General features: G+C 70.2%; 58 protein-coding genes (2 of these 58 only partly in view). 29 read left to right on the plus strand and 29 right to left on the minus strand.

What is annotated here, in order from left to right; translation table 11 throughout:
- The 3 genes from ACH4EW_RS18525 to ACH4EW_RS18535 all read right to left on the minus strand — a co-directional run.
- On the minus strand, window positions 1–298 hold the start of the coding sequence (locus ACH4EW_RS18525) for a HelD family protein (RefSeq protein ID WP_398258072.1). Its footprint begins 1,820 nt before the window's first position; only the first 298 of its 2,118 coding nucleotides appear in the window; the start codon lies at window positions 296–298; its stop codon lies beyond the left edge, outside the window.
- Between the two features lie 284 nt (window positions 299–582).
- Entirely contained in the window at window positions 583–2,223 is a 1,641-nt protein-coding gene (locus ACH4EW_RS18530; RefSeq protein WP_398258074.1) for a DNA repair helicase XPB, read from the minus strand.
- A 321-nt stretch (window positions 2,224–2,544) separates the two neighbouring features.
- A complete protein-coding gene (locus ACH4EW_RS18535; protein WP_398258076.1) occupies window positions 2,545–5,061 on the minus strand; it encodes a helicase C-terminal domain-containing protein in 2,517 nt (838 codons plus the stop codon).
- An 85-nt stretch (window positions 5,062–5,146) separates the two neighbouring features.
- Between ACH4EW_RS18535 and ACH4EW_RS18540 the strand changes: the two genes are divergently transcribed.
- Window positions 5,147–6,226, plus strand: coding sequence for a hypothetical protein (locus ACH4EW_RS18540; RefSeq protein WP_398258078.1), 1,080 nt, complete (start codon window positions 5,147–5,149; stop codon window positions 6,224–6,226).
- A gap of 35 nt (window positions 6,227–6,261) precedes the next feature.
- Here ACH4EW_RS18540 and ACH4EW_RS18545 read toward each other — a convergent pair whose 3' ends face one another.
- The 3 genes from ACH4EW_RS18545 to ACH4EW_RS18555 are packed head-to-tail and all read right to left on the minus strand — an operon-like array spanning window position 6,262 to window position 9,235.
- The gene (locus ACH4EW_RS18545) at window positions 6,262–7,152 is read right to left on the minus strand and encodes an ABC transporter ATP-binding protein (protein ID WP_398258080.1); all 891 of its coding nucleotides are present in this window, start codon (window positions 7,150–7,152) and stop codon (window positions 6,262–6,264) included.
- Window positions 7,149–8,228, minus strand: a complete 1,080-nt coding sequence (locus ACH4EW_RS18550) for a FecCD family ABC transporter permease (protein WP_398258082.1) — start codon at window positions 8,226–8,228, stop codon at window positions 7,149–7,151. Before ACH4EW_RS18550 ends, ACH4EW_RS18545 begins: the two co-directional genes overlap by 4 nt.
- The gene (locus tag ACH4EW_RS18555; protein WP_398258084.1) at window positions 8,225–9,235 is read right to left on the minus strand and encodes a FecCD family ABC transporter permease; all 1,011 of its coding nucleotides are present in this window, start codon (window positions 9,233–9,235) and stop codon (window positions 8,225–8,227) included. Before ACH4EW_RS18555 ends, ACH4EW_RS18550 begins: the two co-directional genes overlap by 4 nt.
- A 120-nt stretch (window positions 9,236–9,355) precedes the next feature.
- Here ACH4EW_RS18555 and ACH4EW_RS18560 point away from each other — a divergent pair, with 120 nt between their 5' ends.
- The 5 genes from ACH4EW_RS18560 to ACH4EW_RS18580 are packed head-to-tail and all read left to right on the plus strand — an operon-like array spanning window position 9,356 to window position 10,869.
- Complete coding sequence (locus tag ACH4EW_RS18560; RefSeq protein WP_398258086.1) at window positions 9,356–9,979, plus strand: HAD family hydrolase; 624 nt, start codon at window positions 9,356–9,358, stop codon at window positions 9,977–9,979.
- 27 nt (window positions 9,980–10,006) lie between these two features.
- Window positions 10,007–10,225: a Scr1 family TA system antitoxin-like transcriptional regulator gene (locus ACH4EW_RS18565; RefSeq protein ID WP_398258088.1), complete on the plus strand. Its 219-nt coding sequence runs from the start codon at window positions 10,007–10,009 to the stop codon at window positions 10,223–10,225.
- A gap of 11 nt (window positions 10,226–10,236) precedes the next feature.
- A complete protein-coding gene (locus tag ACH4EW_RS18570; protein ID WP_398258090.1) occupies window positions 10,237–10,428 on the plus strand; it encodes a DUF397 domain-containing protein in 192 nt (63 codons plus the stop codon).
- A gap of 11 nt (window positions 10,429–10,439) precedes the next feature.
- On the plus strand, window positions 10,440–10,631 hold the full coding sequence (locus ACH4EW_RS18575; RefSeq protein ID WP_398258092.1) for a DUF397 domain-containing protein: 192 nt from the start codon (window positions 10,440–10,442) through the stop codon (window positions 10,629–10,631).
- The gene (locus ACH4EW_RS18580) at window positions 10,624–10,869 is read left to right on the plus strand and encodes a DUF397 domain-containing protein (RefSeq protein ID WP_398258094.1); all 246 of its coding nucleotides are present in this window, start codon (window positions 10,624–10,626) and stop codon (window positions 10,867–10,869) included. The genes ACH4EW_RS18575 and ACH4EW_RS18580 overlap by 8 nt, the downstream gene beginning before the upstream one ends.
- A 126-nt stretch (window positions 10,870–10,995) precedes the next feature.
- Here ACH4EW_RS18580 and ACH4EW_RS18585 read toward each other — a convergent pair whose 3' ends face one another.
- Window positions 10,996–11,961 carry a helix-turn-helix transcriptional regulator gene (locus ACH4EW_RS18585; RefSeq protein ID WP_398258096.1) on the minus strand — a complete coding sequence of 322 codons (966 nt, stop codon included), beginning with the start codon at window positions 11,959–11,961 and terminating at the stop codon, window positions 10,996–10,998.
- A gap of 62 nt (window positions 11,962–12,023) precedes the next feature.
- Between ACH4EW_RS18585 and ACH4EW_RS18590 the strand changes: the two genes are divergently transcribed.
- A complete protein-coding gene (locus tag ACH4EW_RS18590) occupies window positions 12,024–12,410 on the plus strand; it encodes a VOC family protein (protein WP_398258098.1) in 387 nt (128 codons plus the stop codon).
- A 45-nt stretch (window positions 12,411–12,455) separates the two neighbouring features.
- Window positions 12,456–12,731 (plus strand): hypothetical protein, encoded by a 276-nt coding sequence (locus ACH4EW_RS18595; RefSeq protein WP_398258100.1) that lies wholly within the window; start codon window positions 12,456–12,458, stop codon window positions 12,729–12,731.
- Here ACH4EW_RS18595 and ACH4EW_RS18600 read toward each other — a convergent pair.
- Together ACH4EW_RS18600 and ACH4EW_RS18605 are read right to left on the minus strand one after the other, a co-directional pair.
- Window positions 12,709–12,894, minus strand: coding sequence for a DUF397 domain-containing protein (locus ACH4EW_RS18600; protein WP_398258102.1), 186 nt, complete (start codon window positions 12,892–12,894; stop codon window positions 12,709–12,711). The two genes, ACH4EW_RS18595 and ACH4EW_RS18600, sit on opposite strands and share 23 nt — an antisense overlap.
- Entirely contained in the window at window positions 12,891–13,778 is an 888-nt protein-coding gene (locus ACH4EW_RS18605; RefSeq protein ID WP_398258104.1) for a helix-turn-helix domain-containing protein, read from the minus strand. Before ACH4EW_RS18605 ends, ACH4EW_RS18600 begins: the two co-directional genes overlap by 4 nt.
- A 637-nt stretch (window positions 13,779–14,415) precedes the next feature.
- On the opposite strand from ACH4EW_RS18605, the gene ACH4EW_RS18610 reads away from it, so the two are divergent.
- Window positions 14,416–15,477 carry a MarR family transcriptional regulator gene (locus ACH4EW_RS18610; RefSeq protein ID WP_398258106.1) on the plus strand — a complete coding sequence of 354 codons (1,062 nt, stop codon included), beginning with the start codon at window positions 14,416–14,418 and terminating at the stop codon, window positions 15,475–15,477.
- 388 nt (window positions 15,478–15,865) lie between these two features.
- Here ACH4EW_RS18610 and ACH4EW_RS18615 read toward each other — a convergent pair whose 3' ends face one another.
- Window positions 15,866–16,090 carry a hypothetical protein gene (locus ACH4EW_RS18615; protein ID WP_398258108.1) on the minus strand — a complete coding sequence of 75 codons (225 nt, stop codon included), beginning with the start codon at window positions 16,088–16,090 and terminating at the stop codon, window positions 15,866–15,868.
- 235 nt (window positions 16,091–16,325) lie between these two features.
- Here ACH4EW_RS18615 and ACH4EW_RS18620 point away from each other — a divergent pair, with 235 nt between their 5' ends.
- Window positions 16,326–16,709 carry a cold-shock protein gene (locus ACH4EW_RS18620; RefSeq protein WP_072485776.1) on the plus strand — a complete coding sequence of 128 codons (384 nt, stop codon included), beginning with the start codon at window positions 16,326–16,328 and terminating at the stop codon, window positions 16,707–16,709.
- Window positions 16,710–16,752: 43 nt separating this feature from the next.
- Here the strand turns inward: ACH4EW_RS18620 and ACH4EW_RS18625 are convergent, their stop codons facing one another.
- Genes ACH4EW_RS18625 through ACH4EW_RS18640 form a run of 4 tightly spaced genes read right to left on the minus strand, consistent with a single transcriptional unit; the run spans window position 16,753 to window position 20,283 of the window.
- Entirely contained in the window at window positions 16,753–17,610 is an 858-nt protein-coding gene (locus tag ACH4EW_RS18625) for a 1,4-dihydroxy-6-naphthoate synthase (RefSeq protein ID WP_398258110.1), read from the minus strand.
- The gene (locus ACH4EW_RS18630; protein WP_398258112.1) at window positions 17,591–18,313 is read right to left on the minus strand and encodes a futalosine hydrolase; all 723 of its coding nucleotides are present in this window, start codon (window positions 18,311–18,313) and stop codon (window positions 17,591–17,593) included. The genes ACH4EW_RS18625 and ACH4EW_RS18630 overlap by 20 nt, the downstream gene beginning before the upstream one ends.
- A gap of 32 nt (window positions 18,314–18,345) precedes the next feature.
- A complete protein-coding gene (locus tag ACH4EW_RS18635) occupies window positions 18,346–18,825 on the minus strand; it encodes a DUF2771 domain-containing protein (RefSeq protein ID WP_398258114.1) in 480 nt (159 codons plus the stop codon).
- Between the two features lie 27 nt (window positions 18,826–18,852).
- Window positions 18,853–20,283 (minus strand): MFS transporter, encoded by a 1,431-nt coding sequence (locus ACH4EW_RS18640; protein WP_398258116.1) that lies wholly within the window; start codon window positions 20,281–20,283, stop codon window positions 18,853–18,855.
- Window positions 20,284–20,605: 322 nt separating this feature from the next.
- Here ACH4EW_RS18640 and ACH4EW_RS18645 point away from each other — a divergent pair, with 322 nt between their 5' ends.
- The 4 genes from ACH4EW_RS18645 to ACH4EW_RS18660 all read left to right on the plus strand — a co-directional run bounded on the left by ACH4EW_RS18645 (window position 20,606) and on the right by ACH4EW_RS18660 (window position 27,352).
- Complete coding sequence (locus ACH4EW_RS18645; protein ID WP_398258118.1) at window positions 20,606–21,541, plus strand: DUF3027 domain-containing protein; 936 nt, start codon at window positions 20,606–20,608, stop codon at window positions 21,539–21,541.
- 327 nt (window positions 21,542–21,868) lie between these two features.
- Window positions 21,869–25,075: a sacsin N-terminal ATP-binding-like domain-containing protein gene (locus tag ACH4EW_RS18650; RefSeq protein ID WP_398258230.1), complete on the plus strand. Its 3,207-nt coding sequence runs from the start codon at window positions 21,869–21,871 to the stop codon at window positions 25,073–25,075.
- A 204-nt stretch (window positions 25,076–25,279) separates the two neighbouring features.
- Complete coding sequence (locus ACH4EW_RS18655) at window positions 25,280–26,212, plus strand: hypothetical protein (protein WP_398258120.1); 933 nt, start codon at window positions 25,280–25,282, stop codon at window positions 26,210–26,212.
- A 261-nt stretch (window positions 26,213–26,473) separates the two neighbouring features.
- On the plus strand, window positions 26,474–27,352 hold the full coding sequence (locus ACH4EW_RS18660) for a DUF5707 domain-containing protein (RefSeq protein ID WP_398258122.1): 879 nt from the start codon (window positions 26,474–26,476) through the stop codon (window positions 27,350–27,352).
- A 129-nt stretch (window positions 27,353–27,481) separates the two neighbouring features.
- On the opposite strand, the gene ACH4EW_RS18665 is transcribed toward ACH4EW_RS18660, so the two are convergent.
- The gene (locus tag ACH4EW_RS18665; RefSeq protein WP_398258124.1) at window positions 27,482–29,962 is read right to left on the minus strand and encodes an HAD-IC family P-type ATPase; all 2,481 of its coding nucleotides are present in this window, start codon (window positions 29,960–29,962) and stop codon (window positions 27,482–27,484) included.
- A gap of 155 nt (window positions 29,963–30,117) precedes the next feature.
- A complete protein-coding gene (locus ACH4EW_RS18670; RefSeq protein WP_398258126.1) occupies window positions 30,118–30,420 on the minus strand; it encodes a DUF2530 domain-containing protein in 303 nt (100 codons plus the stop codon).
- A gap of 219 nt (window positions 30,421–30,639) precedes the next feature.
- On the opposite strand from ACH4EW_RS18670, the gene ACH4EW_RS18675 reads away from it, so the two are divergent.
- Window positions 30,640–32,094 carry an NCS2 family permease gene (locus ACH4EW_RS18675; RefSeq protein ID WP_398258128.1) on the plus strand — a complete coding sequence of 485 codons (1,455 nt, stop codon included), beginning with the start codon at window positions 30,640–30,642 and terminating at the stop codon, window positions 32,092–32,094.
- On the opposite strand, the gene ACH4EW_RS18680 is transcribed toward ACH4EW_RS18675, so the two are convergent.
- Window positions 32,087–32,302: a ribbon-helix-helix protein, CopG family gene (locus ACH4EW_RS18680; RefSeq protein WP_351790378.1), complete on the minus strand. Its 216-nt coding sequence runs from the start codon at window positions 32,300–32,302 to the stop codon at window positions 32,087–32,089. The genes ACH4EW_RS18675 and ACH4EW_RS18680 overlap by 8 nt on opposite strands.
- Window positions 32,303–32,447: 145 nt before the next feature.
- Here ACH4EW_RS18680 and ACH4EW_RS18685 point away from each other — a divergent pair, with 145 nt between their 5' ends.
- The 3 genes from ACH4EW_RS18685 to thpR all read left to right on the plus strand — a co-directional run bounded on the left by ACH4EW_RS18685 (window position 32,448) and on the right by thpR (window position 35,064).
- Window positions 32,448–32,888, plus strand: a complete 441-nt coding sequence (locus ACH4EW_RS18685) for a MarR family winged helix-turn-helix transcriptional regulator (protein ID WP_093899797.1) — start codon at window positions 32,448–32,450, stop codon at window positions 32,886–32,888.
- A 93-nt stretch (window positions 32,889–32,981) separates the two neighbouring features.
- Entirely contained in the window at window positions 32,982–34,316 is a 1,335-nt protein-coding gene (locus ACH4EW_RS18690) for an MFS transporter (RefSeq protein ID WP_398258130.1), read from the plus strand.
- 175 nt (window positions 34,317–34,491) lie between these two features.
- The gene (thpR, locus tag ACH4EW_RS18695) at window positions 34,492–35,064 is read left to right on the plus strand and encodes an RNA 2',3'-cyclic phosphodiesterase (protein WP_398258132.1); all 573 of its coding nucleotides are present in this window, start codon (window positions 34,492–34,494) and stop codon (window positions 35,062–35,064) included.
- 166 nt (window positions 35,065–35,230) lie between these two features.
- On the opposite strand, the gene ACH4EW_RS18700 is transcribed toward thpR, so the two are convergent.
- A complete protein-coding gene (locus ACH4EW_RS18700; protein WP_398258134.1) occupies window positions 35,231–36,007 on the minus strand; it encodes an alpha/beta fold hydrolase in 777 nt (258 codons plus the stop codon).
- A gap of 100 nt (window positions 36,008–36,107) precedes the next feature.
- On the opposite strand from ACH4EW_RS18700, the gene ACH4EW_RS18705 reads away from it, so the two are divergent.
- Window positions 36,108–36,638, plus strand: a complete 531-nt coding sequence (locus ACH4EW_RS18705) for a PadR family transcriptional regulator (protein WP_398258136.1) — start codon at window positions 36,108–36,110, stop codon at window positions 36,636–36,638.
- 121 nt (window positions 36,639–36,759) lie between these two features.
- On the opposite strand, the gene ACH4EW_RS18710 is transcribed toward ACH4EW_RS18705, so the two are convergent.
- Window positions 36,760–39,045, minus strand: coding sequence for a peptidoglycan recognition protein (locus tag ACH4EW_RS18710; RefSeq protein WP_398258138.1), 2,286 nt, complete (start codon window positions 39,043–39,045; stop codon window positions 36,760–36,762).
- Between the two features lie 187 nt (window positions 39,046–39,232).
- Between ACH4EW_RS18710 and ACH4EW_RS18715 the strand changes: the two genes are divergently transcribed.
- From ACH4EW_RS18715 to ACH4EW_RS18735, 5 genes are all read left to right on the plus strand, one after another.
- Window positions 39,233–39,757, plus strand: a complete 525-nt coding sequence (locus ACH4EW_RS18715) for a cupin domain-containing protein (protein WP_398258140.1) — start codon at window positions 39,233–39,235, stop codon at window positions 39,755–39,757.
- A gap of 64 nt (window positions 39,758–39,821) precedes the next feature.
- On the plus strand, window positions 39,822–40,277 hold the full coding sequence (locus tag ACH4EW_RS18720) for a MarR family winged helix-turn-helix transcriptional regulator (RefSeq protein WP_398258142.1): 456 nt from the start codon (window positions 39,822–39,824) through the stop codon (window positions 40,275–40,277).
- Complete coding sequence (locus tag ACH4EW_RS18725) at window positions 40,274–41,143, plus strand: ABC transporter ATP-binding protein (protein ID WP_398258144.1); 870 nt, start codon at window positions 40,274–40,276, stop codon at window positions 41,141–41,143. Before ACH4EW_RS18720 ends, ACH4EW_RS18725 begins: the two co-directional genes overlap by 4 nt.
- Window positions 41,103–41,966, plus strand: coding sequence for an ABC transporter permease (locus ACH4EW_RS18730; RefSeq protein WP_398258146.1), 864 nt, complete (start codon window positions 41,103–41,105; stop codon window positions 41,964–41,966). The genes ACH4EW_RS18725 and ACH4EW_RS18730 overlap by 41 nt, the downstream gene beginning before the upstream one ends.
- Window positions 41,967–42,017: 51 nt before the next feature.
- Window positions 42,018–42,422 carry a nuclear transport factor 2 family protein gene (locus ACH4EW_RS18735; protein ID WP_398258148.1) on the plus strand — a complete coding sequence of 135 codons (405 nt, stop codon included), beginning with the start codon at window positions 42,018–42,020 and terminating at the stop codon, window positions 42,420–42,422.
- A gap of 38 nt (window positions 42,423–42,460) precedes the next feature.
- On the opposite strand, the gene ACH4EW_RS18740 is transcribed toward ACH4EW_RS18735, so the two are convergent.
- Both ACH4EW_RS18740 and ACH4EW_RS18745 read right to left on the minus strand, forming a co-directional pair.
- Window positions 42,461–42,640, minus strand: coding sequence for a DUF397 domain-containing protein (locus ACH4EW_RS18740; RefSeq protein ID WP_398258150.1), 180 nt, complete (start codon window positions 42,638–42,640; stop codon window positions 42,461–42,463).
- Entirely contained in the window at window positions 42,637–43,449 is an 813-nt protein-coding gene (locus tag ACH4EW_RS18745) for a helix-turn-helix domain-containing protein (protein ID WP_398258152.1), read from the minus strand. Before ACH4EW_RS18745 ends, ACH4EW_RS18740 begins: the two co-directional genes overlap by 4 nt.
- Window positions 43,450–43,530: 81 nt before the next feature.
- Between ACH4EW_RS18745 and ACH4EW_RS18750 the strand changes: the two genes are divergently transcribed.
- Window positions 43,531–43,950, plus strand: coding sequence for a hypothetical protein (locus ACH4EW_RS18750; RefSeq protein WP_398258154.1), 420 nt, complete (start codon window positions 43,531–43,533; stop codon window positions 43,948–43,950).
- A gap of 29 nt (window positions 43,951–43,979) precedes the next feature.
- On the opposite strand, the gene ACH4EW_RS18755 is transcribed toward ACH4EW_RS18750, so the two are convergent.
- A complete protein-coding gene (locus tag ACH4EW_RS18755; protein ID WP_398258156.1) occupies window positions 43,980–44,258 on the minus strand; it encodes a type II toxin-antitoxin system RelE/ParE family toxin in 279 nt (92 codons plus the stop codon).
- 4 nt (window positions 44,259–44,262) lie between these two features.
- A complete protein-coding gene (locus ACH4EW_RS18760; RefSeq protein ID WP_398258158.1) occupies window positions 44,263–44,541 on the minus strand; it encodes a type II toxin-antitoxin system Phd/YefM family antitoxin in 279 nt (92 codons plus the stop codon).
- Between the two features lie 193 nt (window positions 44,542–44,734).
- Between ACH4EW_RS18760 and ACH4EW_RS18765 the strand changes: the two genes are divergently transcribed.
- Complete coding sequence (locus ACH4EW_RS18765; RefSeq protein WP_398258160.1) at window positions 44,735–45,769, plus strand: hypothetical protein; 1,035 nt, start codon at window positions 44,735–44,737, stop codon at window positions 45,767–45,769.
- Between the two features lie 42 nt (window positions 45,770–45,811).
- Here the strand turns inward: ACH4EW_RS18765 and ACH4EW_RS18770 are convergent, their stop codons facing one another.
- A complete protein-coding gene (locus ACH4EW_RS18770) occupies window positions 45,812–46,555 on the minus strand; it encodes a class I SAM-dependent methyltransferase (protein ID WP_398258162.1) in 744 nt (247 codons plus the stop codon).
- Between the two features lie 438 nt (window positions 46,556–46,993).
- Between ACH4EW_RS18770 and ACH4EW_RS18775 the strand changes: the two genes are divergently transcribed.
- On the plus strand, window positions 46,994–47,632 hold the full coding sequence (locus tag ACH4EW_RS18775; protein WP_398258164.1) for a TetR/AcrR family transcriptional regulator: 639 nt from the start codon (window positions 46,994–46,996) through the stop codon (window positions 47,630–47,632).
- A gap of 76 nt (window positions 47,633–47,708) precedes the next feature.
- Here the strand turns inward: ACH4EW_RS18775 and ACH4EW_RS18780 are convergent, their stop codons facing one another.
- Window positions 47,709–48,455 carry a GDSL-type esterase/lipase family protein gene (locus ACH4EW_RS18780; RefSeq protein ID WP_398258166.1) on the minus strand — a complete coding sequence of 249 codons (747 nt, stop codon included), beginning with the start codon at window positions 48,453–48,455 and terminating at the stop codon, window positions 47,709–47,711.
- On the opposite strand from ACH4EW_RS18780, the gene ACH4EW_RS18785 reads away from it, so the two are divergent.
- Window positions 48,454–49,446, plus strand: a complete 993-nt coding sequence (locus ACH4EW_RS18785) for a WD40 repeat domain-containing protein (RefSeq protein WP_398258168.1) — start codon at window positions 48,454–48,456, stop codon at window positions 49,444–49,446. The two genes, ACH4EW_RS18780 and ACH4EW_RS18785, sit on opposite strands and share 2 nt — an antisense overlap.
- 15 nt (window positions 49,447–49,461) lie before the next feature.
- Here ACH4EW_RS18785 and ACH4EW_RS18790 read toward each other — a convergent pair whose 3' ends face one another.
- Entirely contained in the window at window positions 49,462–50,073 is a 612-nt protein-coding gene (locus ACH4EW_RS18790; protein WP_398258170.1) for a Uma2 family endonuclease, read from the minus strand.
- A 160-nt stretch (window positions 50,074–50,233) separates the two neighbouring features.
- On the opposite strand from ACH4EW_RS18790, the gene ACH4EW_RS18795 reads away from it, so the two are divergent.
- Window positions 50,234–50,644 carry a DUF4259 domain-containing protein gene (locus ACH4EW_RS18795; RefSeq protein ID WP_398258172.1) on the plus strand — a complete coding sequence of 137 codons (411 nt, stop codon included), beginning with the start codon at window positions 50,234–50,236 and terminating at the stop codon, window positions 50,642–50,644.
- Between the two features lie 65 nt (window positions 50,645–50,709).
- Here the strand turns inward: ACH4EW_RS18795 and serC are convergent, their stop codons facing one another.
- The 3 genes from serC to ACH4EW_RS18810 all read right to left on the minus strand — a co-directional run.
- The gene (serC, locus tag ACH4EW_RS18800; RefSeq protein WP_398258174.1) at window positions 50,710–51,828 is read right to left on the minus strand and encodes a phosphoserine transaminase; all 1,119 of its coding nucleotides are present in this window, start codon (window positions 51,826–51,828) and stop codon (window positions 50,710–50,712) included.
- A gap of 96 nt (window positions 51,829–51,924) precedes the next feature.
- Window positions 51,925–53,133 (minus strand): cytochrome P450, encoded by a 1,209-nt coding sequence (locus tag ACH4EW_RS18805; RefSeq protein WP_398258176.1) that lies wholly within the window; start codon window positions 53,131–53,133, stop codon window positions 51,925–51,927.
- Window positions 53,130–53,681 carry the end of a cytochrome P450 gene (locus tag ACH4EW_RS18810; protein ID WP_398258178.1) on the minus strand. 735 nt of this gene lie beyond the right edge of the window, so 552 of the gene's 1,287 nt are visible here — the last part of the coding sequence; the start codon falls outside the window, past its right edge — the gene reads right to left on this strand; it ends in the stop codon at window positions 53,130–53,132. The genes ACH4EW_RS18805 and ACH4EW_RS18810 overlap by 4 nt, the downstream gene beginning before the upstream one ends.

Raw genomic sequence — 53,681 nt, forward strand, 5'->3', positions numbered from 1 at the left:
AGCTGCGCGCCGCTCCTCCTGATGCACCCTCGGCCCGCTCGGCACCGACCGGGTGCAGATAGTCCAGGCGGCCGAAGAAGAGCGGGGCGTGGGCGAGATCGGCGAGGGATTTGATGCGGTCGTCGATCTGGGTCTGCAGGACGGCCGCGTTGACCCAGTTCGCGGTGACATCGCGGATGTCGAGGGCCTGGGCGTCCTCCCGCATGGCGCGCAACGCGGAGCGGGACGCGGCGAGATGGGCGCGTTCACGAGCCAGGGGATCGGTGGTGGTGTCGCTTTCGTGTTCGTGCGCGGGCACGCTGTTGCCTCCGGCTTTTCAACGCAGGACGGCGGACCGCACCTCGCCTCCGGTCATGGCGCGGGGGCGATGCGGTCCGCTCGGGAATCCATCACGGGGTACGCACGCAGGCGTACGCACAGCTGTCGGCCGGTTTCCGTCCGGCCGGCGGCGCTCCCCCGGCTGCCGGCTACGGCCGGTACCACGGTGCGGGAGGCGGGCAGACCGGCGATTGTAGCGACCGTCCTCGTCACGGTCGAACGGTTTTAACCGACCGGCGTACGCGGGCCGGTCGCCGGTCGGCCTCAGCCGTCGGCCAGCAGCTCGTCCGCGTCCACGATCCGGTACGCGTACCCCTGCTCGGCCAGGAACCGCTGGCGGTGCGCCGCGAAGTCCTGGTCGATCGTGTCGCGGGCGACCACCGAATAGAACCGCGCCTCGTGCCCGTCGGCCTTCGGCCGCAGCACCCGGCCGAGCCGCTGCGCCTCCTCCTGCCGCGAGCCGAACGTCCCCGACACCTGAATGGCGACGGTCGCCTCCGGCAGGTCGATGGAGAAGTTCGCGACCTTCGACACCACCAGGACGTTGAGCTCGCCCTCCCGGAACGCGTCGAAGAGCTTCTCGCGCTGGGCGTTGCTCGTCTCGCCCTTGATCACCGGGGCGTTCAGATGCTCACCCAGCTCGTCGAGCTGGTCGATGTACTGCCCGATGACAAGGGTCTGCTCGCCCCGGTGCTTGCGTACCAGCGCCTCGGTCACCTTCCGCTTCGTATCGGTCGTCGCACAGAACCGGTACTTCTCCTCGGTCTCCGCTGTCGCGTACGCAAGCCGCTCCGAGTCCGTCAGATTGACGCGCACCTCGACACAGTCGGCGGGCGCGATGTAGCCCTGCGCCTCGATCTCCTTCCACGGGGCGTCGAACCGCTTGGGCCCGATCAGCGAGAAGACATCCGACTCGCGGCCGTCCTCACGCACCAGCGTCGCGGTGAGGCCGAGGCGACGCCGGGCCTGCAGGTCGGCGGTGAACTTGAAGACGGGCGCGGGCAGCAGATGCACCTCGTCGTAGATCACCAGTCCCCAGTCACGGGAGTCGAACAGTTCCAGGTGCGGGTAGACACCCTTGCGGCGGGTCGTCAGCACCTGGTAGGTGGCGATGGTGACCGGCCGGATCTCCTTGCGCGTACCGCTGTACTCGCCGATCTCGTCCTCGGTCAGCGAGGTCCGCTTCACCAGCTCGTGCTTCCACTGCCGGGCCGAGACGGTGTTCGTCACCAGGATCAGGGTGGTCGCCTTGGCCCGCGCCATCGCACCCGCCCCGACCAGCGTCTTCCCCGCACCGCAGGGCAGCACGACGACGCCCGAACCGCCGTGCCAGAAGCCCTCGACCGCCTGCTTCTGGTACGGCCGCAGCGCCCAGCCGTCCTCCGCGAGCTCGATGGGGTGCGCCTCGCCGTCGACGTACCCGGCGAGGTCCTCCGCCGGCCAGCCCAGCTTCAGCAGCGTCTGCTTGATCTGCCCGCGCTCCGAGGGATGCACGGCCACGGTGTCCGGGTCGATGCGCGCCCCGACCAGCGGCTGGACCTTCTTCGACCGGAGGATCTCCTCCAGCACGGGCCGGTCGGTGGAGGTCAGTACCAGACCGTGGACCGGGTCCTTGGAGAGCGTGAGCCGGCCGTACCTGGCCATCGTCTCCGCGATGTCGACGAGCAGCGCGTGCGGAACGGGATAGCGCGAGTACCGCACGAGCGCGTCGACGACCTGCTCGGCGTCGTGCCCGGCGGCACGCGCGTTCCACAGCCCGAGCGGGGTCAGCCGGTAGGTGTGGATGTGCTCGGGCGCCCGCTCCAGCTCGGCGAAGGGCGCGATCGCACGACGGCAGGCGTCGGCCTGATCGTGGTCGACTTCCAGGAGCAGTGTCTTGTCGCTCTGGACGATCAGGCAGGACACACATACCTCCGAAGTTTGGATCGTCCTGTGACAGGCGGCACACCCGCCATGGCGCGGGCTTTGCCCCGTGCCCGACGCTCAAAAGTCGTCTCGGCCAGTGTGCTCGGCCGGTGCGCCGGGAATGCGCGCTGCCATCTCCATCAGACTTTCACGCGAAACAGATGAGTTTACCTCGCCGGAGCGTCAGTGGGCTGCGCGCGAGGCATTGTGCGAGGCCAGGGGCTGGAACGTTGCAGCAGCAGCAGCAGAAGAAGAAGAAGAAGACGACAGCGACGTGTCCGGCTGTCCCAGCTTCCAGCTTCCAGCTTCCGGCTTTCGGCTTCACGACGTGGCGTCGTCGGCCAGTTCGGCGACGCCGGTGATCCGGTGCAGCGGGTACGTGCGGACCTCGTCCGCCGTGTGGTCGTAAGCCGTGACGAACCCGCCCTCGACCCGGACCGGGGCGATGACGCGCTGGCTGGCAGCCCCGTCCGCGTTGACGTAGCCGATCCAGAGCGCCGAGCCGGTCATCACGGCAGCCTGGACGGTGGCGAGGGTCTCGGCGGAGCTCGTACGGGGCAGGGAGCCGGACGTGGCCGTGGGCGCATCGGCCGTGTCCGTGTCCTTGCGGACCACCGTGGCGGCCGTGTCCCCGGCGCGGATCGCCCGTACCGCCGCGCCGAGCAGGGTGGCGTCCGGGACCGGAGGGCCCTCGGGCACGGGGACGGGGGCCGTGCGGGGCGGGGTGCGGCGGGCGCCCGCGCGGGTGATCAGGACATCGCCCTCGGCGGACTCGGCGGCCGGCGCGTACCCCATCTCGCGCAGCCCTTCGAGCAGGGACGCCGGGTCGACCTGGGCGGCCAGGGCCGTAGGCGCGAGGCGGCGCAGGCGCAGGATGGCCGAGCGCTTGTCGGCGAGGATCTCGTTCAGCATGGCCTCGTCGTCGCAGCGCACATACGAGGAAGCGGCGCCGATCCGCAGATGGCCGTGGCGGCGGGCCACGTCGTCGATGAGGTAACTGAGCGGTTGCGGCACCGGCGTACGGCTGTGCGCGGCAAGGAACGCATGCAGTTCGGCCGCGGACTGTCCGGCGTCCAGGGCTCGCCGGACGGACCCGGGGGTGAACCGGTAGACCGTCGCGCCGCCCTTCGACTCGATGTCCGCGAGGGCGGAGAGCATGTCCGCCAGGGGGCGCTCCAGCGGGCCGGGGGCGACGGCCGTCAGGTCGGCCTGGAGCAGGATGTGGTCCAGCGGCTCGGGGATCAGGGGCGCGAGCAGGGCTGCGGCCTCGGCGGACCCGGAGCCGAGCAGTGCGCGGGTGTGCGCGGCGAGCGCGCCGCGGCCGGTGATGCCGAGGATCTCGGACTCGCTCAGCGTCCACAGGGCGATCCGGGAGCGCAGGTCGGTGGTGTCCCCCGCGGAGCCGGAGGCGCCACGCAGGGGGCGTTCCCAGCGGAGCCGGGCGAGGACGGTCTCCGGGTCGGGGGCGGTGCCCGGTTCCAGGGCGGCAAGAAGGGCCAGGACCCGGTGGCGTACCTCGGGGGCGGCGGAGCGGTCGAGGCCGGGGCCGAGCGCGGACAGGGCCCGGCCCTTGGCGTCCTGGCCGCCGGGGCCGGGGCCGAGCGCGGACAGGGCCCGGCCCTTGGCGTCCTGGCCGCCGGCCAGGCCCGGGGTACGGGTGGCGGCGAGCCAGGCGGTGGCGAGGCGCGTCCAGCGGTCCTGGGCGGGCAGTTCGGCCCAGTCGTCGTACGCGGGCGTCGGCGCATACCGTTCGTCGGCCTCCCCGTCGGAGGCCAGCAGCCCGGCCACGTAGGCGAGTTCGACCCAGAAGGCGGCGACGGGCTCGGAGACGTCGAGGGTGGTCGCGGTCTTCTTCAGATCGCGGACACTGAGCCCGCCGGAGCGCAGTATCGCGGGCCCGCCGCCGTTCCAGCTCTTCAGCAGCTCCTCGACGGTGGTCACCGCCAGGAACGCCTGACCGGCCGCGGCACTGTCCACAGCCCGGGGATCACGGTTCGCGACCGTCTCCACGGCGGGCGGCCGAGGTTCCGGTACGCGGTGGGCGCGCCCGGCCCGCAGATGCAGGGCGGCCTCGCGGGGCAGCACCACGGTGCGGGCCGACACGGGCAGCAGCAGCCCGCGGTCGCGCAGCCATTTCACGGGCGGCGTGGGGTTCGGGGTCACTTCCCCGTACGGCGGCCCCCACACCAGCCGGTCCAGTACGGACAGGGCTTCGGCGGGGGCGGTGTCCAGCAGCTCGCCCATCCTGGCCCGGTCGGTGAAGAGCGCGGACAGGGACGTCACGGCGGAGACCGGGTCATGGGTGGCGGGCAGTCCGGCGGCCACCAGAATGTCCTGGAGGCGGCCCGGCGACATTCCTGCGGTCGCCTCCGCGACGGTAGGGCCCAGACCGGTGGGGGAGGGGTGCTGCGGGGACGGCGCGAGGATTTCGCGCGCGGTGCGCACCAGCCGCAGCCGGTCGTCCTCACCCCAGACGAGGGCCTGTTCGCGCAGGGTGGTCAGGGCGGCGGGCAGCGCGTCCGCGATGGCCGCGTCCGCGTCGTCGCGGTGCTCGCCGTCGTCCCGGCCGTCGCCGGTGAGGAGGCCGAGCAGCGTCTCGTACGGGGCGGGGTCGGGGGCCACGGCCAGCGCCTCGGCGGTCTGCAGAGCGAACCGGTCGAGGTGCTCCAGCGCGCGTACGACGGAGGCACGCGTGCCGGCTCTCGTCGCGAGCTGGGTGATGTCGCCCGGTACGGGGGTGAGGAGATCGGGGCGGGCGCGCAGCAGCCCGGTCAACGACTCGTCGTCCCTGGCGCGGAGAGCTTCGGCGAGCGTCCGCGGTGGTGTGGTCATCCCCATCCGTCCCACGTTAGTCGCTCCGGACAGGCCCGAGAGGCTCTGAGGGCGCTACCGTCGGTGCAGGGCGGTAGAGGGGAACCATCGCGTGGGGATCGAGAGCGACCAGCTCGTCTACGACTATCTGAGCCGGGTCGGGGATCTGGCTCAGCAGCAACAGCTGTCGTCGGGCACTCGGATGAGGCTCGTTTCGACCCTCCGGGGCGAGATCGACCGGCAGCGCGGAACACAGTCCGCGGACACCCCGGCGGCGGTCCGCCGCATCATCGGGAGGCTCGGCACACCGGACGAACTGGTCGCCGCCGCGGCCGCGTCGGCGGACGGGACGGTGGAGCTGCCCGAGCGGCCGGGGCCCGGCGCGGGGGAGGGGCACGGCATCCCCCGTCCGCGCAAGGGGATGCTCCGGAAAGACAGTTCCGGCAAGGGCGCGTCGCAGGCGTCGGCACCGGCGCCGGACGGGGAACCGGAGGGCTCGGCGGACTCCGCGGCTCCGGAAGCGGCGGCCGGTCGGGTGCCTTCGCCGCCGCACATGGCCGGTACGGACGAACTGGGGCCGTCCGGGAGCGAGCCCGACTGGTGGCGGATCGAGCCGGGGCCGTTCGGTGACGGGGTCGATGTGCCGGGGTTCACCGGCGGCATAGAGATCCCGGACATGATGAGGCAACCGTCGGCCCGGGACGCCACCGTTCCGCGCCCGCGCACGGGCGATTCGCCGGCCGAGGACGACGGCATCCCCGAGGACGGCGGCACCGACGAGGCTCCGCGACGACGCCGACGGCTCCCGGGCCTGCGCCGCCGCGCCCGGCGCGAGGGCGGGACGACGGGCCCGCGGTTCTCCCACCCCCTGCTGCTGCTCGCCGCCGCGCTGCTGGTCACCGGCGCCGTGATGGGCTCCTGGCTGGCCCTGGCGGGCGGCTGGCTGCTGGCGTACAGCTCACGCACGCTGTCCCGCGCGGAGGCGAAGTGGGCCGCGATGGGGCTGCCGGGCGTGGTCGTGGCGGGCGCCCTCGTCTGGATATGGGGCCGCACGGAGGGCCGCTGGGGCGAGCCGATCCCGCAGGACGCGATGGCTGAGGTGCTGAGCGGGATGTGGCCGGTGGTGGTACGGACGGCGGCGGTGGCGTCGGCGGTGTTCCTGGTGTGGCGGGCGCGGAAGCGGGCGGGGTAGGCGATGGCGGGCGTTCGCTTCTCCCGGCCCGGTTCTCAAGCGGAAGCAGAAGCGGATTCGGAAGCAGAAGCGGAAGAAGAGCCGGACGGCGTCCACGGCGCACCCGGCACCACCAGCGGCGACCCCGTCACCGGGTCCGGGACGATCACCGCGTCCAGGCCGAAGACCTCGCGCACGAGACCGGCGGTGACGATGTCCTTCGGGTGGCCCTCGGCGACGATCCGGCCCGCCTTCATGGCGACCAGGTGGTCCGCGTACCGGGCGGCCTGGTTGAGGTCGTGGAGCACGGTGACGACGGTCCGGCCGCGGGTGCCGTCCGCCGCCGGGGCGGTGAGCCGGCGCACCAGGTCCAGGACCTCCACCTGGTGCGCGATGTCGAGGTACGTGGTCGGCTCGTCGAGCAGCAGCAGATCGGTCTCCTGCGCGAGCGCCATCGCGATCCAGACACGTTGGCGCTGCCCGCCGGACAGCTCGTCCACCGAGCGGTCGCCGAGCGCGATGATGTCCGTACGCTCCATCGCGTCCGTCACCGCCCGCTCGTCCTCCTGGGACCACTGCTGCCACCAGTGCTGATGCGGCTGCCGGCCACGGGCGACGAGGTCGGAGACGGTGATCGCCTCGGGGGCCACCGGGGTCTGCGGCAGCAGCCCGATCGACTGGGCGATCTTCCGGGTGGGGATCTTCGACAGCTCGGTGCCGTCGAGGAGCACGGCCCCGCCGCACGGCTTGAGGAGCCGGCCGAGCGCGCGCAGCGTGGTCGACTTCCCGCAGGCGTTCGGGCCGACGATGACCGTGACCCGGCCGTCGGGAACGGCGAGGTCCAGCTCGTGGACGACGGTGCGGTCCTCGTACGCGAGCGTCAGCTCCCGCACGGTGAGCCGGCTGGTCGCGGTCGCCTCGGCGTCGGACGTACGGGTCGAACTCATGCGGTGCCTCCACTACGGCCGCGACCGCCGCCGTGGCCGCGGATGATCAGCCAGATCAGATACGGGGCGCCGACCGCCGCCGTCAGAACGCCCACCGGCAGCTCGGTGGGCGAGAAGAGCCTGCGTGCCAGCAGATCCCCGAACACCACGATGACCGCGCCGAGCAACGCCGAGCAGAACAGCGGAATCTGCGCGGTACGGGTCATCCGGCGGGCGATCTGCGGGGCGAGCAGCGCCACGAAGTCGATCGGACCGGCCGTCCCGGTCGCCACGGACGCCAGGATCACGCCGAGTGCGACGAGCCCCAGCCGTACCCGTCCCAGACGCACCCCGAGGGCCGTCGCGGTGTCGTCGTCCATCGAGACGGTGCGCTGGGCGCGGGCGGCCCACAGGAGGGCCGGCAGCAGGATCAGCAGCGTCCAGCCGATCGACGCGGCCTCGGACCAGCCGCGGCCGTTGAGCGAGCCGGTCATCCAGATCTGCGCCTGCTGGGCGACCAGATAGTCGCCCTTCGTCAGGAACAGTGTGGTGACCGACCGCAGCGCGATGGCGATGCCGATGCCGATGAGGACGAAGCGGGTGGCGTGCAGCCCGCCGCGCCAGGCGAAGACGTAGACGAGCGCCGCGGCGGCCACCCCGCCGATGACGGACAGATACGGCAGCACGGTGTACGAGGTGACGCCGAAGGTCATCGCGCCGACCGTGAGCGCGCTCGCCCCCTGGGTGATGCCGATGATGTCGGGGCTGGCCAGCGGATTGCGGGCGACGGTCTGGATCAGCGCACCGGCGACCCCGAACGCCGCGCCGACCAGCAGCCCCACGACCATCCGCGGCAGCCGCAGCGTGCCGACGACCAGTTCGTCGGGGGACGGCTGTCCCAGGATCACCTTCATGACCTCGCCGGGCGCGACGAAGCTCTCGCCGACGCAGAGGTACGCGACACAGACGGCGGCCAGCGAGGCGACGAGGACGGCGGCGACGACGGCCGCCCGCCGGTGCAGCAGGAACCGGCCTCGCGCCCCGATCCGTACGACGTGGTACCCGGCGGGCCGCACCCGGACAGTGGTGTCGCTCATGCGGGCACCGCCTTCCGGCGTACCAGCGTGACCAGGAACGGAACGCCGATCAGCGCCGTCATCACGCCCGCCGGGACCTCGCTCGGCGGGAAGAGTATGCGGCCGATGACATCGGAGACGAGCAGCATGACGGGCCCGATCAGTGCCGCCATCGGCAGCACCCAGCGGTGGTCGCTGCCGACGATTCGGCGGGCGATGTGCGGGACGGCGAGTCCGATGAACGCGATCGGGCCAGCCGCCGCGACGCCGACACCGGTCAGCACGGTGGCCCCGATGCCGCCGACGATCCGTACCGTCGCGACCTTCTGCCCGAGCCCCTTCGCCACGTCCTCGCCGAGCGCCAGCGCATCGAGCCCGCGGGCGACGGACAGCACGAGCACGGTCCCGACCAGCATGAACGGCCAGATCTGCTGGGCCACTTCGGCCTCGCGTCCGGCGATGGAGCCGGCCTGCCAGAAGCGGAACTCGTCCAGCGCGGACGCCTTGGTCGTCAGCACCGCCGTCGTCACCGACACCAGCAGCGCGTTGATCGCTGCGCCGCCGAGGGCGAGTTTCACGGGGGTGGCGCCCCCGCGCCCTCTGGAGGCGATGGCGTACACGGCGACGGAGGCGATCGCCGCCCCCGCGAACGCGAACCACACGTACCCCGTCAGGGTGTGGACCCCGGCGTACGCGATGGCCAGCACCACGCCCACCGAGGCGCCCTGGCTGATGCCGAGGATGCCGGGGTCGGCGATGGGGTTACGGGTGATGCCCTGGAGCACCGTGCCCGCGAGGGCCAGGGCCGCGCCGACCATCAGCCCGATCAGGGTGCGCGGCACCCGCATGTTCCGGATGACTTCGGCGGCGTCGGAGTGCCCGCCGTGCAGCAGGGCGTCGATCACCTCGGACGGGGGTATGGAGCGGGCCCCCACGGCGAGGCTGAGAAGTACCGCCACCAGCAGCGCCGCGACGGCCGCCGCCGTCGCGAGTGCGCGTCTGGGGCGGCGTGGTGCGGCGGCTGACATCGGACCCAATCGGAAGCGAAGCAAAGTTAGGCTTGGCTAAGTCTAAGCACGCCGACTTCGGGGCCCGAGGCCCGTACCGGGACGGGTACGACGTTCCGCTGCCGCGTCCGGCCCACGACAATGGACTCCATGCCTTCGCACCCGCTGACGGTCGGCTTCGACCTCGATATGACGCTCATCGACACCCGGCCCGGCATCAAGGCCGCCTACCTGGCGCTTTCCGACGAGACGGGGACGCCGATCGATGCCGACCTGGTGGTGAGCAGGCTCGGTCCGCCCGTCGACGACGAGCTGCGGAACTGGTTTCCGGCCGATGCGGTGGCCGCCACCGCCGACCGCTACCGGGAGATTTATCCCACATACGCCATCGCCCCGAGTCTCGCGCTGCCGGGCGCCCGGGAGTCGCTCGCCGCGATCCGTGGGCGTGGCGGCCGGGCGATAGTCGTCACGGCCAAGCACCGGCCGAGCGCGGAACTCCACCTGGCGCACCTCGGGATGGAACCCGACGCGTTGATCGGCGGCCTGTGGGCGGAGGCCAAGGGCGAGGCCCTGCGCGAGCACGGCGCGGACGTGTACGTGGGCGACCACACCGGCGACATACGGGGCGCCCGCACGGCCGGAGCGCTCTCGGTGGCGGTCACCACGGGCCCGTGCGATGCGGAGGAGCTCCGGGCCGCGGGGGCGGACGTCGTCCTGTCGTCCCTGACGGACTTTCCGTCCTGGCTGGACGCGTACGCGGCGTAGCGCCTGTGGCGGGCGCGGGTTCACGCCATGGGCGCCTATCCCGGATCAGGACAGACAATTCTGTACATGCACGGTTCGGCACCCCGACTCGACACTGTCTCTCTGGACCAGTCGCACGGACCCGTCCTGGTAGATGCCGAGGCGGAGCTTGAGGCGTACCGACTCCTGCCGGCCCGGATGGAAGCAGTCGCCCTCGCTCCGACCCGGAGCATGGACTTCGTGCGCAAGCTGGCCAACGAACTGTGAAGGAGCCCCTCATGCGCCCCTGCGACTGGCAGAAGTCTTCGTACTGCGGACAAGGCGAGTCCTGCGTGCACGTGGCCGCTCCCGCCCCCGGCGTGGTCAGCCTCACCGAGAGCGGTGACCCCACCGGAGCGATACTCCGCACCACACCGGCCGCCTGGGCGGCTCTCGTACGCGCCGTCCGCAACATCGCCCGCGACCTGTGAGGGAACCCACCATGCCCGCTCCCGCCTGGGAGAAGTCGTCCTACTGCGCCCAGGGCGATTCCTGCGTACACGTAGCCGCACCCACCCCCGGCACGGTCAGTCTCACCGAGAGCGGTGACCCCACCGGAGCGATACTCCACACCACACCGGCCGCCTGGACCGCCCTCGTACGCACCCTCAAGGAGAACCGCGCTCATGACTGACCGCCAGATCCCTGCCGACCTGACCTGGATCCGCGCCGCCCCCGAGGGCGAGGAGGGCCCCGGCCCCTGGATCGAGATCGCCTTCGGCCCGGACGAACTCGTGTACCTCCGCGAGACCGGCGACCCCACCAACATCGTCACGACCACCCAGGCGAAATGGGACGCCTTCACCAAGGGCGTCATCGCCGGCGAGTTCGACCACTTCACCGAACTCGCCGGCGAGCACCCGGTCTTCTGACACCTTTCGCCTCACTCAGCCGGTCAGACCTTGTCCGTCGAAGCCCACGCGGGGCCGCTCGGTGGTGACGACTTCGGCGCCCGACCCCGGGCCCGGCTCGTTCCCGTGCGACGTCGCTCCATGGCTCTACCGGGGCTGACCGGTCACGTTGTCCTCGAAGAGTTGCTGGGAACGGCGCAACAGGGCTTGTCGCACATCGTCGGGTGACGGGACCCGCAGCGGTGTGGCCAGGCTGAGGAGGTACTTGGCGAGCCCATCCGCGTTGGGGCCGCCGATGTCGACAATCGTGGCGTCCGGGCCATCCGGGCGGTGGGTACCAACCGTCGGCGGGACCAGTTGCAGCGCTTGCTCCACCGGCAACGGAAGGAGAATCGTCACATAGAGGGGATAGGCGCCGGTCGCGATGGAGCGGGAGACGAGCGTCGCCGGGTCGGGTGGGTCGATGAGTTCCACCGGGCGCCCGGTGGACTGTATCTGGCCAACCCTGTCCGCCCGGAAGGTCCGCCACTCGCCCCGTGTCACATCCCGGGCGACGAAGTACCAACGGCGTCCCGTGCTCACGAGGCGGTATGGGTCGACGTCCCGGACCGTGGCCTTCCCTTCCCGATCGCGGTACGACAGGCGACTGCGCTCGCCCCGGCGGCACGCGGCAGCAAGTTCCAACAGCATGCCGGGTGCGATCTGCGGCTCGTCGGGCCTGAGGGTGTGCACGAAGGCGGCGTCCATCTCGCTCAGCCGGTTTGCGATCCGCGGTGGCAGGACTTGTCGCAGTTTCAGCAGAGCCGACAGCGCGGCCTGGCCGCCGCCGAGAACGCCGCTGAGCGCAGCCTCGCGCAGCCCCACAGCCACGGCGAGTGCTTCTTCGTCATCGAGGATCAACGGCGGCACCCGGGCCCCGGCACCGAGGCGATAGCCGCCCCAAGGCCCGGGGTCGGACTCGACTCCGTAGCCGAGCTCCCGGAGCCTGGCGACATCCCTCCGCACCGTGCGCTCGGTGACCGCCATCTGGGCGGCCAGTTCGCCGCAAGTCCACGACGGCCGCGTGTTCAGCAGTGAGACCAGTCGCAGCAGGCGGGCGGACGTGCTGATCACGTCCTGAAGTATCCCGCATGACCAGGACCGAATCTGTCCTGGTCCCGTCATAGCTTCTCCCCATGAGCACTGGAAACACATCCGCACCCACGATCCGCTACTCAGCTGTCACATTCGACTGCCCAGATCCTGCCGAACTGGCCCGCTTCTACGGCGACGCCCTTGGCCTGCCCGTCGTGTACTCCACTGACGACTTCATCTTGCTTGGCCAGGAAAGCGCGGCCGGCCTGGGGTTCAACCGGGTGGCCAACTATCGGCGTCCCACCTGGCCAGACCCTTCCCAGGAGAAGCAGGCCCACATCGAACTGGGTACCGATGACCTGGATGCCGCCCGGGCCAGGCTGCTCGCCCTGGGAGCCGTCGAGCCCGAGTTCCAGCCGGACCCCGACCGATGGCGGGTTCTGCTGGACCCCGCAGGCCACCCGTTCTGCATCTCCACCCTGGTCTGAGCACGACCTGCAGACCGCTGACCAGATCGCGCACCCAGGTCGCACATGTGGTTCGACGCCAGCGGAAGGCAGTTGGCACAGGACCCGTATGCCCACGGTCACGGCCAGACCAAGGAGCATTACGAGCACCTCCTCGCCTACCAGAAGAAGGAGCGGCACGAGCCTCCCGAGGGCTACGCCGCCCCCTTCTACAAGGCCGAGCGCGAGAAGGAGGTGCGCGACGCTCACTTCTCCGCACGGTTGAAGAGGGCGAACGACAGCGCCCCGCCCCGGACGGATCCGGGGCGGGGCGTGAAGGTCAGCTCTGGGCGGCGTAGGTGACAAAGTCGTTCCAGGCGGTGGGGGAGAGGGCGAGTTCGGGGCTCAGCCGGTCCTTGGAGTCCCGGACGTGGATCGCCTGCGCCCCCTTCGCCACCTCGATGCAGGCGTCACCCTGCGAGCCGCTGTAGCTGCTCTTGAACCAAGCCAGTTCGGACGTGCTCATAGCGCTCCTCGCAATCGCTTCAGCAGGCCCAAGGAGTCCTCGGGGGTCAAGGCCTGCGAGCGCAGTTTCGCATACCGCTGTTGGAGCAGACTGATCTCTTTCACGCTGGCGATCAGCCGTCCGTTCTGTTGTCCCTCCGAGTAAGCGAACCACCGGTTCTCGGGCGTCTCGGCCAGCATGATCGGCCCGTCCATCCCCGCGTGCGACGGCTGCCGCAGTGGCATCACCTGAAACTCCACGTTCCAGTTCCGCTGGATCAACTCAATTAGCCGGTCGAGCTGTTCCCGCGTCACCGCCTCCCCGCCCGTCCACCGCTCCAGCACCGCTTGCTCCACGATGAAGCTGAACGCCGTCGGCGGCTTCCGTGTCACTGCCAACAGCTCCTGCCGGGCGAGCCGCGCCGCGATCCGCTCCTCCAGCTCGTCCGGGTCGGGGAGCGGCGGCACGTTGAGCGACACCGCCCGCGCGTACGCCTCCGTCTGCAACAGGCCCGGCACCACCCGGCATTCGTACGTGTACAGGCTGATCGCTGTCGTCTCCACCCGCGCCCACTGCCGGAACCAACTCGCCAGCCCCGCCTGCCGCGTCAGATGCGGTGCCGCCTTCCGTAACGCACCGGTGTTCCCGAGCGCCACCTCCGCGCGCTCCACGAAGTCGCGGTCCGGCATCCGGCGGCCCTGCTCGATCGAGGCGACCGTGTGCTTCGAGAAGCGGACCAGGTCGCCGAACTCCTCACGGCTCAGGCCCGCGTGCTCCCGTAAGGCCTGGACGAACGCGCCGAACGTGCGCAGACTGTCCGACACCCCGGGCTCGGCGCCGGCTCCCGCGCCCGTTCCTCCTGGCGCCGTTCCCGCAGCGCCGTCGTCCGTGTTTTCGTAGGCCACCGTCGGCCACCTTTCGCGCGCACCCGCCCCGCCGTACCGCTTCTGACTCGGCTCCATCGTCACGTCGCGTGATACGTACTGTCCACCGATTGTGTGCGTACGCTGACTCAGCGTACGCACGGCGGGGGTCGGTGCATCCTGGCGTCTTCCCCATGTGCGGGACGCTCGACCGCCAGCCCCGGTCCCGCAGGTCGAGGAGGCAGTAGCTGCACTTCTGCTCAGGCGGAAGCGCGCGATGGCTCGCCTTGACGGGGCTGCCGGGCCTGGCGGGAGCCTGGGCGGCGGCCCCGGAACTTGGGTCCCGAGTCTCGGGGTTCGAGCGTCGCCCACCGTCCTGTCACTCGTTCGGGGGCTGGTAGAGGTGTGCGGGCCGACGCTTGAGCTTCGGGGTTCGAGGGCCGGAGTCCAAGAATCGGGATTCGAGCGGTGTTCTTCATCCGGGAGGTAGGTAGGGGCTTAGGGGAAACCTCCCCGCCCTCCCCACCCCGCCATGGCCTGCAAGTATGACTAATTGTGAGCGAGTTGTGGCGAAGGGTCGCGGCTGCTTACGGTGCCCTCAACGAATCGACCCCGACGCGGTGTTCACTGCACCGGCCGGGGTCTCACCCAAGATCGACCACCAAAGAAAGACGATCTCGTGGCTACTCAGAACCCTAACTCCACGCTCCCCGCCCCCGCAGCATCACGCCCGTACCGCAAGGCCCGCACCGGCTACGGCAAGCAGTCCATCCCCGGCCAAGGCCAACCCGGCGTGGACGACTTCGCTTTCCTGCCGGAGCGTGAGCGGTATGTCGCCGGGTATGTCGACCGCCTGCCCGACGGCGCCGCCATGGACATCAAGTCGCTGGCCAAAGACCTGCCCCTGTACGGCCAGATGGCCATCGGTACCGCCCTGCGCGCACTCGCCGTGGCCGGGCACCTGCGCCGCGTGCGCTGCCGGGTGGAGGGGGACGGCCAGCGCCGATGGGTGACGCTCACCTACTGGTCACGAGCCGCTCACGACAACGAGTGGTGGGCCGCCCAACTCGCGGGCGGAGCCGCCGCGTCGGAGCAGGCATCCGTACCCTCCACAGAGCCGGGGCCCGAACCGTTCGTACCCCGGCAGCGCACTGCGGAGCCGCCCCCGGACCGGCCGCTGGAAGCAGGCACCACGGCGCACCCCGGGCCGAACCCGCCGGTACCCCCGGCGCCGGAATACGTACCGGTCGCAGCCGTCCCTCCGGCTGCTGCGGCTCCTTCCCCCGCCTACCTCGCCCTGGCCGAACTCGGTCGCCGCGAACCCCGCCTGGCGCTCTCCGCCGCCGACTGCGCCGCCCTGGAGCCACTTGCCGCCGCCTGGTTCGCGCGCGGTGTCAGCGCCGACTACCTGACGTCGGCGCTCACCGCCGGGCTTCCCGAGCAAATCGGATCCCCCATCGGCTTGATGCGCCGCCGCCTCACCGACAAGATGCCGCCCCAACTGCCCACGGCACCGGCCCCGGCACCGGGCCCGCCCGGAACTCCCGTGCGCGGTCTCCTGGTCGAGTGCGCCGAATGCGGCCGTCCCGGCCCGGCCGAGGCACTCCCGGACGGCCTCTGCACCCCCTGCCGTACCGTGCACCAGAAGCCGGAATCGCCCGACACGGCGGCCCCGGAGCAAGGCGAACGCGATGTCGCAGCCCTCGTCGCCGGCCTCCGCGACCTGATGCGCAGCCCCTGAACGGCCCCGCGCAGAGCTCGGCGGGAGGCCGCGGATTGGAGATATCGGGGCGCCTCGACCGACACCAGCGCCTGTGCGGCAGCAGTGCACAACTGAACGACGGCCCCACCACCCGTCCGGTTCACCCGTAGATCGGGGCCCGCCGACGTGGAGCCCGGCCAGCAGAGTTCTGGTGTCCGGCATCTGAGGGGTGAGGGCTATGACGCCGGATACCACGCCGAGGAGCAGTGGAGCCGCTGGGTCAGACTGCTTATCTGACAGTGCCGTCAACGTCTGCAGTGTCCGGCAGGATCACGTCTACGGCTGCGTACTGGTCCACCGAGTCAGGAAGGCCGGCGGATCAGCCCGTCCGGCGCGAGGCAGAAACGGCCCGCCGGGCGCCCCGGTCCTACCCCTTCGGCGCCCCCGCCCGCACCGACCGCACCACGCCTGCCGCGGCGATCAGGAACCCGACCCCCATCAGCATGCACAGCGACCACGCGATGGGCGGAAGCGGATCGGTACCGAGGAAGAGCGGGGCCATCGTGACCAGTGTGGCCAGTGCCCCGATGAAGAAGACGATCGCGCCGATCCGGACGAGCCGGTCACCTGCGCCAGAAGGAGTAGTGCTCACCCCGCCAGGGTAGTTCCCGACGTCGACGACCCGCCCCACGGCATGGGCCGACGACCCGCCGCACGGCAGGGATGAACGGCGCAAGCACCGTTTCTGGACAGTAGTCCGGATGACCAGGCTTGACGCGGGGTACGTCACCTGGGGAGGCTTCTGGCAGCAGGGGAGCACCACCACTGGATAGCCTGACCTGCTGAGGCTTGGTTTCCGGCATACGGGTTGAGATGGGGTGCGTGCTTTGCCGACTGGCAAGGTCAAGTGGTTCAACAGCGAGAAGGGCTTCGGCTTCCTCTCCCGCGACGACGGCGGTGACGTCTTCGTGCACTCCTCGGTGCTTCCCGACGGCGTCGACGCGCTCAAACCCGGCCAACGCGTCGAATTCGGCGTTGTCGCAGGTCAGCGCGGGGACCAGGCGCTCTCGGTGGCGATTCTGGACCCGACCCCGTCCGTCGCGGCCGCACAGCGCCGCAAGCCGGACGAGCTCGCGTCCATCGTGCAGGACCTGACCACCCTGCTGGAGAACATCACGCCGATGCTGGAGCGCGGCCGCTACCCCGACAAGGCAGCCGGCAAGAAGATCGGTGGCCTGCTGCGCGCGGTCGCCGACCAGCTCGACGTGTGATTCACGCCACTCGGGCCGACCGCCGCCCATGTGCCGGTCGGTCTCAGGCGAACGACAGCGCGTCCGGGCCGAGGGGCGGTACCAGCCCCTCGGCCGCCGCGCGGGTCATCAGTCCGCGGATCGCCGCGTAGCCGTCCTCGCCGAGGTCGGCGGTGAACTCGTTGACGTACAGCCCGATGTGCTGGTCCGCCACGGCGGGGTCCATCTCCTGCGCGTGCTCCAGCACGTAGGGCCGTGATGCCTGAGGGTCGTTCCAGGCCATCCGTACCGAGGTGCGCACCGACTCGGCGAGCAGCTTCAGCATGTCCGCGCCCAGCGACCGCTTGGCGATGATCGCGCCGAGCGGGATCGGCAGCCCGGTCGTGTCCTCCCAGTGCCGGCCCATGTCGGCGAGGTTGTGCAGCCCGTAGTTCTGGTACGTGAATCGGGCCTCGTGGATGACGAGACCGGCGTCCACCTTCCCGTCGCGCACGGCGGGCATGATCTCGTCGAACGGCATGACGACGATCTCGCCGACGCCGCCCGGCACCACTTCCGCCGCCCAGAGCCGGAACAGCAGATACGCGGTGGAGCGCTCACTCGGCACGGCGACGGTCTTCCCCGTCAGGTCCGTGCCCGGCTCCTTCGTCAGGACGAGCGGTCCACAGCCCCGTCCCAGCGCCCCGCCGCACGGCAGCAGCGCGTACTCGTCGAGCACCCAGGGCAGCACCGCGTACGAGACCTTGAGCACGTCGAGTTCGCCGCGCTCGGCCATGGTGTTGGTGATGTCGATGTCGGCGAAGGTGACATCGAGGGCGGGCGCGCCGGGGACCCTTCCGTGCGCCCAGGCGTCGAAGACGAAGGTGTCGTTCGGGCACGGCGAGAAAGCGATGCTCAACGGGTCATGAGTCGTGTCGGTCATGGTGGGTCCAGCCTTCCAGTACGGGGATGAGCTTCCCGAACGCCCCGGTGAGTGCGGCCAGCGCGTCGCCGATGCGCCACGCGTCCCGGTCGCGCGGGCCGATGGCGTTCGAGACCGCTCTCAGTTCCAGCACCGGCAGGCCCGTCCGTTCGGCGGCCTCGGCGACGCCGAAGCCCTCCATGGCCTCGGCGGCGGCCCGCGGGTGCGCGGCGAGCAGGGCGGCGGCGCGCTCGGCGCTGCCGGTCACGGTGGAGACGGTGAGGATCTCGCCGGTGAGCGCGCCGGTGGCGGTGGCCACGTCGCGTACCTGCGCGGGCGGCGGCGTGAACCGGTCGCGGCCGAAGCCCAGACCGGTGACGGGCACGAAGCCCTCGGGGGTCTCCGCGCCCAGGTCGGCGGCGACGATGCCGCTCGCGACGACGAGCGAGCCGACCGGGGCGACGGGCGCGAATCCGCCGCCGATTCCGGCCGAGACGACGAGGTCATACGGCCCGGAGGCAAGACCGAAAGCCGTCGCGGCGGCCGCGGCGGCCGGTCCCGCGCCGCCCGCGAGGACGTCGGCAACGCCGGAGCCGCCGGGGCAGCGCACGCGGTGGACCTGTGCGCCGGGCACCTCGTGCACGTCCACTTCGGACAGGTCCCCGAACGCACGTGTGACCGCGTCCCGTTCTGCTGGGACAGCGGTCACGACGAGCACACGCACGGGGGAGATCCTCCGGGTTCAGGAGGAGGAGGTCAGGAGGTCTTCGTCAGCTCGAAGTGCCAGACGCCGACGAGACTTTTGCCCTGGGTCTCCACGATGCTGATCTGCGCCTTGTTCGTGGTCTCGCCGGTCTGGCTGGAGAAGAAGGCGCTGCCCGGGATGGACCGGTAGGTCTTCTTGTACGGCTCCGGCTCTGCCTGCTGGCCGTTGATGAAGAGGGTCCAGCCATTGTCCGCGATCTCCGGGTCGACGCCGAAGCGGACCCTGTCGTCCATCGCGACCTCGACGGACTTTTCCGCCTTCTTGTTGAGGCAGCTCTGGTAGTCGGAGGCATTGAGGGGCTTGCCGTCGTTGTAGCAGGACGCCTCGGTGCTCACCGAATTGCCGCCGACCGTCACGGTTGCGAGCGGCGTCGGCTTGCTGCAGGCGGAGAGGGCAAGGAGTCCCGCGGACACGGCACCAAGAGTGACGCCGATTCGACGGCCCTTACCGGAAAAGAACGCAACGGTCATGGGCCGAAGGCTATCGGTCGCTCCCGCTCACGCCACGCGGGGGTGCGGCGAGCCGCGCCGCGCGGCGCTCAGCAGCCCCCGTACGGACGTGGCGGCGCCCAGGGCGAGGACGCCCGCGGCGACCCACATGCCCAGTACGCCGTTGAGGGGGAGGACGATGCCGATGCCGCCGCCGGCCACCCACGCCGTCTGGAGCACGGTCTCGGACCGGGCGAACGCGGATGCCCGTACCTCTTCGGGCACGTCGCGCTGGATCATCGCGTCCAGCGCGAGCTTCGACAGGGCCTGGGTGAAGCCCGCCGTCGCGCTGAGCGTGGCGACCGTGAGGGTGCTGAAGAAGAGCGCGGCGAGCACGGCGGCCCCCAGGGCCAGGGTCAGCACCGAGGCGGCGATCACCTCGGGGCCGCGGGCCCGGAGCCAGGAGCCGACCGCCGTACCGAGCGCGTTGCCGGCACCGGCCGCCACACCGGCGATGCCGAGCGAGACGGCGGCGCTCTGCCCGGCGAGCGGGTGCTCGCGCAGCAGGAACGCCAGGAAGAAGATCAGGAAGCCGGACAGCGCGCGGTGCGCGGCGCCGGCCTGGAGCCCGCTCAGTACGGACGGTCCCACGGATCGCAGCCCGGGCCGCTTCTCGCCGTTCTTCTCCCGGCCCCTCGTCCTCTCCCAGCTCCTCGCTTTTCTGTTTCTCCTCGGCTCGGGCCGCGGGGACAGCACACCGTGCGGCGGTACCAGCTGGGCCTTCCGCTCGCCCTTCGAGGAGTCGACCTTGGGCGGCAGTGTGAAGGCGAGGACGGTCCCGCCGAGGAAGACGGCGCAGGCGCCGTACAGCGGCCAGGCGGACCCGATGGTGTGCAGCACCGCCCCGATCGGGGCGGCGACCCCGGTCGCCAGGAGCCCGGCCAGGGTGACCCGTGAATTCGCCTTCACCAGGGAGAAGCGGGGTGGCAGCAGACGCGGCACGACTGCGCTGCGTACGACTCCGTACGCCTTCGAGCACACCAGGACGCCCAGCGCGGCCGGATACAGCTCCAGGCCGCCGGTGGCGACCGCGCCCGACATGGTGAGCGCGAGCACCGCACGGGCCAGCATCGCACCGGCCATCGCGGCGCGACGGCCGTGCGGAAGACGGTCCAGCAGTGGGCCGATCACCGGGGCGAGGACGGTGAAGGGCGCCATGGTGACGGCGAGGTAGAGGGCGACACGGCCACGGGCCTCGTCCGTCGGTACGGAGAAGAACACCGTCGAGGCGAGCGCGATCGTGATCAGCACATCGCCCGCGCCGTTCACGGCATGCAGTTCGATCAGTTTGCCGAGCCCGGACTCCCCGGCGCCGTGGGCGTGCGTCGCCTTCCGAATGCCTTTCGCGGTGCCGGTGAACGGGGTGTGGAGGGCATGACCGATCGTCCGGCCCGTCCTGCGGAGCGGGCCGGAATCCTTGTGCGACCTGGCGGAAGTCACCCCGTCATAGTGCCCCAGTGACGGGCTTCGAGGCGGGCTTTGCGCGGCGCGCGGCGCCGGATGCGGCCTTGATTGGGACGGGCAGGTGGGCGGGGAGCGGCGGAGAGGGTAGCGTGCGTAGCGCGCCACCGGCGGTTTTTCTCGGCCGCGCGCCTATCGGCGATCCCGCAGAATGGATAGCAGAAGGTGCGCCCGAGGCAGGCACAACGGGTGTGGACGTCGACGCGGCCCCCAGGTCCGCTCCGCCCGCATCCGTCATGGCCGAAAATCGATGGATGTGCTGGCGCGCTCGTGAGACTGGCGTAGGAGAGAAGCGAGACCTGTGAGTGCTGCGACGACGCGAAGCCGTACGGCCCGTACCCCCGTCCTCGACCGTCTGTGCGCCGAGGCGGTAGACCTCGCCCGCGCGGCGGCCGAGGAAGCAGCCGCGCCGGGGGTCGTCGGTGAGCATGTGGCCGTGGTCTCCGAGGGTGACCGGGTCGTCACGCACTTCTTCGAGTGCGAGGAGCCGGGCTACCGGGGCTGGCGTTGGGCGGTGACCGTCGCCCGGGCGTCCCGTGCGAAGAACGTCACCCTTGACGAGACGGTTCTGCTGCCCGGCGGCGACGCCCTCCTCGCTCCGGAGTGGGTGCCGTGGAGCGAGCGGCTGCGCCCCGGCGACATGGGACCGGGCGATCTGCTGCCCACCGAGGCGGAAGACATCCGCCTGGAGCCCGGCTACAGCGGTGAGGACGAGCCGTCGCCGAACTCCGCGGTCTCCGAGGTGTCCAAGGAGATGGCCGACCTCGTCGACGCGGAGGACGCGGAGCTGACGACGCGCCCGGCGACGACGAGCCGGGGCTCGATCGCGGCGGTCGCGGAGGAGCTCGGTATGCGGCGGGCCCGGGTGCTGTCGCGGTACGGGCTGCACACGGCGGCCGACCGGTGGGACGAGGCGTTCGGCGCGAAGACGCCGATGGCTCAGGCGGCTCCGGCGTCGTGTGTCACCTGCGCGTTCCTGGTGCCGCTGGCGGGTTCGCTGAAGCAGGCGTTCGGGGTGTGCGCGAACGAGTTCGGTCCGGCGGACGGGCATGTGGTGTCGCTGTCGTACGGGTGCGGTGGGCATTCGGAGGCGGCGGTGATGCCGAAGCCGCCGAAGCCGGCGCCGCATGCGCTGGACACGATGCAGGTGGACGAGTATCCGTTGCGTCCGGCACGGGACTCCGGCTCGGTCCCGGCGGAACCGGACAGCCCGACGGAGGATCTCGGCCACTCCTGAGCGGGGCGAGGGTTTCTCCCGGTTTTGCCCGGCTGCTGAGTCTGCGGGTCCGCCCGGCGAACCGCCGCTGAGTCTGCGGGCTCGCCCGGCGAACCGCCACTGAGTCTGCGGGCTCGCCCGGCGACCGCTTTTTCCTCAGTCGCCGGACGGGGTTGTTTTTGCTGCCAGGGCGCACCCGGCCCGTCCGGCGTTCGAGGTCATAAGGGGGGCACCCCCGCGCGGAGCGCCGTTCGCGATGCCCCGTCCGGTGAGAGGACCCGGTACCTTCAGGCGCACACTGGCGGCACGGGCAAGGCACAACCGGAAGAGCGGAGTCAGAGCGTGAGCATGAATGCGACCGAGGGGGCCGACCCGTTCGGGACCGCACGGCTGCGACGCGGCGTGCTCGACGCCTGGGGCGCCGGCCCCGCCAGATTCCGCGAGGACGCCAACGCCGAGGAAGACCTCGCGCTCGGCGGCTACCGCGACCGCCTCGTCGTCGAGCTGGCCCAGAACGCCGCCGACGCCGCCGCCCGCGCACAGGTCCCCGGCCGGCTCCGCCTCACCCTGCACCCGGCGACCGCGGACGCCCCCGCCGTACTCGCCGCCGCCAACACCGGCGTCCCCCTCGACGCCACCGGCGTGGAATCGCTCTCCACCCTGCGCGCCTCCGCCAAGCGCGAGGGCCACGAGAGAGCCGTCGGCAGATTCGGCGTCGGCTTCGCCGCCGTGCTCGCGGTGAGCGACGAGCCCGCCGTCGTCGGCCGGCACGGAGGCGTCCGCTGGTCCCTCGCCGAGGCCCGCGACCTCGCCGCAAGGACGGCCGTCGCCAGCCCCGGCCTCGGCGACGAGCTCCGCCGCCGCGACGGCCACGTACCCCTGCTGAGGCTCCCGCTGCCCGCCGAGGGCACCGCGCCCGACGGGTACGACACCGTCGTCGTTCTCCCGCTGCGCGACGGCGGCGCCGAGGACCTCGTGGTCCGGCTGCTCGACGCGGTCGACGACGCGCTCCTGCTCACCCTGCGCGGCCTCGACGAGATCGTGATCGAAACCCCGGAGGCCGTACGGACGCTGCGCCGGTCGCAGCACGGCCCGTACACCCACGTCGAGGACTCCGCGCGCGGTACGCACCGCTGGCGCACCGTCACCCGGCACGGCCCCGTCGAGCCCGCACTGCTGGCCGACCGGCCCCGCGAGGAACGGCTGCGCCCGCACTGGTCGGTCACCTGGGCGGTTCCGGTGGACGCGGAGGGCGCTCCGGTACGCCCCCGCACCGTCCCCGTCGTCCACGCGCCGACCCCCACCGACGAACCCCTCGGTATCCCCGCGCTGCTCATCGCGTCGCTGCCGCTCGACACCACCCGCCGCCACCCCGCGCCAGGACCGCTCACCGACTTCCTGGTCCAGCGTGCGGCCGACGCGTACGCCGAACTGCTCGCCGACTGGCAGCCGGTGTCCATCGACACGATCGACCTCGTCCCCGGACCACTCGGCAAGGGCGAACTGGACGGCGCCCTGCGCGGCGCGATCCTGGCGCGGCTGCCGCGCGTCGCGTTCCTGGAGCCTGCCGCCCCGCGCGACGCCACCACCGCAACGGACCGTTGGGACACCTGGGACGCCCGGACGGACGGCATCCGCGAGACGGCCACGACCGCGCTGCGCCCCATCGAGGCCGAGGTGCTGGAAGGTGTGGGCGCCGAGACCGTACGGGTGCTTGCCGAGGTCCTGCCGTGCCTGCTGCCCGCCGGACTCGAGCGCCGCAGCGAACTGCGCACCCTCGGCATCGCCCGCGTGCCGCTGACCGAGGCGATCGACCGTCTCGCCGGTCTGGAGCGCGATCCCGGCTGGTGGCGGCGACTGTACGACAGCCTGTCCGGTATCGACCCGGACCGTCTCTCCGGCCTGCCCGTCCCGCTCGCCGGCACGCCGCAGGCGCAGGACGCCGAGATCCCGACCGCCCCGCGCACCGCCATCGGCCCCCGCCAGGTCCTCCTGCCGTTCCCCGACGCGCTCACCGGCCCCGTCCTGGGCCGCCTCGCCCGGCTGGGGCTGAAGGTCGCGCACCCGGACGCCGCCCATCCGCTGCTGGAGAAGCTGGGCGCCCTGCCGGCCACGCCGCGCGCCGTGCTGACGACCCCGCAGGTGCGGGCGGCCGTCGCCGGGTCGCTGGACGCGGGCGAGATCTGGGACGAGGACGCGCTGGACGCGGAAGAGCTCGCCGAGACCGTCCTCACCCTCGTACGGGACGCCGAACTGGCACCCGGCGACGAGCCCTGGCTCGGCGCGCTCGCCCTGCCCGACGAGGACGGCGAACAGGCTCCCGCCAGTGAACTCGTGCTGCCCGGCAGTCCGTTCGCAGCCATCATGCGGGAGGGCGAACTCGCGCTCTGCGACCAGGAGCTGACCGATCGCTGGGGCGAGCAGCCGCTCACCGCCTGCGGTGTGCTCGCCACCTTCGCTCTCGTGCGGGCCACCGACGTCGTTCTGGACCCGGACGAACTGGAACCCCGCGAGGGCGACTTCGCCGAGCCCGACGACGCGGGCCTGCTCGACGCCGTGGACGTGTGGTGCGAGGACGTCCTCGACCAGCTGCCCGACGGTCCCGTGCCGCCGGTCGCCACCGAACTCGTTGCCGTCCGCGACCTGGACCTCGTCGACGACGAGGCCTGGCCGCAGGCGCTCGCCCTGCTCGCCCTGCCGCCGTTGCGCGACGCGCTGACCCAGCCGGTGCGGGTGCTGCTGCCCGACGGCACGACCCGGTCCGTCCGCCCGTACACGGCCTGGTGGCTGCGCGACCACCCCGTGCTCGACGGCCGCCGCCCGGCCGGCCTGCGGACGGCGAGCGGCGACCCGCGACTGGCCGGACTGTACGACTCGGCCGACGCGACCGGCTTCGACGACGCCCAGGTGCTTCGTGCCCTCGGCGTACGGACGTCCGTGACCGCCCTCCTCGACGAGCCCGGCGGTGCCGCCGAGCTTCTCGGCCGGCTCGCGGACGAGGACCGTGAGGTCGGCCCCGTACAACTGCACTCCCTGTACACGGCGCTGGCCGATCTCGACCCCGAGCAGGTCACGCTGCCCGACGCGTTGCGGGCCGTGGTCGACGGCGAGGTCCGGGTCGTCGACGCCGCGGACGCCGTGATCGCGGACGCCCCGGATCTGCTGCCGCTCGCCGGAGGTCTCCCGCTGCTCCCGGTCGCGCCGGCCCGCGCGGCCGATCTGGCCGAGCTGTTCCAGGTACGGCGGCTCGGCGAGAGCGTCGAGGCGGAGGTGACGACGGAGGGCGAGGAGCACCAAGTGCCGGATTCGGTGCGGGTCCTGCTCGGCGCCGGAACCCCGGACACGTACGTCGAGCACGGCGAGCTGCGCGCGGGCGGCGTCGAACTGGACTGGCACCGCACCCCCGACGGGACCGTGCACGCCGCCACGCTGGAAGGCGTCGCTGCGGGCCTGGCCTGGGCGGCGGGGCAGTGGCCGCGCCGTTTCGAGGTCGCGGCGCTGCTGGAGGACCCGTCCCGTACGGACGAACTGGCCAGGGACCGCTGGTTCGACTGACGGACCGGAGCGGGTTACGACCTCGCCGTCAGAAGCACATCGGCGCCGGGGCGCGGGGTGCATGCACAAGAAATTCCCAACAGCCACACAACCATTCACGTGTCTCGTTGGTCTCGTCTGTGAAGCCATCAGGCTTCACAGACGATCGTGGGCCTGTGGGCGGACGACCTCCGCGGGCCCCCTTCTCCATGTTGGGGAATGTACATGCGCACTCGTGCCACCGTGGCCGCCGTAACCGGCGCCCTGGCTCTCTCCGCTTTTGTCATTCCGTCGGCGGCTCAGGCCGACGACGCGCACCGCTCGACCGTCAGCGACGTCGCGCGCGCCGCTCAGTCCACCAGCGGTGCCGACTCCGGCGCCAAGGCCGGCGCGCGCTCCCTCGCGGCCGCCAGCACCCCCGGCCAGCTCGACCTCACCTTCTCCAAGTTCACGGTGAACGGCGGCAAGCCGATCGTCGTGGGCACCAGCGCCACGAAGACCGTGCCGACCACGTTCACCGTGACGCACGCCGCCGATGTGAACATCTTCGCCTCGGACTTCAAGCTCGATGTCAACCTCTACCGCGGTTCGTTCGATGCTCCGACGAACGAGCTCTACGGCGATGTCGACCCCACCTGCAAGGCCGTCTCCTCCACGGTCGCCACCTGCAAGGGGCAGATCGCCGTCTGGCCGCAGTACGACCTGATGAGCAACGCCGACGCCACGACGTGGAAGGCGATGGGCTTCGCCGTCGACTACAACGGCGAGGACCCGATGAACCCCGATGTCTCCAAGATCGGCTTCGCGCTGCAGGACGGCCTGGGCACCGCCCGTGTGCAGCGGCTGTCGAAGCTGACGGTGAACGCCGCTCCGGAGCCCGTGAAGAAGGGCGGGACGATCACGGTCACCGGCAAGCTGTCGCGGGCCAACTGGGAGACCTTCAAGTACCAGGGCTACACCGGCCAGTCGGTGAAGCTTCAGTTCCGCAAGAAGGGCAGCTCCACGTACACCACGGTCAAGACGATCAAGTCGAGCAGCACCGGCGACCTGAAGACCACGGTCAAGGCGTCGGTCGACGGCTACTGGCGCTACAGCTTCGCCGGTACGTCCACCACCCCGGCCGTCTCGGCCACGGGTGACTTCGTCGACGTGAGGTAATTGTCGACGTGACGTAATTTCCGTCGCGCCACACGCACCATTCCGGGCCGTGCCCGGGGACGGCTCCCGTCCCCGGGCACGGCCCGGAGCGTATGCCGCCGTATCTCGCGCCGCGGGACGACGCGCGAAAACCCACTTCGCGTACAACCCTTCACATGCGTGAGAGGTCTGGTCTTTCGAGTCAGCAGATCCACAAACCAAACGAGCCCTGCCCGTCCGCATCACATACTCGCGGGGCCCTTTCTCCACCGGGGGAAACACATGCGTATTCGTACGACCGTTGCTGCCGTCACCGGCGCTCTGGCTCTGTCCGCTCTGGCCGTCCCGGCCGCCCACGCGGACGACACCGCGAACCTGCCGCACATCCCGACGTCGGTGGCCGAGTTCTTCGGCAGCGACCCGCAGGGCGCGCCGAAGGCCGCCAGTGCGGCGGCGGCCACGTCGGAGCCCGTCATCTCCAAGGTCGTCGTCAACGGCGGCAAGGACATCGTCCTGGGCACCACCGCCTCCAAGACGGTCTCCGCCACGTTCACCGCCTCGCACTCCTCCGGCATCTCCGAAGCCTTCATCGCCCTCTGGCACGGCAAGGACCTCTCCTTGCCGGAAACCGTGGACGGGGCGGTCGAGTCGAACGAGGACGGGGCCAAGTGCACCAAGGTCAACGCCACGACGTCGACGTGCAAGGCGACCTTCACGATCGACCCGCGCTACCACCTGTACAAGAACTCCTTGGCCGGTACCTGGAAGGTCGCCGTGGCCGCGGTCTCCGGTGACGAGACCAGCGCCGCCGTAAAGGAGGCATTCAAGACCGTGGGTGTGCAGCGGCTGTCGAAGCTGACGGTGAACGCCGCTCCGGAGCCCGTGAAGAAGGGCGGGACGATCACGGTCACCGGCAAGCTGTCGCGGGCGAACTGGGAGGACTACGCGTACCACGGCTACACCGGCCAGTCGGTGAAGCTCCAGTTCCGCAAGAAGAACAGCTCCACCTACACCACCGTCAAGACGATCAAGACGAACAGCACCGGCAACCTGAAGACCACGGTCAAGGCGTCGGTCGACGGCTACTGGCGCTACAGCTTCGGCGGCACGTCCACCACCCCGGCCGTCACGACCGCGGGCGACTTCGTCGACGTGCGCTAGTACTCCTCCCGGACGGGCGCCGGTCCCGTGCCGTGACACACTCCGGGCCGTGCCCGGGGGGACGGTTTCCGTCCTCCCGGGCACGGCCCGTACGCGTTCCCGTACGCCCGCCCCGCGGGCGGCGCCGTGCTATGCAGGGAAGCGGCGGCCGACCAGCCGCCAGGCGAACTCCAGGCCGGCCGCCGCCACCACCGCGATCGCCACCGCGGTCCACGGCATCACCGCTCCCACCAGCTTCAGCGCGAAGAATTCCTGCAGCCACGGCACCACCAGCACGATCAGGAACGCCAGCCCCATCGTTGCCACCAGGCAGACCCGCCACCAGTTGTACGGGCGGGCGATGATCGCCAGCACCCACATCGAGATCAGGAACAGCGTGAGCGTGGCCGCGCTGGTCTCCGCGTCCAGCGCACCCGGACCGGTGTAGTAGTGCCGGGCGATCTGATACGTCGTGAAGGTCGCGACGGCCGCGATGAAACCCGACGGGATCGCGTACCGCATGACGCGGCGCACGAAGTGCGGATGGGCCCGTTCCGTGTTGGGGGCAAGGGCCAGGAAGAACGCCGGGACGCCGATCGTCAGCGTCGACAGCAGGGTCAGATGGCGTGGCAGGAACGGATAGTCGACCTGGAAGCAGACCACCAGGATCGCCAGCAGCACCGAGTAGACGGTCTTGGTCAGGAACAGGGTGGCGACCCGGGTGATGTTGCCGATCACCCGGCGGCCCTCGGCGACTACGGACGGCAGCGTCGCGAAGCTGTTGTTGAGCAGCACGATCTGGGCGACGGCCCGGGTCGCCTCGGAGCCCGAACCCATGGAGACGCCGATGTCGGCGTCCTTCAGCGCCAGCACGTCGTTGACGCCGTCGCCGGTCATCGCGACGGTGTGGCCGCGGGACTGGAGCGCGCCGACCATGTCCCGTTTCTGCTGCGGGGTGACCCGGCCGAAGACCGCGTTCTTCTCCATGGCCGTGGCCATGTCGTCCGGGTCGGTGGGCAGCCGGCGCGCGTCCAGGGTGTTCTCGGCGCCCGGCAGGCCGAGCTTTCCGGCGACCGCTCCGACGGAGACCGCGTTGTCGCCGGAGATGACCTTCGCGGCGACCCGCTGGTCGGCGAAGTAGGCGAGCGTCTCCCCGGCGTCCGGCCGCAGCCGCTGTTCCAGGACGACCAGCGCGCTCGGTACGGCTCCGGCGGCGATGTCCGGCCCTTCGAGTCCGCCCTGCGCGCGGGCCAGCAGCAGCACCCGCAGCCCCTGCTCGTTGAGCTGCTCGATCTCGGTGAGCGCCGGGTCCCGGTCGGGCAGCAGCACATCGGGGGCGCCGAGCAGCCAGGCCGACGCCCGGCCGCCGCCCTCGTCGAACGCGGCGCCGCTGTACTTGCGGGCCGAGGAGAACGGCAGCGACTGCGTGCACCGCCATGTCTCCCCGTCCGGATAGGCGTCGACGATGGCCTGCAGGCTGGCGTTGGGCCGGGGGTCGGACGCGCCGAGGGCACCCAGCACGCGCTGTATGTAGGTGTCGTCGATGCCGTCCAGCGCCCGGACCTCGGTGACGTCCATGCCGCCCTCGGTGAGGGTGCCGGTCTTGTCCAGGCAGACGACGTCGACGCGGGCCAGCCCCTCGATGGCGGGGAGCTCCTGCACCAGGCACTGTTGGCGGCCGAGCCGGATGACGCCGATCGCGAAGGCGACCGAGGTGAGCAGCACCAGGCCTTCCGGGATCATCGGGACGATGCCGCCGACGGTCCGGGCGATCGACTCGCTGACGTTGTTGTTCTTGACGAAGAGCTGGCTGATGATCAGGCCGAGCGCGGTCGGCACCATCATCCAGGTGACGTACTTGAGGATGGTGGAGATGCCGGTGCGCAGCTCGGACTGGACGAGGGTGAAGCGGGATGCCTCCTCGGCGAGCTGAGCGGCGTAGGCCTCGCGGCCGACCTTCGTCGTGGCGAACGCTCCGCCGCCCGCGACGACGAAGCTGCCGGACATCACCGGGTCGCCGGGCCGCTTCAGCACCGGGTCGGCCTCGCCGGTCAGCAGCGACTCGTCGATCTCCAGGCTGTCGGCCTCGGCGACCGTGCCGTCGACGACGACCTTGTCGCCGGGGCCGAGTTCGACAAGGTCGCCGAGGACGATCTCGGAGGTGGAGATCTCGGCCGAGACCCCGTCGCGCCGCACCGTGGGTTTGGCCTCGCCGATGACCGCGAGGCTGTCCAGGGTCTTCTTGGCCCGCCACTCCTGGACGATGCCGATGCCGGTGTTGGCGATGATCACGAAGCCGAAGAGGCTGTCCTGGATCGGCGCGACGAACAGCATGATCAGCCAGAGAATGCCGATGATCAGGTTGAACCGGGTGAAGACGTTCGCGCGGACGATCTCGCCGATGGAACGGGACGAGCGGACGGGTACGTCGTTGACCTCACCGCGGGCGATCCGCTCGGCCACCTCGGCCGCGGTCAGCCCACGCGGGTTCACGGGCGGGACCGGGAGCTTCATCGGGTGGACCGGGTCGAGCTCGGAACCGGCGTCGATCGCGGTCGGTCCGGGGCGGCCGACGGAGCCGGATGCCTCGGGAGGCTGTTTGCCGTAGGAGTGGGGTGCCCGCTGCGTCATGGTTCCGACGGTACGGCGGGATCGCCCGAATCACCCACCGGGGGTCCGAATATCAGACCGTGGGAGGAGAGGAGTGGTCCTGCGGGGGTACGGAAGCCCTGATGGCGGGCGGTACAGGACGGCGTCGGAGGGCGGCACCCCAGGGCCGGACGGCGTCAGGCCGTGGCGCCCGATGTGCCCTCCGTGCCCGTCCCCGTGCTCGGCGCGGAAGCCGCAGCCGCCGCCCGCTTGATCGCCGCGTCGCGCTTCCGTACGTACCAGATGCCGATCAGCCCGAGTCCCGCACCGGCCAGGCAGGTCCACACCCACCACAGGTGTCCGTGGTCCTCGAACCAGCCGTAGAACGGCAGCTGGACCAGAAAGAGGACGAACCAGAGGATCGTGCCGCCGGTGATGGTGGCGACGACGGGCCCCTCCAGGGGCTCGGGTGCCTCGTGCTTCGCTGTCCACTTCGCCATGAGCTCAGTGTATGGGCCCACCTGTGCTCCCCTCCCGTACTCCATTCGGCGGTCGGTCCAAAGGCCGTCAGGACAGGTGACCCAAGGGTCTACGCGCGGAGATAGCGATCTTCGCCTTATGTATTCATACTGAATCTGCTCATGGCTGGCTCGAATTGCTTGTGTGAAAGTCCAAAGCCGACCACTTCTAACCCCCTCTACGTACGACTGAGGTCATACATGTCCCCCTCGGCCACCGCTTCGGTCGACTCCAAGCAGTCTCCGGCTCCTCAGCCGCAAAACGGCCTGGATCGTTTCTTCAAGATCTCCGAGCGGGGGTCGTCGGTTGCACGCGAGATCCGCGGCGGATTCGCCACGTTCTTCGCAATGGCGTACATCATCGTGCTGAACCCGATCATTCTCGGTAGCGCGAAGGACATGTACGGGCACCAGCTCGACAGTGGCCAGCTGGTCACCGCCACCGTGCTGACCGCCGCGTTCTCCACGCTTCTGATGGGCGTCATCGGCAATGTGCCGATCGCGCTGGCGGCCGGCCTCGGTGTCAACACCGTCGTGGCCCTCCAGCTCGCCCCCAGGATGAGCTGGCCGGACGCGATGGGCATGGTCGTCCTCGCGGGCATCGTGGTCATGCTGCTGGTCGCGACCGGGCTGCGCGAACGCGTGATGCACGCCGTACCGCAGTCGCTCCGCAAGGGCATCGCGATCGGTATCGGTCTCTTCATCCTGCTGATCGGCCTGGTCGACTCGGGCTTCGTCTCCCGCATCCCGGACGCCGCGCACACCACCGTGCCGCTCCAGCTCGGCGGCGACGGTCATCTCAGCGGCTGGCCGGTTCTGGTCTTCATCCTCGGTGCCCTGCTCACCCTCGCGCTGATCGTCCGCAAGGTGCCGGGCGCGATTCTGATCTCCATCGTCGCCATGACGGTCGTCGCGATGATCATCGACGCGGTCGCCGATCTGCCGGGCGAGGCATGGGGCCTGACCGTCCCGCAGTGGCCGGGCAACCCGGTCGCCACCCCGGACTTCGGACTGATAGGCCAGGTCAGCCTGTTCGGCGGGTTCGAGAAGGTCGGTGTGCTCACCGGCATCCTGTTCGTCTTCACCGTGCTGCTGTCCTGCTTCTTCGACGCGATGGGCACCATCCTCGGTGTCGGCGACGAGGCGAAGCTGACGGACAAGGACGGCAACTTCCCCGGCATCAACAAGGTGCTGTTCGTCGACGGCATCGCGGTCGCCGCAGGCGGCGCGAGCTCCGCCTCGGCGGGTACCTGCTTCGTGGAGTCCACGGCGGGTGTCGGCGAGGGCGCCCGCACCGGCCTCGCGAGCATCGTGACGGGTCTGCTGTTCACGGTGTCGCTGTTCCTGACACCGCTGGCGACCATGGTGCCGTCGCAGGCGGCCACCCCGGCGCTGCTGGCGGTCGGCTTCCTGATCATCTCGGGTTCCGTGCGGGACATCGACTGGAGCGACTACACGCTCGCCATCCCGGCCTTCCTGGCCATGGTGATGATGCCGTTCACGTACTCGATCACCAACGGCATCGGCATCGGCTTCATCGCCTTCTCCGTGCTGCGGGTCGCCGCCGGGCGCTGGCGCGAGGTGCCGGCGGCCATGTATGCGGTGTCGGCGGTCTTCGTCTTCTACTACGCGATGCCGGCCCTCGGCCTCACGTGACCTCCTCCGCCCTGATCCCTGCGGTCCCTTCCGAACCGTAGAACTTCTCCGTCTCGTCGACGGCCGCCTTGAAGCGCTCGTCGAAGTCATCGCGAATGAGCGTCCGGACGACATAGTCCTGGACGCTCATTCCGCGTTTGGCGGCATGCTGCCTGAGCCGGTCGAGCAGCTCACCGTCTATCCGCAGGCTGAGCACAGTCGATCTCATGGCAAGCAGGGTTACGGCCCACGAGGTCGTTTCGCGTCACTTTACGGATCCGACTCACTCGTTCGGGTGATCGATTAGGTGATGTGGCTCTCGCGCGTGTAACACGAATGGTCTTTAGGGTAGGTAATGAGTTACGCTAATAAACATGCCTGACCTGATCCACGACGGCGACAGTGCGGCCGCCGTGAGCTCCCTTCGCTCCGCCGTGATGCTGCTCGGCCGGCGCCTGAAGCACCAGCGCGTCGACGAGTCGCTGAGCCCCACCGAGATGTCGGTGCTCGGCACACTCGCCCGCTGCGGTTCGGCCACGCCCGGTGAGCTGGCCCGCAAGGAGCATGTGCAGCCTCCGTCGATGACTCGCATCGTCGCGCTGCTGGAAGCAAAGGGGCTGGTCAGACTGGAACCGCACCCCGATGACCGTCGCCAGAAGATGGTCAGCCAGACCGAACAGGCGGAAGCCATGCTCGAAGAGAGCCGCTCCAAGCGGAACGCCTGGCTGACCACCCTCGCCGAGGGCCTGGACGAGGAAGAGTGGGAGACGCTGCGCAAGGCGGCGCCCGTGCTGGAGAAGCTCGCCCACCTGTAGCGGGGCCGGCCGCGCCGGACCATGCCGGCGCACTGCCCGGACCACCGCATCCGTCAGTCAGCGAAATGTATACGCCCGAGGAGGCGAACCCTTTTGAGTACGGGATCCGGAGCAGACTCCGCCCCCGCACCGACTTCCACCCACGACAGCAAGCCCGACGGGACCTTCTCGTCGCTGAAGATCCGTAACTACCGCCTGTTCGCCACGGGCGCCGTGATCTCCAACACCGGTACCTGGATTTCCCGCATCACGCAGGACTGGCTCGTTCTGAGCCTCACCGGGTCCGCCACCGCCGTCGGCATCACCACGGCCCTGCAGTTTCTTCCGATGCTTCTCTTCGGCCTGTACGGCGGCGTCATCGCCGACCGTTTCCCGAAGCGGAAGCTTCTTCTCTTCAGCCAGGCGGCTCTCGGCCTGTGCGGGATCGCCCTCGCGGTGCTCACGCTCTCCGGTGTCGTCCAGGTGTGGCACGTCTACCTCATCGCGTTCCTGCTCGGCATGGTGACGGTCGTCGACAACCCGGCCCGCCAGTCGTTCGTCTCCGAGATGGTCGGCCCCGCGCACCTGCGGAACGCGGTCAGTCTCAACTCGGCGAACTTCCAGTCCGCCCGGCTCATCGGTCCCGCCGTCGCGGGTGTCCTGATCACCACGGTCGGCAGCGGCTGGGCCTTCATGCTGAACGGCCTGTCCTTCGTGGCCCCGCTCATCGGCCTGATGCTGATGCGTACGAGCGAGCTGCACAAGCCCACCGCCGTGCCGCGCGCCAAGGGGCAGCTGCGGGAGGGCCTGCGCTATGTCTCCGGCCGCCCCGAGCTGATCTGGCCGATCGTTCTGGTCGGCTTCGTCGGCACCTTCGGGTTCAACTTCCCGATCTGGCTCACGGCCTTCGCGGACGAGATCTTCCACGGCGGCGCCGGGATGTACTCGTTCTTCAACATCCTCATGGCGGCAGGCTCCCTCGTGGGCGCCCTGCTGGCCGCCCGCCGCGGCTCCTCGCGGCTGCGGATGATGGTGGCCGCGGGCACGGTGTTCGGTCTGCTGGAGATCATCGCGTCCCTGTCGCCGTCCGTCTGGCTCTTCGCGATCCTGCTGGTCCCGATCGGCATGGTCGGCCTGACGGTCAACATCAGCGCGAACACGAGCGTCCAGATGGCCGCGGACCCGGAGATGCGGGGCCGGGTCATGAGCCTGTACATGATGGTCTTCGCCGGCGGTACGCCGGTGGGCGCCCCGCTCGTCGGCTGGATCAGCGACGCCTACGGGGTCCGTACGGGCATGGCGGTCGGCGGTGCGTTCTCACTGGTGGCCGCACTGGGCGTCGGCTTCATGCTGGCCCGCGTGGGCGGCCTCCGCCTCAAGGTCGACCTCCGCCCGGGCCGCCCGCACCTGCGGTTCGTCCCACGTGAAGAGCTGGCCGCGGCGGCCTGACCCCGCTCCGGCGCCGACGCGTCAGGGCCCGGCCGGTGGAATACCGGCCGGGCCCTGACGCATGCCGACGGTCATCGTGCCGCTCCTCCCCGCTGCCGCGCGGGCGCGGGCAGCCGCGTAGTACAACGATACGTACGGAGCCCGGGACACGCCGTTACGGTGCGACACTCGGCCCATGAGCAGCCTCAGACTCTTCGTCGCCGTTCTGCCGCCCGACGCCGCCATCCAGGAACTGCGCCGCGCCGTCGCCCCGCTGCACGCCCTCCCCGGTGCCGGAAAACTGCGCTGGACCGGTACGCCCAGCTGGCACTTCACCCTCGCGTTTCTCGGGGCCGTGGAGGAGGAACTGCTGCCCGAGCTGGATGCGCGTCTCGCGCGGGCGGCCGGCCGCACCGAGCCCTTCCCGCTGCGCATCCACGGGGCCGGCCGGTTCGACGGGCGGGCGCTGTGGGCGGGCGCGGCCGGGGCGATCGACACATTGCGGCTTCTCGCCGAACGCGCCGATGCCGCCGCCCGCCGCGCCGGCATCCCGATGACGGAGCACCGTCGCTACAGCGCGCACCTCACCCTCGCCCGCAGCCGCACCGACGCCGACCTGCGCCCCTACGTCGAGGCGCTCGCAGGCTTCGAAGGCACCTCGTGGGAGGTCGGCGAACTCGCCCTCGTACGCAGCAATCTGCCGGGCTCCGGGGTGCCGGGCGAGCGGCCTCGCTACGAGACGATCGCATCCTGGCCGCTGGGCCACTGAGAGCGGCGGTTAGGCTCGGAGGGTGGATCCGAAGACCAGAAACCGCATCATGGCCGCCGCGCTCGTGCTGATGTTCGTCGTCGTCGCCGTGGCAGACGCCGTCGGACAGTGACGCGTACGGCCGGCGTCAGCGGCCGTATCGCGAACAGCCGCGCACCCCTCCGTCTCAGGCGCTGACGGCCTGCGCCGTCTCCTCGGCGAACGCCTCCGGGTTGTCCAGCATGATGTTGTGCCCGCAGTCCGGGACCGCCACGACCCGCACCCCGTTCTCGATCAGCGCGTCCTCGCCGGGCAGCGGTCCGTTGTCCAGGGGGCGCAGGTACGTACGCGGAATCCTCAGGTCCAGCAGTAGCTCGCGCACCGTCGGCGTCGTCCCGCGGGCGAGCTGCACCGCGCTGCGGTGCAGCGCCTCGGGTCCCGCCAGGCGCATGGTCGCCCACCAGTGGGGCCCCACCCGGTCGCGCACTTCCTCCAGGCCGCCGGCCAGGAACTCCTCCTCCGTGTACCGGGCGATGTCGCTGATGCCGGGCCGCGCCGGGTCCGGGGCGATCGGATCCAGAACGGCGTCGACGAGCACCAGCCGGGCCACCAGCCGCGGGTGGCGTGCCGCGAGCACGATGGCCACCGCGCCGCCCATGCTGTGCGCGACCACGTCCGAGCCGTACGCGTCGGCCGCCTTCAGCGCCGCCGCCACCGCGTCGGCGTGCTCCTCCAGGGTGTAGCCGAAGTCTGTGGGGCGGTCGCTGATTCCGAAGCCGAGCAGATCCATGAGCAGCGACCGGCCGTCGGCCAGCAGGGGATGCACGGCGCTCGCGGTGAAGTACGGGCCGGACGAGGCCCCGATTCCGTGCAGATAGACCCGGGTACCGGACGTGCCGGGGCGGCCGGGGAGCTCCACCCACCGGATGCGCGCACCGTCGGCCGTCACCTGAGCGTTCTGCATGTCTCCTCCTCCTTGCCGCACAACCTTGCAGCACAATCATTGACCTCGGCGAGACTATATATCGGCATCGATGTATAACGCCATGGGGGAGGATGCTTGCATGCTGGAACTGGCCATCCTGGGATTTCTGTACGAACAGCCGCTGCACGGCTACGAGCTGAAGCGTCGGGTCGCCCACCTCACCGGGCACGTCCGTCCCATCGCGGACGGCACCCTGTACCCGGCGATCAAGCGCCTGGAGCGAGCCGGCTGGCTGGAGCGCCGGACCGAGCCGGGCAGCAGGGCCGCCCCCCGCCACACCCTGACCCTGACCGAGCAGGGCCGCGAGGAGCTGCGGCATCGGCTGCGGGATGCCGACGAGACGGACATCAGTGACGAGAACCGCTGGTTCACCGTCCTCGCCTTCCTGCGCCATCTGGCGTCCCCGGCCGAGCAGGCGGAGGTGCTGCGGCGTCGGCTCGCGTTCCTGGAGGAGCCGAGCAGCTTCTTCTACGAGGGCGAGCAGCCGCTCGGTGCCGAGACGTTCGAGGACCCGTTCCGGCAGGGTCTGCTGAGGATCGCCCGCGCGACCAGTCAGACGGAGCTGAGCTGGCTCGGGGAGACGCTCAGGGAACTCGACGCCTCGCTCTGACGCGGACACACAACGGGCCGCCGTTGCCCCGCCCCCGGACGAGGGCAAGGGCAACGGCGGCCCGTACGTACCGGACGGACAGTCCGTCAGACCGTCCTCACCAGGCGAATGCCTCAGGCGGTTACTTCAGGTACACGATGCCGTCGGTGGTGATCGTCGGCCGGCCCGAAGTGGCCACGACGACGATCTTGACGGTGTGCTTGGCGCTGCTCGACCAGCTCTTCGTCCACAGCGCGTCGCGGTACTTGGTGGTACTGGACTTCAGGTCCACCGTGGACACCTTCGCGCCGTCCACATAGACGTACACCTGGCCGGAGGTGGCAGCCCTGGAGGCCACCAGGGCGACCGAGCGGCCGGTGAACGTCCAGCTCAGGCTCGCGTTCTTCGACGAGCTGGAGTACGACTTGCCGCCGAGGTAGCTGGACGAGGACTTCGTCGTCCAGGTGCCCGTCTTCGTCGCGGAGCTCTCCTGGACGATGACCGGCGTGCCGGCGACGGACGCGGCGGCGGTGTTGCCCGCCTGGTCGTACGCGGACATGGCCCAGCTGGTCGCCACACCCGACTTCGCGGTGTGCGAGGCGCTGGTGGTCGTCGGGCCGTAGGTCTTGGCGAGGGGCGCGGTGAGCCTGACCTCCTTGAGGGAGGCGGCGTCCGTGGCCTTCCACTTCAGGGTGACCGGAACGGCCGTGGTGTTCACCGTGCCGGTGCGCAGGGCCAGGTTCGGCTTGGTGGTGAAGGCGGGCGCCGTCCGGTCGGCGACCACGGTGGCCGCCGCGGACGTGGTGACCTTGCCCGACTGGTGGATGGCGCGGACCTGGACCCGGTGGCTGCCGACGGCGAGGGTGGCCTTGGCGGAGGTGGCGGTGCCCGTGGTGGTGGCGACGGACTTGCCGTCGACCAGCAGCTCGTACGTGGAGATGAACGCGCTCGGGGTGGCCGCCGACCAGCCCACGGTGACCGCGGACTTGGTGTAGTACGTCGTGCCCGAGAGGCCGGCGCCGGTCACCGACTTGATGGCCAGTCCGGTGACGGGGCCCGCGGCGAGGCTGTGGATCGTCGGCAGCTGCCCGTACAGCTTGGTGCCGGGGCACTCGGTGTTGAAGCCGTCGCGGTGACCGGAGATCCGCTTGAAGGAGTACTGCGTACCGGCGGTGAACTTGGTCCCGAAGCCGTTGGACCCGGTGGCGCCGGCGGTGAGCATGGTGCTGCCCGCGGGGTCGCCCTTGTACTGGCCGAGCTTCCACGCGGCGATCCGGGCCACCGAGGTGGTCACCGCGCTCGGGGCGGCCGAGTCCGTGTACGTGCCGATGACCGCGATGCCGGCCGTATCCCGGTTGAAGCCGTAGGTGTGCGCGCCGAGGACCGGCCGGTCCACCCCGCCCTTACGGCCCTCGAAGACCGTCCCGCACTTGTCGACCAGGAAGTTGTAGCCGATGTCCTTCCAGCCGTTGCTCTTGACGTGGTAGGCATACAGGCTGCGCACGATTGCCGCGGAGTCCGCGCAGGAGTAGGTGCTGCTCCCCGCGGTGTGGTGGACGAAGACCGCCTTGACGGTGTCCAGGTACTCCGGAGCCTCCGGGCTCATCGACTCGTCGGCGCCCCAGCCCGCACGCGAGGTGATGGGCGGCTTGGGCACGGTAGACGGCGGCGCGGGCGGCAGGGTCGCGGACGGGGACGAACTCGCGGACGGCGAGGGGTTCTCGCTCGCCGGGGGAGCGGGCTCCACCGTGGCCGAATCGGAAGGGCCCGGTGACGCCGGGTCGGACGGTGCGACGTCGGCTGACGGGTCCGTGCTGTCGCCCGGCGCGGGCGGATCGGGCGTGGCCGGGTCCGACGGGTCGGCGGAGGGGTCGGCCGTGGCATCGGCCGCGGGTATGTCGGCGGCGAATGCGGCCGGGTCCGCGTTCAGGGTGCTGCTCCGGCCCGGGTCCACGGTGTCCAGCCGCAGCCCCGCGGGCAGCTTCGCGGAGACCTCGCCGCCCGCGTTTATCCGTACCTCCACACCGTTGGACGCGCCCACCCAGCGCGGCTCGGTGCTGCCTCGTACGCCGGACCGGCCGGTCTCCGTACGCCCGTCGACATCGGTTTCCAGCGGCAGCCAGGACGTCCAGTTCCCGTTGGCGGCGGACCGGGTCCGTACCTCCACGGCTCCGGTGATCTTGACCGACGGGTCGGTCCAGGTGACGCCCAGCATGCTGAACGGCTCGGTGTCCCGCTTGCCGAGGGTGGCGGAGGTGCCGTCACCGCCGACCTTCAGCGCGGTCGCGTGCACATCGGTCTTGCCCGGGCCGGACTTGGCGTCGGCGTCCACCGAGGAGTTGCCCGTCACCCCCTCGAAAACCAGGACACTCGTGACGCCGGCCGTTGCCACGGCAGCCGTGACCCAGATTCTCTTCTTCGCTCTCATGTCGTACCCCATGGATGGTGTCGGACGTCGGTTCCGTCAGGCGCTGCGTCCGGCGACAGCACCGGCTCATGCTGAGAACCAGTGGGGGGTACGAGTGCTGCCGCGCACAGCGAGCACACAGCTTGCCATGCCAAGGTGACAAACGGACCTCCGCCCCCGCTCCCAAGGCGGGCGTAGCCTGATCGCTGTGAATTCCGTACCCCGGGTACTGGCCGTACTCGACGACCTGCTGACCGCAGCCGCCCCCGATGCCCGCGGCGCGCTGTGGCAACTGGCCGAACAGGGACGCGAGTTGGATGCCAATCTGGTGCGCCTTTTGCCGGGGGCCGAGGTCGGTGAGCATCAGGAGGACGTCCTGGACGTCCTTCTCGTCGTCATCGCGGGCAGCGGCCGGGTCGTCGCCGGAGGAGACTCGCTGGACCTGACCCCGACCACCGTCGTCTGGCTGCCCCGCACCTCCCGTCGTGCCCTGGTCGCGGGGCCGGAGGGCCTGGCCTATGTGACCGTCCACCGCCGGCGCCCCGGCCTGGCCATCAAGCCCCCGGTCGCGGCCCCGGCCACGCCCCTGGCCGCGCCTTTGACGGCGTACGCCCAGGAGGGCGGTGAGGCGCCCTGCGTGCTGGACCGGGTCTGCCCCGCGTGCGGCCGGCTCTCGCAGGACCCGGAGCCGGTGTTCTGCAGCCGGTGCGGGGAGCGGTTCACCGACCGCTGAGCGGGTTGGCGGTCACATCCAGCACACGCCGACATTAGCTCGCACACAGAGATAAAATGGACAGATGGCGGCGGGTGATCTGCCTGATGAGCTCGCCGGACTTCTGCCCCGCATCCAGAGGCTCGCCCGGCGAAGGCTGTGGAGCGGCCTGCCGGCGCCCCGGCTGCGCGGGGCGCATGCCGAACTGCTGCGGCTGGTGGCCGACAGGCCCGGTATCCGCGTCTCCGTGGCCGCGCACCGCCTCTGTCTGGCACCCAACTCGGTCAGCACCCTGGTGAACCACCTCGTCGCCGAAGGGCTGCTGCGACGGGAGAAGGACCCGGGGGACGGACGGGCCGCGCTGCTGTATCCGACCCCCGCGGGGATCGGGAAGCTGCGCGACTGGCACGCCCGTCGCGAGGCTCTCTTCCGCGAACACCTGGCCGGGCTCGACGCGGACGACCGAGCGGCGCTCTCCGCCGCACTCCCGGCGCTGCACAGACTCGCCGCCTCGCTGCGCGAAGGGGATGAGACCGTGTGACCACGGAAACCGCACCCGCCCTCAGCTGCACCGGTCTGAGCTACAGCTTCGGCGACGCGAAGGCCGTCGACGGCCTGGACCTGCTGGTCGGTCGGGGGGAGGTGTTCGGCCTCCTGGGACCCAACGGCGCGGGCAAGACCACCACGTTGCGCGCCATCACCACACTCCTGCCCGTACCGCCCGGTGTCATCGAGGTGTTCGGTCACGACGCGGCCCGGCACAGGATGGCGGTACGGCGTCTGCTCGGCTACGTACCGCAGCAGTTGTCGGCCGACGCGAACCTCACCGGCCGGGAGAACGTCCAGCTCTTCGCCCGCGTCTTCGACGTACCCCGCCGCGAGCGCGCGGCACGGGTTTCCCAGGCGCTGGACGCGGTCGGCCTCGGCGATGTCGCGCACCGGCTCGCCGCCACGTACTCCGGTGGCATGGTCCGCCGCCTCGAACTCGCGCAGGCCCTGGTCAGCGCCCCCCGGCTGATGATCCTGGACGAGCCGACCATCGGCCTGGACCCGATCGCACGGGACAGTGTCTGGGAGCGCATCACCGAGATACGGGCCGGCACCGGCATGACCGTGCTGGTCACCACCCACTCCATGGACGAGGCCGACCAGCGCTGCGACCGGCTCGCACTGATGCACCTCGGCAGACTCCGCGCGCTCGGCACCCCCGCCCAGCTCAAGAGCGAACTCATCGCCCACCGACGGGAATCGGGCGAGAAGGGTCTTCCGCCACCGTCCCTGGAAGACGTCTTCCGATACCACTCCGGAAGCGGACTGAACGACCCCGATTCCGCCGTGGACAACGAGGAGAGAGGAGCGTTCCGAGATGTCCGCCGTACCCGTCGCACCGCATCCCGCCTCGGCTGATTCCGGCCCGCCCGACCAGCGGTTCGCCCTGTTGCTGACCCCGCCGCCGCCCCGTACCGGCTGGCGCGTCGTACCGGCGAGAGCAGCCGCGATGTGCGTCGTCGAAATGCAGAAGCTGCGCCACGACCGCACCGAGATCTACACCCGCGCCGTCCAGCCCGCGCTCTGGCTGCTGATCTTCGGCGTGACGTTCTCCCGTATCCACGCCATCCCCACCGGGGGCGTCCCCTATCTCGACTTCCTCGCGCCGGGCATCATCGCCCAGTCCGCCATGTTCATCGCGATCTTCTACGGCATCATGATCATCTGGGAGCGGGACTCGGGCGTCCTCACCAAACTCATGGTCACGCCCACGCCCCGGACCGCCCTGGTGACGGGCAAGGCCTTCGCCGCGGGGGTGAAGGCCGTGATCCAGGCGGCGGTCGTCATCGTGATCGCAGCGCTGATCGGTGTCGGCATGACCTGGAACCCGTTGCGGCTGCTCGGCGTGGTCGTGGTGGTCGTGCTCGCCTCGGCGTTCTTCTCCTGCCTGTCGATGTCGATAGCCGGGATCGTCCTCACCCGCGACCGGCTGATGGGCATCGGCCAGGCCATCACGATGCCGCTCTTCTTCGCCTCCAACGCGCTCTACCCCGTTGCCCTGATGCCCGGCTGGCTCCAGGCCGTCAGCAGGGTGAACCCGCTGAGCTACGAGGTCGACGCCCTGCGCGGCCTGCTCATCGGCACCCAGGCCCACCTCGGCCTCGACCTCGCGGTCCTCGCCTTCGCGGCACTGGCCGGCATCGTCGCCGCAGGTTCGCTGCTGGGCCGCCTCGCGCGCTGAACGTTCCCGGGACAGCCCTCAGGCTGTCAGCCGCTACGGAAGGGTGGCGCCATGGATGCCGACTCCCGGGCCAGGGCCGCGATCGAGGAGCATTGGCGGGCCTCGGAACGCGGGAACACAGAAGTCGAGCACGCCATCTACGCCACGGACGCGATCCTGGACTACCCGCAGTCAGGTGAGCGGTTCCGGGGCCGAGCGGCGATTTCGGCGCAACGCGGCGGGCACCCGGCCGACCGACACTTCACCGTCCAGCGGATCACCGGACATGCGAATCTTTGGGTGAGTGAATGCGTGATCACCTACGACGGTGTGCCCTCGTACTCGGTGAGCATCATGGAATTCGCTGAGCAGCACGTGGTGCACGAGACGCAGTACTTCGCCGACCCCTTCGGCGCGCCGGCCTGGCGGGCCGCGCTCGCGGAGCCGATGCCTGGCCGAACCATCGCTGGAGCCTGATTCTTGGCCGGCGGTACTTGTCGTGGTCGTAGGAGTTCCTACTGCGCGGCGTACGAGAGGAAGTCGGCCCAGGCGGCGGGGGAGAGGGCGAGGGCGGGGACGGTCAGGTCCTTGGAGTCACGGACGTGGACAAGGTCGGGGCAGGCGGCGACCTCAACGCAGTTGCCGCTGTTGTCGCCGCTGTAGCTGCTCTTGGACCAATTGAGGCCGGTGTTCATAGGTCTTTCGCCACCTGTTCGATCAGGTCTCTGGACTCTTCGGGGCTGAGGGCCTGCGCCCGTAGAATGCCATATTTCCCGAACAGGTTTCCCAGCGCCGGTTGTTCGCTGACGAGGAAGTTGTGGCCCTGCACTTCGACGTAGGCGAGCTGGCGCCGTTCCTTGGTCTCCAGCAGAACGAATGGGCCACTGAGACCGGCATGAGTCTGCCGATGTGGTGACATCACCTGCAACTGCACATGCCGTAGCTCCCCGACCTCCAGGATGTGGTCGAGCTGCTCCTTGTGCACCCGACGACCGCCGATGGGGCGGGTGAGAGCGGCGAGCTCCAGGACAAAGCCGATGTCCGGCACGGGCTTTCGGAACAGGAGCCTCTGGCGTGCCAGACGGGCCGCGACTCGACCCTCGACCTCATCGTCGTCGACGGGTGGGTAGCCGCTGTCCAATACGGTGCGGGCGTAGCCCTCCGTCTGCAACATTCCGGGCACGACGTGAGTCTCGTACTCGTGCCTGGCGGATGCGGTGATCTCTTCCTCGGCGAACGGCTCGAACCAGGACGCCAGATAGCCGAACGTCACCTCCTCGCCTGCGGCCTTCAGTGCACCTTGTGCACCCAACGCGCAGTCCGCCTCCGCGATGAATTCGTCCTTGGGAGGCCGTTGCCCCCGTTCGACCATCGCCACCTGTGACTTGGAATAGCCGATCTTCAAGCCGAGCGCCTCCTGCGAGAGCCCGGCCCGTTCACGAAAGAAACGCAGCATTTTGCCGAACATTTCGGCGTTGCCGCTGCCACGACCACTGGAGTGCACAATCTCTCCCCTGCGAACACAACAGTGCACAGAAGTCCTGTGTCCCTGGTCACAGTAGGTGTTGGCCGCAACGCTTTCCGCATGGAACGAGAAAGTTCACTCACACCGGTGCCCTCGTGGGTGCCCGCATCCGGACATGCCTTGCGTCACGTTGGCATTCACTTCGACGCGGTACGGATCTCCGGTGTACTCGGCGAGCAAGTCGCGTACGAGATCATGCAGTTCACCGACTTCCAGGCGGGCCCGATCGTGCGGTCGGGGATCGGGGAGCGCAGCATGTACTTCCTGTTGCCGCCGCAGAGCGCCCGCGCACACCGGTGGCCGTCGGGGGCGCGGGTGATGGGGTGCTACGGGCAGAACGCGGCGTTCGTCGGGGTGCCGGCGTTGAACGGGCTGACCTGGCCGCTGGACTGGCGCTCACTGCCCACGGCCGAGGCGCCGTTCGTGGACGGCGGCCTGCTGCACGAACTGGTACGGGAGGTGGCGGCCAGGGAGGGGTGAGGACGTGATCCAGGGGCCCGGAGCGTGTGTCACAGGCTGCGGTTGACCTCGCCGCGGTGTGCGACGGCCAGCACCCACAGGATGAGCTGACCGTCTTCGACGGTGTACACGGCGCGGTAGTCGCCGATTCTCAGCCGCCACCTGTCCGAGTGCCCCTGGAGAGCTTTGATGTCAAAGGCTGCGGTATCTCCCGCGTCCAGCGCCTTCTGGAGCTCGGTGAGACGGAAGAGGATGCGGAGCGCGTCCCGACGAGGGATCTTCAGCAAGTCCCGTTGTACGCGCGAAGTGAACCGCGTGACGTATCCCATGAGGTCAGGGCGCAGACCGGAGGAGTGCGGCCATCTCCTCCATGGAGACCGAACCGTTGAGGCCCTCGGACTCGGCTTCGTCGGCCAGTCGGTTGAGCCACTCTTCCTCGTACTGCTCGGCGATCTGCTTCAGGCGTCGGTATTCGTCGATATCGACCAGTACGGCTTCGCTCTTGCCGCGGCGGGTGATGATCGTCGGGGTCTCGTCCCGTCGCGCGCGGTCTATGACATCGGCGAGGTGACGGCGGACCTCTGCCATGGACTCAGTGACAGGCTCGCTCATGTAGCAAATGTATCGGATGTACATCTGTTGCGCGAGGGATGTGCGCGAAAGGGGTCAAGGCCCCCGCAGCCTGCGGTACGGTGATCGCGTCATAACGCTCTGTTGCACGCCTGTGCACAGGGCGGCCCCCGGGGGTGCTACGAACACCACACCGAGGGCCTTCACCACGAGTGGATTAGGAGAGTCCACCGAGATGCTTTGGCATGCTATCGCGCCGCCTCGGCGCTTCACGAAGGCTTCGCACGACGTCGTACGTCATCCGCGCCTGGGCAGTGACGCGAAGATTCTCCTCCTGTACGTACAGGGGCTTCCCGAAGAGCGGACCGAGCGGGCGCTCAGTGAGCACGCAGGTCAGCTCGGGATCACTGGACGGGCGTACCAGAAGGCCAAGAAACAGCTGGTGGAGAACGGTTTCGTGCATGAGCGGCGGCGGCAGGTGGGGCGGGGGCACTGGGCCACCGACCAGCTCTGCTCGAACGTCCCCCTCGCAGCGGAACAGGCTCTGCGGCTCCAGGACGGGCAGGCGGTGGCGCAGGCGTCGCAGCCGAGTGCGCAGGAACGGGCGGTCGGTCAGCCGGGGGTTCGGGCGGTCGGTGACTTACCGGTGGAAGAAGAACGTGAGAAGAACGATCCCCACCCACCCTCCGAAGCCGAGTCCGAGTCCGAGCCCGAGTCCGAGTCCGAGCCCGAGTCCGAGTCCGAAGCCAAGCCCAGGCCCGACGGCACCCCCGACCCCGAACTGGACGCGACAGAACGGCTCCTGCTGTCACTCCGCCACGCGACACCCCAGCTGCACCTGGGAGTCCGGGAAGCCCGGGGGCTCGCCGGGCTCGCCGCGGAGTGGCTTCGGCGCGGCATCACGACCGCCGATCTGCGCCGGGCCCTGACCAGCGAACTGCCCCCGGACGGCGTGCGATCGGCCGTCGGATTCCTGCGCCACCGCCTCGTGCAGAAGCTCCCGGAGCCTCCGGCGCCCGCCTCCGCGCTCCGGCCTGCAACACCGCCGCGCGTCGGAGAACTCGTTACGTGCGCAGGTCCCGGTGAGGATCACGTCTTCCGGGCAGTGGGCGACGAGACACACTGCGCCCCGTGCCGCCGGGAGGAGGCGCGAGCGATGTGGGCCGCCCGAGCAGCCACGCATGCGCAGCAGTCTTCCCGCATCCCTTGGCGCGAACGCGTTGCCGCCCTTGCGCAGGACCGGGCCGAGACCGCCGGGACCGGCGGATGAGAGGGCGGTCGCTGATGTGACGACGGAAGGGCTGACGGAGCGTCACATCTGCGCGTCCCGGCGGAACAGGGCCGTCCAGAGGAAGGGCTCACCGAAGCGCGGGGACTCCGGCGGTTCGTCGTGCATGCGGCGGAGTTCGATCTCCGTCAGGTCGGAGAAGATCCGGCGCAACGACTCCGGTGTGTACGCGAGGCCGCCCTGCAGGCCGGCCCGGTCGTAGAAGGCGGCGTCGGGGAGTTCGGAGCCCATGCCTGCCTCGCCGGCTGCGAAGCAGCTGAGGGCGAGATGGCCGCCGGGGGCCAGGACGTCGTCGAGGAGACAGAGGTAGCTGATACGGCGGTGGGGCGGCAGATGGTGGAAACAGCCGGAGTCGTAGATCAGGTCGTACGGTCCGGCCAGCTCGGTCGCCACGAGGGCAAACGCGTTGCCGCAGTGGAACCGCACGTCGGCCCCCGCCTCACGGGCACGGTCCTCGGCCCATGTGATGGCCGCCCGGGACAGGTCCACCGCATCGACCTCGAAACCCAGGGAGGCGAGGTGAAGAGCGTTGCGGCCCGGTCCGCAACCCAGGTCCAGGGCACGGCCCGGGGTGATCAGGCCGCGCTCCGCGTACGAGACGAGGTTCTCGTCGGGCTTGGCTACGAAGAACGGGACGGGCTTGGTCCGGTCCGCGTAGAAGCTGTCCCACCAGGACGCCCCGTCAGCCGTCCACCGGTCGGCCTCCCGGGCGAACAGGCCGTCCAGGAGAGCGAGTACGTCATCCACCGTGCGTATGTTCCGGTCCATGCGGATCTGATCCCCTTCCCAGGACGGGAATCGTAGGGCCGTTCGCCATCGGAGACTCGTTCGGACGGTGTCGGTGAAGGTCATTGATGGACACCTGGAGGTCCCGCGTCGGCGCGGCGGTAACCCGAACCTCGTGCGTGGCCTCCACGGGTTCAGGGGCACCTGTGGATTGGTGTGGAGGGGTGTTGTACGGGTTCACCCAGGGGTGTTTTTTGGGTCAGGGGCAACTGCTCGGGGGTCAGGTGCCCTCGATCCAGGTGCAGGTGGCGCTCGGAAGCGCCGATTTGATCCAAAATTCAGACCGTAGCAGCAACGGTTCGATGGGCAATAGGACTTGACCGAGGTCTCGCCCTACGCGTGCCCGAACGCGTGGCGGACGCACCACCGGCGCGGCAGAGCGTAGAGAGTGGAGGCAGCGGTACGGACGAAGGAGGACCGATGGTGGGTGTCGTGGCGAACCAGCGGAACAGGGCGGTCGGACAGGCCGTGGAGGAGCCGGGGGCGCGGGACCGACTCCTGCGGGCCGGGCGCCAGCTGTTCGCCGCGTACGGGTACGCGCGCACAAGTGTCGAGGATCTGTGCGAGCAGGCGAAGGTGCCCGTCCACGTCTTCCAGCAGGAGTTCGTCTCGCGGGAGGTGCTCATGATGGCGATCTACGACGAGGTGGCGACCTACGGGCTGCGCGCCGCCGAGAACGCTCTGATGGCCGAGGGCATGGAGGACTGCCCGACGTCGGAACGGGTCCGGTTGCTCTTCGACGCCTATGTGAAGGCGGTCACCGAGGACCCGTGCGCGGCGAGGGTGGCGTTCGTCGAGGTGCTGGGGGTGAGCCGGGAGATGGACAACCACCTCGCGACATGGCGGGCGATGTGGATCGACTTCCTGACCTCCGAGGCCGAGCGTGCCGTGCGACGGGGCGAGGCGGTGGCGAGAGACCACACGGTGACCGTCACGGTGCTGAACCACTCGGTGGACGAACTCATGGCCCACCATGGCCGTCGGCCCCGACAGGTCGACGCCGAGTGGCTGACCGATGAGCTGACCCGGCTCTCACTGGCCATGATCCTGTCGTCCTGACTCCTCCCATTGCCGGGACGGCAAATACTGAGTTCGTGGACGTCCTTGTGGCCCGCCACCGGGCCGGTGAACGCGGCTACGGGTGGGGCGTGTACGGGCCGCCCAGGCCCCAAGCCTGGTGCATCGCGTCGGCGAACGCGGCCGCCAGCTTGTGTTCGCCGGTGGGGCCTGGGTGCGTCCCGTCGTACGTGTCCCGGTGGATGTCGTATCCCGGTGGGCGGGAGGCCAGCAGGATCGGCGACATCGGGTCGTCGAGGTCGGCGACGGCCTTCGCCAGGAGTTCGTTGAAGCGGTCGCACTCGGCGGCGAACGGGGCGTCCGACTCGGCCCGTATGTTCGGTATCACGGGCAGGAGCACCATCTTGACGTGCGGGTTCGCAGTGCGGGCCGCAGTGATGAACGCCCGTGCGTTCAGGGCGGTCTGACCGCTGTCCGTGTAGAACCCGAGGTCTATCAGGCCGAGTGAGACGAGCAGGATGTCCGTGCGGTGTTCGGTGACCGTGTCGGCGATCACCGGGGCCATGTGCAGCCAGCCCTCCCCCCAGCCGGCCAGATGGGCGCGGGCCTCGGCGGGGAAGTCCGGTGCGCCGTACGCGTACGAGACGGGGGCGTTCGCCCCGGTGTCGTACAGATCGCTGCGCGGGCCGACGATCGCGAACGGGGCACCGGAGGCGGAAGTGAGGTGCTGCCACATCCGGTAGCGCCAGGTGAAGTCGCCGGCGCAGCCTATTGTCATGGAATCGCCGACAAACGTGTAACGCATGGTGTCATCATCGCGGATCATGCCCCCGGCCTGCGACGTGACGATGGACACTGGTGCCATGCGTTCGTACCTGACTGTGTCCGGAGCCGCCGCGCTGCTCCTCCTCGCCGGGGCGTCTCCCGCCGCGGCGTCCGGAGACGGAGCCGACCGGAGCTTCGTGATCGAGGACCCCCGGATCGCCGAGTCCAGCGGCCTCGCCGCCAGCCGGGCCCACCCCGGCATCTACTGGACGCACAACGACAGCGACGACGGGCCGTACGTCTACGCCGTCGACTCCCGCACCGGGAAGATCGTCGCGACGATCACCATGCGGGGGGTCGGCCAGCCACGCGACGTGGAGGCGATCTCGCTCGGACCCGACGGCAACCTGTACGTCGGCGACATCGGCGACAATCTGAACGGAAGTTGGGACCACGTCTGGATCTACCGGTTCCCGGAGCCGAAGGTGCTGAAGGACGCGACGGTCCGGGCCACCCAGTTCGACGTGAAGTACGCGGACGGGGCGCGCAATGCCGAGGCGCTGATGGTCCACCCGAAGACCGGCCGGGTCTACATCGCCTCGAAGAACGAGGACGGCGGCGGACTGTACGAAGGACCCGCCGAGCTCGCCACCGGACGGACCAATGTGTTCCGGCGGGTCGGCGAGGTGCCGTGGGTGACGGACGGGGCGTTCTCGCCGGACGGCAAGGAGTTGGTGCTGCGCTCGTACTTCAGCGCTCGCGGCTACGCCTTCGAGAACGGCAGACTCGGCGCTGACCACACGGTCCAGGCACCGCTCCAGCGGCAGTCCGAGTCGGTGACGTACACGGCGGACGGCTCGGCGCTGATGTTCGGCTCGGAGGGGGAGCGGAGCGATGTGGCGCGGGTGGACATCGCGGGCGGCAGCGGCGGTGGTGGCAGCGGGTCGCCGTCGAAGGACGGCGGCGGTGCGTCGTCCCCCGCCGGTGACGGGAGCGGCAACCAGACGAAGGGCAGCACCCTGGTCGGAGCATTGGTGCTCGCCGCCGTGGGCGCACTCGTCTTCATGAACCGGCGCCGCAACCGCGGCTGACCGACGGTCCGGACGTCACTTCCGGCGCTGCCCGGCCTTCAGCAGATCCGCGACGTCGAGGGTGACCGCGGCGCCGATGGAGGCGGGGAGGGTGACCTGCTGTCCGGGGGCGCACACCTGGTGGCTGTCGTAACCGCCGCCCATGGGTTCGGTGAGGACGTGCACCCGGCCGTGCTTGCGGTCGACGATCACGTACACCGGGATCTTGGCCTCGGCGTAGGCGGCGACCTTGTTGCGCAGGTCATTGTTGTAGTTGCTGGAGGTGACCTCCAGGACGAGGCGGAAGACGGCGGGGTCGTAGCAGTTGTTCTCGACCGGATGCTCGTCGAAATCGGCGTCGACGACCGCGAGGTCGGGGATCGCGTAGTCCTCGGGCCCGCCAGGCAGCCACAGGCCGATGCCCTGGAGGACCTCCGTCTCCCCGTCATCGAGCCCTGCCGCGATGAACGGCCGCATGAGCTTGGTCAGTGCACGGGCATGGGGGCCGTCCGGGGGTGGGGCCACGGTGATAATGCCTCCGATGATCTCGACGCGGTGACCCGGGTGCTGCTCCATGAGCATGTTGGCCGTTTCGAGCAGCGATTCCGGCTCACCGTCACAGGGGTGCTCGACTGCTGCTGCAGACATTGCGGGCCTCCTGGTGGGTGGTGTCGAGAACATCATCGTAGGACGGTACGCCCCCACATGTCCCGTTGTTGATCGTCCGCTCGATCGAGTGAACGAGGCGTGCCAGGCCCGTTGTCAGTGGTGGTTGCGAGGATGACCGGACCATCGAGGAAGGGGCGCCATGGGCACCTGGGACATCGGTCATTTCGACAACGACACCGCAGCGGACTTCTCGGGGGACCTGGACGACGCCCCGCAGGGCAAACGCGCGGAGCTGATCCGGGACGCTCTGACGGACGTCGTCCGGACCGAGGACTACCTCGACTCCGACGAGGCAGCCGTGGCCGTGGCGGCGTCCGCTCTGGTGGCCGCGCAGTGCCCGGGTGGGGAGCCGGTGACGACCGCGTACGGTCCGGACAAGCCGCTTCCGGAGCTGCCCGTGGAGCTGCGGGGCCTCGCGGTACGGGCTCTCGACCGGGTGGTGACCGAGCCGTCCGAGCTGCTGGAGCTGTGGAGCGAGGGCGGGCATGGGGAGCCGTGGAAGGAAGGGATCGGCCGGCTTGGGGCGGTCCTGGCGGGGCCGACGGGGTGAGGAACGGCGAGGGGCCGCCGGTACGGATCCGTACCGGCGGCCCCTCGGAGGCTTACAGCTGCTCGTTACAGCTTCTCGATCACGTAGTCGATGCAGGCCGTCAGTGCCTGGATGTCCGCCGGGTCGATCGCCGGGAACATCGCGACACGCAGCTGGTTGCGGCCCAGCTTGCGGTACGGCTCGGTGTCGACGATCCCGTTGGCGCGCAGCGCCTTGGCGACGGCCGAGGCATCGATCTCGTCCGTGAAGTCGATCGTGCCGATGACCTGCGAGCGCTTCGCCGGGTCGGTGACGAACGGGGTCGCGTACTTGGACTCCTCCGCCCAGCCGTACAGGTTCCGCGCCGAGGTGGCCGTGCGGCGGACCGAGAAGTCCAGGCCGCCCTGGGTGTTCAGCCAGGTCAGCTGCTCGTTCAGGAGGAACAGCGTGGCCAGGGCCGGGGTGTTGTACGTCTGGTTCTTGAGTGAGTTGTCGATCGCCGTGGGCAGGCTGAAGAACTCCGGGATGTGGCGGCCCGACGCGTGGATGCGCGCGGCGCGCTCCAGGGCCGCCGGGGAGAAGACGCCGATCCAGAGGCCGCCGTCGGAGGCGAAGGACTTCTGCGGGGCGAAGTAGTAGACGTCCGACTCGGTGATGTCGACCGGCAGGCCGCCCGCGCCGGAGGTGGCGTCCACCAGGACCAGGGAGCCCTCGTCGGCGCCCGTGACGCGCTTGACCGGTGCGGCGACACCGGTCGAGGTCTCGTTGTGCGTGAACGCGTAGACATCGACGCCCGCCTCGGCCTGCGGGTCCGGGTGGGTGCCCGGGTCGGAGGCGATCACGGTGGGGTCGGCCAGCCACGGGGCGAGCTCGGCGGCCTTCGCGAACTTCGACGAGAACTCGCCGAAGGTGAGGTGCTGGGACTTCGTCTCGATGAGTCCGTGCGTCGCGATGTCCCAGAAGGCGGTGGAGCCGCCGTTGCCCAGGATCACCTCGTAGCCCTCGGGGAGGGAGAAGAGGTCGCGTACGCCCTGACGCACCGCGCCGACCAGGTTCTTGACCGGGGCCTGGCGGTGGGACGTACCGAGAAGAGACGTACCGGTGGCGGCCAGCGCGTCGAGCGCCTCCGTCCGCACCTTGGAAGGACCGGCGCCGAAGCGTCCGTCGGCGGGCTTGATGTCAGCGGGAATCTGGATATCGGCCACGAACCGGAGCGTAGTACCTCATGAACGCGGTCGAGGACCGTGTCCGTCGGATGAGACGCCCGCTCCGGTCCGTGGACGGACGGCGCAGAAGTCCGGTCAGCCCAGTTCCACCGGCAGGTCGTGCAGGTCGTTCTGGGTGACGATCGGCTTGTTCCGCAGCTCGGCCGCCGGGACGGCGAGTTCCAGTTCCGGGAACCGCTCGTACAGCGCGGGCAGCGCCACCCCCGCCTCCAGCCGGGACAGTGCCGCACCCGGGCAGATGTGCGGGCCGTGGCCGAACGCGATGTGGCGGTTGGGGGAGCGGGTGATGTCGAAGTCACCGGCCGTCGGCCCGTGCTGCGCCTCGTCGCGGCCGAGCGCGCCGTACGAGACGATCAGTGCCTCGCCCTTCGGCAGGACCTTTTCGCCCACCTCGACGTCCTCCGTGGCGAACCGGAACAGGACATGTGAGGTGGGCGTGTTCCAGCGCAGGGTCTCCTCGATCACGTTCTCCCACGGCACCTCCCCGTTCAGCACCTGCTTGCGCTGCTCGGGGTGTGTCTGGAGCGCGACGACCGCGTTCACGATCAGGCTGATCGTGGTTTCGTGACCGGCCGCGATGATCAGCTGGAGGGTGTTGACGATCTCCTCGTCGGTGAGGCGGTCGCCGTCCTCGGAGGCCGCGATCAGGGCGCTGGTGAGGTCGTCGCCCGGGTTCTCACGCTTGGAGTCGACGATCTTGGTGAAGAGGGCGCCGAGGTCCGCCATCATCTGCGGGACCTCCGCCGGCGGCGTCTGCGTCGAGAAGAACTTCTCGAAGAGCTCCTTCAGCCGCGGGTGGTCCGCGCTGTCCACGCCCATCAGCTCGCTGATCACATTCATCGGCAGCGGATACGCGAACTCCGCCTTCAGGTCGACCCGCTCGCCCTTCGGCAGCGCGGCCAGCCGGTCCAGGCTCGCCCGGGTCAGCTCCTCGATGCCGGCCCGCAGCCGTTCCACCCGCTTCACGGTCAGTGCCTGCGCGACCAGGGCGCGCAGCCGGCGGTGGTCCGCGCCGTCGACCGTGAGCATGGAGCGGCCCGGGTTGGCGAGGCCGATCAGCGGCCAGTCCATCGGTATCTCGCCGCGCTGCCAGGCGCCCCAGACGTTGATGTCCTTCACGATCCGGCTGTCGGTGAGAAGCTGCCGCGCCTCGGCGTGGTGGGTGACCGCGTAGCAGTGCACCCCGCCCGGCAGTTCCACCTCGGCGAGCGGGCCCGCCGCTCGCAGCCGGGCACTCTCGCCGTCGAGGTCGGCGACGAAGGGGTCGAGGGCGATCCGGGTCATCTTTGGCCTCCGAAGGCGGGGTCGGCACTGGTTCCGGGTCCGATGGCGGGGGTGGGTGTGAAGGCCACCGGCAGGTCCGTCAGGCCCCGAAGCCACGGGGACGGGCGCCGGGTGAGCTGCCCGGCGGGGACGGCGAGGTCGATGTCCGGGAGCCGGTCCAGCAGCACCTCGATGCCGGTACGGGCGATGACCTCGGCGGTCTCCTGGGCCGGGAACGGGCAGCGGTGCTCGCCGTGGCCGAAGGAGAGGAACGCGTTGTTGCCGCCGGTCAGCGCGGAACTGTCGGTGCGTACCTGCGGGTCCGCGTTGGCGGCGGCGACGCCCAGCAGCAGCAGGTCGCCCGCCTGGATGTGGCGGCCGCCGAGATGGGTGTCGCGCGACGCCCAGCGGCCCGCGATGTTCTGCGTCGGGGTGTCCTCCCAGAGCACCTCGTTCATCGCCTCGGCGACGCTGTGCCGGCCGCCCGAGAGGGAGGCGGCGAACCGGTCGTCGGTGAGCATCAGCCGCAGCGAGTTGCCGATCCAGTCGGCGGTCGGCTGGTGGCCCGC

The organism is Streptomyces sp. NPDC018000 (assembly GCF_044328025.1).
GTDB lineage: Bacteria > Actinomycetota > Actinomycetes > Streptomycetales > Streptomycetaceae > Streptomyces.

What these genes read in the sequence shown, in the direction of transcription:
- ACH4EW_RS18535 (WP_398258076.1), bottom strand. Translation starts at nt 5,061, where the DNA reads ATGGGGATGACCACACCACCGCGGACGCTCGCCGAAGCTCTCCGCGCC.
- ACH4EW_RS18545 (WP_398258080.1), bottom strand. Translation starts at nt 7,152, where the DNA reads ATGAGTTCGACCCGTACGTCCGACGCCGAGGCGACCGCGACCAGCCGG.
- ACH4EW_RS18550 (WP_398258082.1), bottom strand. Translation starts at nt 8,228, where the DNA reads ATGAGCGACACCACTGTCCGGGTGCGGCCCGCCGGGTACCACGTCGTA.
- ACH4EW_RS18555 (WP_398258084.1), bottom strand. Translation starts at nt 9,235, where the DNA reads ATGTCAGCCGCCGCACCACGCCGCCCCAGACGCGCACTCGCGACGGCG.
- ACH4EW_RS18560 (WP_398258086.1), top strand. Translation starts at nt 9,356, where the DNA reads ATGGACTCCATGCCTTCGCACCCGCTGACGGTCGGCTTCGACCTCGAT.
- ACH4EW_RS18565 (WP_398258088.1), top strand. Translation starts at nt 10,007, where the DNA reads ATGGGCGCCTATCCCGGATCAGGACAGACAATTCTGTACATGCACGGT.
- ACH4EW_RS18570 (WP_398258090.1), top strand. Translation starts at nt 10,237, where the DNA reads ATGCGCCCCTGCGACTGGCAGAAGTCTTCGTACTGCGGACAAGGCGAG.
- ACH4EW_RS18575 (WP_398258092.1), top strand. Translation starts at nt 10,440, where the DNA reads ATGCCCGCTCCCGCCTGGGAGAAGTCGTCCTACTGCGCCCAGGGCGAT.
- ACH4EW_RS18580 (WP_398258094.1), top strand. Translation starts at nt 10,624, where the DNA reads ATGACTGACCGCCAGATCCCTGCCGACCTGACCTGGATCCGCGCCGCC.
- ACH4EW_RS18590 (WP_398258098.1), top strand. Translation starts at nt 12,024, where the DNA reads ATGAGCACTGGAAACACATCCGCACCCACGATCCGCTACTCAGCTGTC.
- ACH4EW_RS18595 (WP_398258100.1), top strand. Translation starts at nt 12,456, where the DNA reads ATGTGGTTCGACGCCAGCGGAAGGCAGTTGGCACAGGACCCGTATGCC.
- ACH4EW_RS18600 (WP_398258102.1), bottom strand. Translation starts at nt 12,894, where the DNA reads ATGAGCACGTCCGAACTGGCTTGGTTCAAGAGCAGCTACAGCGGCTCG.
- ACH4EW_RS18625 (WP_398258110.1), bottom strand. Translation starts at nt 17,610, where the DNA reads ATGACCGACACGACTCATGACCCGTTGAGCATCGCTTTCTCGCCGTGC.
- ACH4EW_RS18635 (WP_398258114.1), bottom strand. Translation starts at nt 18,825, where the DNA reads ATGACCGTTGCGTTCTTTTCCGGTAAGGGCCGTCGAATCGGCGTCACT.
- ACH4EW_RS18650 (WP_398258230.1), top strand. Translation starts at nt 21,869, where the DNA reads ATGAATGCGACCGAGGGGGCCGACCCGTTCGGGACCGCACGGCTGCGA.
- ACH4EW_RS18655 (WP_398258120.1), top strand. Translation starts at nt 25,280, where the DNA reads ATGCGCACTCGTGCCACCGTGGCCGCCGTAACCGGCGCCCTGGCTCTC.
- ACH4EW_RS18660 (WP_398258122.1), top strand. Translation starts at nt 26,474, where the DNA reads ATGCGTATTCGTACGACCGTTGCTGCCGTCACCGGCGCTCTGGCTCTG.
- ACH4EW_RS18665 (WP_398258124.1), bottom strand. Translation starts at nt 29,962, where the DNA reads ATGACGCAGCGGGCACCCCACTCCTACGGCAAACAGCCTCCCGAGGCA.
- ACH4EW_RS18670 (WP_398258126.1), bottom strand. Translation starts at nt 30,420, where the DNA reads ATGGCGAAGTGGACAGCGAAGCACGAGGCACCCGAGCCCCTGGAGGGG.
- ACH4EW_RS18675 (WP_398258128.1), top strand. Translation starts at nt 30,640, where the DNA reads ATGTCCCCCTCGGCCACCGCTTCGGTCGACTCCAAGCAGTCTCCGGCT.
- ACH4EW_RS18680 (WP_351790378.1), bottom strand. Translation starts at nt 32,302, where the DNA reads ATGAGATCGACTGTGCTCAGCCTGCGGATAGACGGTGAGCTGCTCGAC.
- ACH4EW_RS18685 (WP_093899797.1), top strand. Translation starts at nt 32,448, where the DNA reads ATGCCTGACCTGATCCACGACGGCGACAGTGCGGCCGCCGTGAGCTCC.
- thpR (WP_398258132.1), top strand. Translation starts at nt 34,492, where the DNA reads ATGAGCAGCCTCAGACTCTTCGTCGCCGTTCTGCCGCCCGACGCCGCC.
- ACH4EW_RS18700 (WP_398258134.1), bottom strand. Translation starts at nt 36,007, where the DNA reads ATGCAGAACGCTCAGGTGACGGCCGACGGTGCGCGCATCCGGTGGGTG.
- ACH4EW_RS18705 (WP_398258136.1), top strand. Translation starts at nt 36,108, where the DNA reads ATGCTGGAACTGGCCATCCTGGGATTTCTGTACGAACAGCCGCTGCAC.
- ACH4EW_RS18710 (WP_398258138.1), bottom strand. Translation starts at nt 39,045, where the DNA reads ATGAGAGCGAAGAAGAGAATCTGGGTCACGGCTGCCGTGGCAACGGCC.
- ACH4EW_RS18720 (WP_398258142.1), top strand. Translation starts at nt 39,822, where the DNA reads ATGGCGGCGGGTGATCTGCCTGATGAGCTCGCCGGACTTCTGCCCCGC.
- ACH4EW_RS18730 (WP_398258146.1), top strand. Translation starts at nt 41,103, where the DNA reads ATGTCCGCCGTACCCGTCGCACCGCATCCCGCCTCGGCTGATTCCGGC.
- ACH4EW_RS18735 (WP_398258148.1), top strand. Translation starts at nt 42,018, where the DNA reads ATGGATGCCGACTCCCGGGCCAGGGCCGCGATCGAGGAGCATTGGCGG.
- ACH4EW_RS18740 (WP_398258150.1), bottom strand. Translation starts at nt 42,640, where the DNA reads ATGAACACCGGCCTCAATTGGTCCAAGAGCAGCTACAGCGGCGACAAC.
- ACH4EW_RS18750 (WP_398258154.1), top strand. Translation starts at nt 43,531, where the DNA reads ATGGAACGAGAAAGTTCACTCACACCGGTGCCCTCGTGGGTGCCCGCA.
- ACH4EW_RS18755 (WP_398258156.1), bottom strand. Translation starts at nt 44,258, where the DNA reads ATGGGATACGTCACGCGGTTCACTTCGCGCGTACAACGGGACTTGCTG.
- ACH4EW_RS18760 (WP_398258158.1), bottom strand. Translation starts at nt 44,541, where the DNA reads ATGAGCGAGCCTGTCACTGAGTCCATGGCAGAGGTCCGCCGTCACCTC.
- ACH4EW_RS18765 (WP_398258160.1), top strand. Translation starts at nt 44,735, where the DNA reads ATGCTTTGGCATGCTATCGCGCCGCCTCGGCGCTTCACGAAGGCTTCG.
- ACH4EW_RS18770 (WP_398258162.1), bottom strand. Translation starts at nt 46,555, where the DNA reads ATGGACCGGAACATACGCACGGTGGATGACGTACTCGCTCTCCTGGAC.
- ACH4EW_RS18775 (WP_398258164.1), top strand. Translation starts at nt 46,994, where the DNA reads ATGGTGGGTGTCGTGGCGAACCAGCGGAACAGGGCGGTCGGACAGGCC.
- ACH4EW_RS18785 (WP_398258168.1), top strand. Translation starts at nt 48,454, where the DNA reads ATGCGTTCGTACCTGACTGTGTCCGGAGCCGCCGCGCTGCTCCTCCTC.
- ACH4EW_RS18780 (WP_398258166.1), bottom strand. Translation starts at nt 48,455, where the DNA reads ATGGCACCAGTGTCCATCGTCACGTCGCAGGCCGGGGGCATGATCCGC.
- ACH4EW_RS18790 (WP_398258170.1), bottom strand. Translation starts at nt 50,073, where the DNA reads ATGTCTGCAGCAGCAGTCGAGCACCCCTGTGACGGTGAGCCGGAATCG.
- ACH4EW_RS18795 (WP_398258172.1), top strand. Translation starts at nt 50,234, where the DNA reads ATGGGCACCTGGGACATCGGTCATTTCGACAACGACACCGCAGCGGAC.
- ACH4EW_RS18805 (WP_398258176.1), bottom strand. Translation starts at nt 53,133, where the DNA reads ATGACCCGGATCGCCCTCGACCCCTTCGTCGCCGACCTCGACGGCGAG.